This window comes from Clostridium sp. AF02-29 (genome assembly GCF_934835585.1).
In the GTDB taxonomy this organism is placed as follows: Bacteria; Bacillota; Clostridia; order Lachnospirales; family Lachnospiraceae; genus Otoolea; species Otoolea fessa.
Genome location: NZ_CAKVZK010000028.1, coordinates 1 through 40,376, shown reverse-complemented (window position 1 = coordinate 40,376; position 40,376 = coordinate 1). Strand labels below are relative to the sequence as shown.

General features: G+C 48.9%; 33 protein-coding genes and 1 other RNA gene. 28 read left to right on the top strand and 6 right to left on the bottom strand.

The annotated features are described in order from the left end of the window. Nucleotides 1–125 precede the first annotated feature (125 nt). From speD to PUQ60_RS08235, 10 genes are all read left to right on the top strand, one after another. Complete coding sequence (speD, locus tag PUQ60_RS08280) at nucleotides 126–893, top strand: adenosylmethionine decarboxylase (protein ID WP_118482030.1); 768 nt, start codon at nucleotides 126–128, stop codon at nucleotides 891–893. A gap of 61 nt (nucleotides 894–954) precedes the next feature. Further along, nucleotides 955–2,532, top strand: a complete 1,578-nt coding sequence (locus PUQ60_RS08275) for an aminotransferase class I/II-fold pyridoxal phosphate-dependent enzyme (RefSeq protein WP_273380953.1) — start codon at nucleotides 955–957, stop codon at nucleotides 2,530–2,532. Between the two features lie 28 nt (nucleotides 2,533–2,560). Further along, nucleotides 2,561–3,421, top strand: a complete 861-nt coding sequence (gene speE, locus PUQ60_RS08270) for a polyamine aminopropyltransferase (RefSeq protein WP_107000123.1) — start codon at nucleotides 2,561–2,563, stop codon at nucleotides 3,419–3,421. Continuing rightward, entirely contained in the window at nucleotides 3,402–4,277 is an 876-nt protein-coding gene (gene speB, locus PUQ60_RS08265) for an agmatinase (RefSeq protein WP_273380956.1), read from the top strand. The genes speE and speB overlap by 20 nt, the downstream gene beginning before the upstream one ends. Nucleotides 4,278–4,471: 194 nt before the next feature. Further along, nucleotides 4,472–5,674: a saccharopine dehydrogenase family protein gene (locus PUQ60_RS08260; RefSeq protein ID WP_022360539.1), complete on the top strand. Its 1,203-nt coding sequence runs from the start codon at nucleotides 4,472–4,474 to the stop codon at nucleotides 5,672–5,674. A 105-nt stretch (nucleotides 5,675–5,779) separates the two neighbouring features. Beyond that, nucleotides 5,780–6,952 (top strand): carboxynorspermidine decarboxylase, encoded by a 1,173-nt coding sequence (gene nspC / locus PUQ60_RS08255; protein WP_273380959.1) that lies wholly within the window; start codon nucleotides 5,780–5,782, stop codon nucleotides 6,950–6,952. Nucleotides 6,953–7,111: 159 nt separating this feature from the next. Further along, nucleotides 7,112–8,110: an NAD(+) diphosphatase gene (gene nudC / locus PUQ60_RS08250; protein ID WP_273380961.1), complete on the top strand. Its 999-nt coding sequence runs from the start codon at nucleotides 7,112–7,114 to the stop codon at nucleotides 8,108–8,110. 260 nt (nucleotides 8,111–8,370) lie between these two features. Continuing rightward, nucleotides 8,371–8,871 (top strand): acetolactate synthase small subunit, encoded by a 501-nt coding sequence (gene ilvN, locus PUQ60_RS08245; RefSeq protein ID WP_022360536.1) that lies wholly within the window; start codon nucleotides 8,371–8,373, stop codon nucleotides 8,869–8,871. Between the two features lie 136 nt (nucleotides 8,872–9,007). After that, nucleotides 9,008–10,030 (top strand): ketol-acid reductoisomerase, encoded by a 1,023-nt coding sequence (gene ilvC, locus PUQ60_RS08240; RefSeq protein ID WP_118482033.1) that lies wholly within the window; start codon nucleotides 9,008–9,010, stop codon nucleotides 10,028–10,030. Between the two features lie 144 nt (nucleotides 10,031–10,174). Continuing rightward, the gene (locus tag PUQ60_RS08235) at nucleotides 10,175–11,344 is read left to right on the top strand and encodes an acyltransferase family protein (protein WP_273380964.1); all 1,170 of its coding nucleotides are present in this window, start codon (nucleotides 10,175–10,177) and stop codon (nucleotides 11,342–11,344) included. Nucleotides 11,345–11,451: 107 nt separating this feature from the next. Here PUQ60_RS08235 and PUQ60_RS08230 read toward each other — a convergent pair whose 3' ends face one another. Beyond that, entirely contained in the window at nucleotides 11,452–12,336 is an 885-nt protein-coding gene (locus tag PUQ60_RS08230) for a LysR family transcriptional regulator (RefSeq protein WP_273380965.1), read from the bottom strand. Nucleotides 12,337–12,674: 338 nt separating this feature from the next. On the opposite strand from PUQ60_RS08230, the gene leuC reads away from it, so the two are divergent. The 8 genes from leuC (at nucleotide 12,675) to PUQ60_RS08190 (ending at nucleotide 21,389) form a co-directional block, all read left to right on the top strand. Then, on the top strand, nucleotides 12,675–13,940 hold the full coding sequence (leuC, locus tag PUQ60_RS08225) for a 3-isopropylmalate dehydratase large subunit (protein WP_273417140.1): 1,266 nt from the start codon (nucleotides 12,675–12,677) through the stop codon (nucleotides 13,938–13,940). Between the two features lie 183 nt (nucleotides 13,941–14,123). Next, the gene (leuD, locus tag PUQ60_RS08220; RefSeq protein WP_022359393.1) at nucleotides 14,124–14,609 is read left to right on the top strand and encodes a 3-isopropylmalate dehydratase small subunit; all 486 of its coding nucleotides are present in this window, start codon (nucleotides 14,124–14,126) and stop codon (nucleotides 14,607–14,609) included. A 40-nt stretch (nucleotides 14,610–14,649) separates the two neighbouring features. Next, nucleotides 14,650–15,117, top strand: a complete 468-nt coding sequence (ybaK, locus tag PUQ60_RS08215; protein ID WP_117796452.1) for a Cys-tRNA(Pro) deacylase — start codon at nucleotides 14,650–14,652, stop codon at nucleotides 15,115–15,117. Between the two features lie 438 nt (nucleotides 15,118–15,555). Next, complete coding sequence (locus PUQ60_RS08210; RefSeq protein WP_022359395.1) at nucleotides 15,556–16,377, top strand: cell wall hydrolase; 822 nt, start codon at nucleotides 15,556–15,558, stop codon at nucleotides 16,375–16,377. Nucleotides 16,378–16,676: 299 nt separating this feature from the next. Beyond that, nucleotides 16,677–17,339: an HAD family hydrolase gene (locus PUQ60_RS08205; protein WP_022359396.1), complete on the top strand. Its 663-nt coding sequence runs from the start codon at nucleotides 16,677–16,679 to the stop codon at nucleotides 17,337–17,339. A gap of 138 nt (nucleotides 17,340–17,477) precedes the next feature. Continuing rightward, a non-coding RNA gene (gene ssrS / locus PUQ60_RS08200) (6S RNA) lies at nucleotides 17,478–17,658 on the top strand. Between the two features lie 120 nt (nucleotides 17,659–17,778). Next, the gene (locus PUQ60_RS08195; RefSeq protein WP_273381014.1) at nucleotides 17,779–19,035 is read left to right on the top strand and encodes an AI-2E family transporter; all 1,257 of its coding nucleotides are present in this window, start codon (nucleotides 17,779–17,781) and stop codon (nucleotides 19,033–19,035) included. 47 nt (nucleotides 19,036–19,082) lie between these two features. Beyond that, nucleotides 19,083–21,389, top strand: coding sequence for a SpoIID/LytB domain-containing protein (locus PUQ60_RS08190; protein WP_273381012.1), 2,307 nt, complete (start codon nucleotides 19,083–19,085; stop codon nucleotides 21,387–21,389). Between the two features lie 202 nt (nucleotides 21,390–21,591). Here the strand turns inward: PUQ60_RS08190 and PUQ60_RS08185 are convergent, their stop codons facing one another. Then, nucleotides 21,592–22,908 carry a 6-phosphofructokinase gene (locus tag PUQ60_RS08185; protein WP_273381011.1) on the bottom strand — a complete coding sequence of 439 codons (1,317 nt, stop codon included), beginning with the start codon at nucleotides 22,906–22,908 and terminating at the stop codon, nucleotides 21,592–21,594. Between the two features lie 524 nt (nucleotides 22,909–23,432). Continuing rightward, a complete protein-coding gene (locus tag PUQ60_RS08180; RefSeq protein ID WP_022358438.1) occupies nucleotides 23,433–23,885 on the bottom strand; it encodes an NUDIX hydrolase in 453 nt (150 codons plus the stop codon). Nucleotides 23,886–24,242: 357 nt separating this feature from the next. Between PUQ60_RS08180 and PUQ60_RS08175 the strand changes: the two genes are divergently transcribed. Further along, nucleotides 24,243–25,784 carry a carboxypeptidase M32 gene (locus PUQ60_RS08175; RefSeq protein ID WP_273381009.1) on the top strand — a complete coding sequence of 514 codons (1,542 nt, stop codon included), beginning with the start codon at nucleotides 24,243–24,245 and terminating at the stop codon, nucleotides 25,782–25,784. On the opposite strand, the gene PUQ60_RS08170 is transcribed toward PUQ60_RS08175, so the two are convergent. Then, nucleotides 25,720–26,709: a site-specific integrase gene (locus PUQ60_RS08170; protein WP_273401000.1), complete on the bottom strand. Its 990-nt coding sequence runs from the start codon at nucleotides 26,707–26,709 to the stop codon at nucleotides 25,720–25,722. The two genes, PUQ60_RS08175 and PUQ60_RS08170, sit on opposite strands and share 65 nt — an antisense overlap. A gap of 387 nt (nucleotides 26,710–27,096) precedes the next feature. Here PUQ60_RS08170 and glmS point away from each other — a divergent pair, with 387 nt between their 5' ends. Next, complete coding sequence (glmS, locus tag PUQ60_RS08165; RefSeq protein ID WP_273381287.1) at nucleotides 27,097–28,938, top strand: glutamine--fructose-6-phosphate transaminase (isomerizing); 1,842 nt, start codon at nucleotides 27,097–27,099, stop codon at nucleotides 28,936–28,938. Between the two features lie 152 nt (nucleotides 28,939–29,090). Here the strand turns inward: glmS and PUQ60_RS08160 are convergent, their stop codons facing one another. Together PUQ60_RS08160 and PUQ60_RS08155 are read right to left on the bottom strand one after the other, a co-directional pair. Next, nucleotides 29,091–29,630: a DUF4364 family protein gene (locus tag PUQ60_RS08160; RefSeq protein ID WP_273381289.1), complete on the bottom strand. Its 540-nt coding sequence runs from the start codon at nucleotides 29,628–29,630 to the stop codon at nucleotides 29,091–29,093. Nucleotides 29,631–29,718: 88 nt separating this feature from the next. Beyond that, nucleotides 29,719–30,873, bottom strand: coding sequence for an NADP-dependent malic enzyme (locus PUQ60_RS08155; RefSeq protein ID WP_022358443.1), 1,155 nt, complete (start codon nucleotides 30,871–30,873; stop codon nucleotides 29,719–29,721). Nucleotides 30,874–31,273: 400 nt separating this feature from the next. Between PUQ60_RS08155 and PUQ60_RS08150 the strand changes: the two genes are divergently transcribed. From PUQ60_RS08150 to PUQ60_RS08115, 8 genes are all read left to right on the top strand, one after another. Further along, nucleotides 31,274–32,524, top strand: coding sequence for an argininosuccinate synthase (locus PUQ60_RS08150; RefSeq protein ID WP_022358444.1), 1,251 nt, complete (start codon nucleotides 31,274–31,276; stop codon nucleotides 32,522–32,524). 129 nt (nucleotides 32,525–32,653) lie between these two features. Then, nucleotides 32,654–34,045 (top strand): argininosuccinate lyase, encoded by a 1,392-nt coding sequence (gene argH / locus PUQ60_RS08145; protein ID WP_022358445.1) that lies wholly within the window; start codon nucleotides 32,654–32,656, stop codon nucleotides 34,043–34,045. A 22-nt stretch (nucleotides 34,046–34,067) separates the two neighbouring features. Continuing rightward, entirely contained in the window at nucleotides 34,068–35,006 is a 939-nt protein-coding gene (gene argC, locus PUQ60_RS08140; RefSeq protein ID WP_118482042.1) for an N-acetyl-gamma-glutamyl-phosphate reductase, read from the top strand. Between the two features lie 295 nt (nucleotides 35,007–35,301). Then, on the top strand, nucleotides 35,302–36,510 hold the full coding sequence (gene argJ, locus PUQ60_RS08135) for a bifunctional ornithine acetyltransferase/N-acetylglutamate synthase (RefSeq protein ID WP_273381382.1): 1,209 nt from the start codon (nucleotides 35,302–35,304) through the stop codon (nucleotides 36,508–36,510). Between the two features lie 17 nt (nucleotides 36,511–36,527). Then, a complete protein-coding gene (gene argB, locus PUQ60_RS08130) occupies nucleotides 36,528–37,376 on the top strand; it encodes an acetylglutamate kinase (RefSeq protein WP_273381381.1) in 849 nt (282 codons plus the stop codon). 31 nt (nucleotides 37,377–37,407) lie between these two features. Further along, complete coding sequence (locus PUQ60_RS08125; protein ID WP_273381380.1) at nucleotides 37,408–38,586, top strand: aspartate aminotransferase family protein; 1,179 nt, start codon at nucleotides 37,408–37,410, stop codon at nucleotides 38,584–38,586. Between the two features lie 2 nt (nucleotides 38,587–38,588). Continuing rightward, the gene (gene argF, locus PUQ60_RS08120) at nucleotides 38,589–39,491 is read left to right on the top strand and encodes an ornithine carbamoyltransferase (protein ID WP_022358782.1); all 903 of its coding nucleotides are present in this window, start codon (nucleotides 38,589–38,591) and stop codon (nucleotides 39,489–39,491) included. 347 nt (nucleotides 39,492–39,838) lie between these two features. Then, entirely contained in the window at nucleotides 39,839–40,258 is a 420-nt protein-coding gene (locus tag PUQ60_RS08115; RefSeq protein WP_107000101.1) for a C-GCAxxG-C-C family protein, read from the top strand. Nucleotides 40,259–40,376: the final 118 nt, after the last annotated feature.

Here is a 40,376-nt window from a genome sequence, read left to right as displayed (position 1 = left end):
GTCGCAAGCGACCGCGCTCGGCGCGAGAATGTGCCAAGGCACATTCTTTTTTATGTGTAATAGGAAATTCCTTGGAATTTCCTATTACATGATCAACACCATTTATATTTCAGGAGAAGGAAGATATGGATCACAGCGAAAAATTAAAATTATACGGCTTTAATAACCTGACAAAGGCGCTTAGCTTTAATATCTATGATGTCTGTTATGCCAAGACACCGAGGGAGCAGAAGGATTATATTGCCTACATCGATCAGCAGTACAATTCGGAACGCCTGACCCGGATCCTAACGTCGCTGACGGATATGATCGGGGCGCGGGTATTGAGTATTTCCCAGCAGGACTATGATCCGCAGGGGGCTTCGGTCACGCTTCTGATTGCAGAAGGTTCCATGGTGCCGGTGCAGGGGGAGACGCAGGTGGCGCATCTGGACAAGAGCCATGTGACCGTCCATACCTATCCGGAATACCATCCGGAGACCTGTCTGGCGACCTTCCGGGTGGATATCGACGTGGCGACCTGCGGGGAGATCACGCCGCTTTCGACTCTCGATTACCTGATTGGTTCGTTTGATTCGGACATCATCACGATGGACTACCGGGTGCGCGGGTTCACGCGGGATGTGGACGGAAAAAAGCTGTTTATGGATCGTGAGATCCGCTCGATTCAGGATTATATCTCCAAGGAAACGCTGCGGCGCTACGATGTGGTCGATATCAATGTGTACGAGGCGAATCTGTTCCATACCAAGATGATGCTGAAAGAGATCGACCTGCAGAATTATCTGTTTAAGACAGATGTCTATGAACTTCCGCCGACCACCAGGCTCAGTATTATGGACAGCCTGCGGCGGGAGATGATTGAAATTTTCAGCGGAAGGAATGTGTTTTAAAAGAAATGCTTTTTGAGAGGAAAGAGAATGGTTTGACTGGAAAATACGATAGAAGAAACGAATGAGTGAGTTTCAGGAGGAACGGCAGATGGAAGAAGAGAGAAGAAATCTGGAGCCGGGCGTCGGAAGGAGTACACGGCGCAGAAGGGAAGCTTCAGGACAGAAGGAAACAGGGGAAGGCAGTCGAAGAGATGACGCGCTGACCCAGGAGCGCGCGCCGATCTATGAGGCGCTGGAAGCATTTCAGAAGATGCGCGTGGTGCCGTTTGATGTTCCGGGGCACAAGAGGGGGCGCGGCAACCCGGAGCTGACGAAACTTTTAGGAGAGACCTGCATGCGGCTGGACGTCAATTCCATGAAGCCGCTCGATAACCTCTGCCATCCAGTGTCCGTCATTGCGGATGCGGAGCAGCTGGCGGCTGAGGCATTCGGGGCGGCACACGCATTCCTGATGGTCGGCGGTACGACATCGGCGGTCCAGAGCATGGTGCTGACGGCAGTCAAGCGGGGCGAGAAGATTATATTGCCGCGAAATGTCCATCGCAGCGTCATGGGCGCGATGGTGCTTGGCGGTGCGGTTCCGGTCTATGTGAATCCGGCTGGCGATAAGAGACTGGGGATTCCGCTTGGAATGCGCGTGGAAGATGTGCGCCGGGCGATCAAGGAAAATCCAGATGCTAAGGCGGTGTTTGTGAACAATCCGACGTATTACGGCATTTGTTCGGATCTGCGCTCGATCGTAAAGCTGGCACATGAGCATGGGATGTTGTGTTTAGCTGATGAGGCGCATGGAACCCATTTTTATTTCGGGGAAAATATGCCGGTTTCCGCGATGGCAGCTGGGGCGGATATGGCGGCGGTTTCGATGCACAAATCGGGCGGGAGCCTGACGCAGAGCTCGATTCTTCTGACGGGTCCGGGTATGTCCGCCGGGTATGTCCGCCAGATTATCAATCTGACGCAGACGACGAGTGGTTCCTACCTGCTCCTTTCCAGCCTCGACATCTCCAGACGGAACCTGGCGCTTCGCGGGCGTGAGGCATTTAAGCAGGTGGTGGAGCTGGCGGAGTATGCGAGAACAGAAATCAACCGGATTGGCGGTTATTATGCCTATTCAAAGGAGCTGATAAACGGCGACAGCATTTATGATTTCGATGTGACCAAACTTTCAATTCACACGCGCGATATCGGGCTGGCGGGGATCGAGGTTTATGATCTTCTCCGGGACGAGTACGATATCCAGGCGGAATTTGGTGATCTGGGAAATATTCTGGCATATCTCTCCATCGGTGACCGACAGCGGGAGGTAGAGCGCCTGGTCAGCGCACTGGCGGAGATCAAGCGCCGGTTCAGCCGGGATAAATCGACGCTGATGGATTTTGACTATATTGACCCGATCGTGGCGATGTCGCCGCAGGAGGCATTTTACGGAGAAAAAGAATCTCTTCCGATCCGCGAGACAGCCGGACGTGTGTGCAGTGAGTTTGTCATGTGCTACCCGCCGGGCATCCCGATTCTGACGCCGGGCGAGCAGATCACGGAAGAGATCATTGACTACATTGCGTATGCGCTGGAAAAAGGATGTTCAATGACTGGACCGGAGGATCCGGGGATTGAGCGCCTGAATGTGCTGAAATAGATAAGCAGTAGATAGAAAGGGGAAAATTATGAATTTCTGGTTTTCAGAGAATCATACGCCAAATGTAAAAATTTCCATCCGGGTGGATCGCCAGCTTTACAGCGGAAAGAGCGAGTTTCAGCGGATCGATGTCTTTGATTCGCCGGAATTTGGGCGGTTTCTGACTTTGGATGGATATATGATGCTGACGGAAAAGGATGAATTTATCTATCACGAAATGATCACGCATGTGCCGATGGCAGTGCATCCGTTGGTCAAAAAGGTACTGGTAATTGGAGCCGGGGATGGAGGCGTGATCCGGGAGCTGACCCGCTATCCGGAGATCGAGCACATCGACATGGTGGAGATCGACCCGCTGGTGGTGGAGGTCTGCCGGAAATATCTGCCGAAGACAGCGTGCCGTCTCGATGATCCGAGACTCTCGATCCACTATGAGGATGGGCTGAAATATGTCCGCTTTAAGGAAAATGAATACGATCTGATCATCGTGGATTCGACCGACCCGTTTGGACCGGGCGAGGGGCTTTTTACCCGGGAATTTTACGGGAACTGCTATAAGGCGTTAAAAGAGGACGGCATCATGGTCAATCAGCATGAAAGCCCGTTTTATGCCGAAGACGCGGAGGCGTGCAAGCGGGCTCATAAGCGGATCGTAGAGTCGTTTCCGATTAGCCGCGTCTATCAGGCGCATATCCCGACCTACCCGTCCGGGCACTGGCTGTTTGGATTTGCGTCGAAGAAATACCATCCGTTAAAGAATTTGGATGAGACAAGATGGAACCTGCGGGGGCTGGACTGCCGGTATTATACGACGACCCTGCATAAAGGGGCATTTTACCTGCCGGCATATGTGGAGGAGATGTTAGAAGATGTTGAAGGCAAATATTGAGACGTTTCTGGCGTGTGACGCCAGCTATGAGGAGGCGGGGATCGTGCTCTACGGCGCGCCGTTTGACTCGACCACTTCGTACCGCCCGGGCACCCGGTTCGGCTCACGGGCGATCCGTTCGGAATCCTATGGGCTGGAATCGTATTCGCCGTACCAGGACCGTGATCTGACCGATTACGCCGTGTTTGACGCGGGCGATCAGGAGCTCTGCTTTGGCGACGCATCGTTGGCGTTAAAGGATCTGCGGGAACGGGCGGCGGAGGTTGCCGGGGATGGCAAGATACCATTTATGCTGGGCGGCGAGCACCTGGTGACGCTGGCACCGGTGCAGGCGCTGGCAGAGAAATATCCGGATCTGCATATCATCCATTTTGATGCACATGCCGATCTGCGGGACGATTATCTGGGTGCGAAACTTTCGCACGCCTGTGTGCTGCGCCGCTGCTGGGAAGTCCTGGGAGACGGCAGGATCACGCAGTTTGGTATCCGCTCCGGCGACCGGGAGGAATGGCGCTGGGGAAAAGAACACGTGACGACGCATCCATTTATTGTGGATATGGAAGTTCTTCAGGAAACTCTTCGGAAACTGGAAGGAAAACCGGTGTATTTTACCCTGGATCTGGATGTGCTGGATCCGAGTGTGTTTCCGGGAACAGGAACGCCGGAACCGGGCGGAATCAGTTTTGAGGAACTTCGACGGGCAGTCACGCAGATCTGCAGCGCAGCTTGGATTGTTGGATGTGATGTGAATGAATTATCCCCGGCGCTGGATGCGTCCGGTGCATCGACGGCGGTGGCGTGCAAGATTGTAAGGGAGATGCTGCTGGCGCTGTTGGGAAATCCAAAGATTAAGTAAGAAATGTTTTTGGCGGGTCCTAAGGTCAAAAATTCTCCTGCAAGCAAGCTTGCGTCGAACTTCTGACCTTTTGATCCTGGTATCATCAAATAAAAGTGTGTGTTTGAGACATGAACTGAAAAGTGTTTGAACAAAAGCAAATGTGAAAAATGGAACAAAAACAGAGTACATTTCAGAATACAGGAGGAAAAAAGATGGGAAAAGCGTTAATTATCGGATGTGGAGGCGTAGCTTCCGTAGCAATTCACAAGTGCTGCCAGAACAGCGAGGCATTTGAGGAGATCTGCATTGCAAGCCGGACGAAGTCCAAATGCGATGCGCTGAAAGAAAAATTAGAAGGAACCACCAAGACGAAGATCCAGACTGCGCAGGTGGATGCAAACAACGTGGACGAGCTGATTGCCCTGATTGAGAAATTTAACCCGGATGTGGTGCTGAACCTGGCGCTTCCGTACCAGGATCTGACGATCATGGATGCCTGCCTGGCGACGAAGACCCATTATATCGATACTGCGAACTATGAGCCGGAGGACACGGCAAAATTTGAGTACAAATGGCAGTGGGCATACCGTGAGAAATTTAAAGAGGCGGGCATTACCGCACTGCTGGGAAGTGGCTTTGATCCGGGTGTAACCGGTGTGTTTTCGGCGTATGCGCTGAAACATGAATTTGACGAAATCAACTACATCGACATTCTGGACTGCAACGGCGGCGACCACGGCTATCCGTTTGCAACCAATTTTAACCCGGAGATCAATATCCGGGAGGTGTCGGCAAACGGTTCTTACTGGGAAGATGGACACTGGGTAGAGACGAAACCGATGGAGATCAAGAGAGAGTATGATTTTGACGGCGTCGGCATGAAGGATATGTACCTGCTTCACCATGAGGAGATCGAATCGTTGGCGCTTAATATGCCGGGAATCAAGCGGATCCGCTTCTTCATGACCTTCGGTCAGAGTTACCTGACCCATTTAAAGTGTCTGGAGAACGTCGGCATGACTTCGATCGAGCCGATTATGTACGAAGGAAAAGAGATCGTACCGTTGCAGTTCTTAAAGGCAGTGCTTCCGGATCCGGCATCCCTTGGTCCGCGTACTGTTGGAAAAACGAATATCGGATGCATTTTCCAGGGTAAGAAGGATGGAAAAGAGAAGAAGTATTACTTATATAATATCTGTGATCATCAGGAGTGCTACAAAGAGGTTGGTTCCCAGGCGATCTCCTATACAACCGGTGTACCGGCGATGATCGGTGCGATGCTGGTGATGAATGGAACCTGGCAGAAACCGGGCGTTTATAATATTGAAGAATTTGATCCGGATCCATTTATGGATGCGTTAAATAAATGGGGACTTCCGTGGAAGGAATCCTGGGATCCGGCACTGGTGGATTAAGATAAAAATGCCTCCATGTAAGAAACTGGTTTTATTTTGCGTTTTTAGGCGCAGGAAGAGAATGGACAGGGAAGATGGAAGCGAGAAGGAAAGGAAGGAAAACAGATGCAGGAACGGGAGGCGGCCGGGGTTCTCCGGGACACGGCGGCGATCCGCACGCCATTTTATGTGGTGGATGAGACGCTTTTAAAGAAAAATCTGGAAATTTTGAAAGATACGGCAGAGCGGGCTGGATGCCGGATTCTGCTGGCACAGAAAGCATTTTCCATGTATTCGGTCTACCCGCTGATTCGTCAGTATCTGTCGGGAACCGCGGCGAGCGGGCTTTATGAGGCGCGACTTGGAAAAACGGAGTTTGGCGGGGAGACCCATGTGTTTTCTGCCGCCTACCGCCCGGATGAGTTTGATGAGATTTTAAATTATGCCGACCACATTGTTTTTAATACGCCGGGGCAGGTGCTGAAATATGGTGAAAAAATAAAAAAAGCCGGAAAACAGGCGGGACTCCGGCTGAACCCGGAGTGTTCCACGCAGGAGGGTCACGCGATCTATGATCCGTGTGCGCCGGGATCCCGCATGGGGACGACTCTTTCGATGCTTTCGGAGGCGGGAAACTTTGAAGAAACTATCCTTCCGTATCTGAATGGATTTCATATGCATACGCTCTGCGAACAGAATTCAGATGACCTGGAGACGACGCTGCGGGCAGCGGAGGAGAAGTTTGGAGCCTGGTTTTCAAAGGTAAAATGGCTGAACCTGGGCGGCGGACATCACATTACGAGAGAAGATTATGACCGGGAACGCCTGATCCGCCTGGTGCACGGGCTGCGCGAAAAATATGGTGTGGAAGTATACCTGGAACCGGGCGAGGCGGTTGTCTTAAACGCGGGATTTCTTGTAACTTCCGTGCTGGAGACGATGGAAAACGGCATGCAGATTGCGATTCTGGATACCTCGGCAGCCTGCCATATGCCGGATGTGCTGGAAATGCCGTACCGTCCGCCGCTTATCGGAGCGGGAGAAGCGGGCGAAAAGCCGTATACGTTCCGCCTGGGCGGACCAACCTGTCTTTCGGGGGACTGCATCGGGGATTATTCGTTTGATGCACCGCTAAAAGAGGGCGGACGGCTGGTGTTTGGCGATATGGCGCTCTATACGATGGTCAAAAATAATACCTTTAATGGAATGCCGCTTCCGTCGATCGTATACCGGCATGAAGATGGGACAGCGGAAGTGGTGCGGGCGTTTGGATATGAGGATTTTGTGGGACGGTTGTAAGTCTGGGGCGAACCGGGGATTGTATTTTTTTAATAAAAAGAGTAAAATGAAGAGACTTGCAGAAAGATTACAATGAATGCCTGCGGGGACAGCCGTTACACAGTATGGAAATAACGGTTGCACAAGTTTTGGAGAATAAAAGGATAGAGAGATAAAGTTATGATACAGGACATCGCACCACATTGCTATGACAATACATACCACATTCAGAAACCTGGAGCACAGGACTACGTCTTCTGCATCCAGAAAGGCCGGATTCTTTTGCGTGAGACCGCGGAGGAACATGTGCTTACTATCCCGCGCCGGGAGGAGATTGAGGCGGCAGTTCCGGAACTGATGGATCGGGCGGTCTATCTCTTTTCGGTTGATGAGAAGCCATATTTTCTGGTCAGTGTGCCGGAGAAAGAAGCAGAAGAGATTCTGGCAAAGCTAAAAGAAGGGGCTGGTCAGATGCCTGTTTCGGACAAAAATAATATGGAAGCTGGGAAGACGGATTCTGGTACACTGGAAGGGGCAGAAAAAGAGTTGGAACAGCTTTACTATGCATGGAAAACGCCGACCGACATCCGTGCGATGGAGCCGATGCACCAGGCATTTGCAGCGATCACGGCGGTGCAGCTGTGGCGCTGGAGACAGAGCCGTCAGTTCTGCGGGCGCTGTGGGGCAAAGACGGAGGACAGCAAGATCGAGCGGGCGCTCGTCTGCCCGGTCTGCGGCCAGACGGAATATCCAAAGATCTCCCCGGCAGTCATCGTGGCGATCACGAACGGGGACAAACTTCTTATGTCGCGCTACCGCGTCAACCACAGTACCTACCGTGGATATGCGCTGATCGCTGGATTTGTCGAGATCGGGGAGACATTTGAAGAGACCGTCCGCCGCGAAGTGATGGAGGAAGTCGGGCTGAAAGTTAAAAATATCCGCTATTTCAAGAGTCAGCCGTGGGCGTTTACTGATACGGAGATGATCGGATTTTTTGCAGAACTGGATGGGGACGATAAGATCCGGCTGCAGGAGGACGAGCTTTCTGAGGCAGGCTGGTATACGCGTGAGGAGATCCCGGACGATGCACGCCTCATCAGTGTCGGAACCGAGATGAAGATGTATTTTAAATACGGTCCGGACTGGGAAAAAAAGTGGCAGGAACACCAGAAATGATGTGTTGATATATCGTTAATGTACACAGGTAGGCACTTTTGGAACCGAAAGTGCCGTAAGAAAACGTGGTGACAGCAGGAATTTGCCGTATTTAAATGCGGAGCCACGGCAAATTCCGTTACTGGGCACGTATGCGTGAACAGTAATGATATATCTCTGAGGAATACAAAGCATTCCTTTTAATTAGTTGACAAACTGAGAATTGGTTGCTATCATTAAGGCTATACGAACAAGACAGAAGATCAAGGTGGGAAGATTGCATGAGCAGAATTGTGTTATCATTGCTGGTAGATAATACTGCCGGCGTTTTAAGCCGTGTGGCTGGACTTTTCAGCCGCCGCGGATATAATATCGAAAGTCTTACAGTTGGCGTGACCGCGGATCCGAGATACTCCCGTATGACGGTTGTATCGCTGGGCGATCATCAGGTTCTGGAGCAGATTCAGAAGCAGCTTGGAAAACTGGAAGATGTACACGACATCAAGGAACTGCGGGAAGGTCATTCCGTATATCGTGAGCTGATGCTCGTCAAGGTGAGGGCAAATGCGAACCAGCGGATGGCGATCAATGCGATTTCCGAGATTTTCCGTGCGTCGATTGTCGATGTGGGAAAAGATTCTGTCACTGTTATGCTGACAGGCGACCAGTCCAAACAGGACGCGTTGATTAATCTTCTGGAAGATTATGAGATTCTGGAATTAGCCAGAACAGGTCTTACCGGTCTTTCCAGAGGTGCGGATGATATCCGCTATCTGCCATAGTACATCAGTCGATAGACTGGATACAAGGCATTCAACAGGTTTACAAAGTCTGGTCCAAAGACGCACAGAGAGGCGCCGGTCTATGCTTTATAATAAATTTATTTTATTTTTGTTAGATCCAAGGAGGAAATGAAAAATGGCAGCAAAGATTTACTATCAGGAAGATTGTAATTTATCCTTATTAGAAGGACAGAAGATTGCTATTATCGGTTACGGCAGCCAGGGTCATGCACATGCCCTGAACTTAAAAGAGTCCGGATGCGATGTTATCATCGGTCTTTACAAGGGCAGCAAGTCTTGGGCAAAAGCAGAGGCACAGGGATTTAAAGTATACACCGCAGCAGAGGCTGCAAAACAGGCTGATATCATCATGATCCTGATCAACGATGAGCTTCAGGCAGATATGTACAAGAAAGACATCGAGCCAAACCTGGAAGAGGGCAACATGCTTATGTTCGCTCATGGCTTTAACATCCACTTCGGATGCATCAAACCGCCGAAGAATGTCGATGTAACCATGATCGCTCCGAAGGCACCGGGTCACACTGTAAGAAGTGAGTATCAGGCTGGTAAGGGTACACCGTGTCTGGTAGCAGTAGAGCAGGATTATACAGGCAAGGCACTTGACCGTGCACTGGCTTATGGTCTTGGCATCGGCGGCGCTAGAGCAGGTCTTCTGGAGACTACATTCCGTACCGAGACTGAGACAGACCTCTTCGGTGAGCAGGCAGTTCTTTGTGGCGGTGTTTGTGCTCTGATGCAGGCTGGTTTCGAGACTCTGTGTGAGGCTGGTTATGACCCGAGAAATGCTTACTTCGAGTGTATCCACGAGATGAAGCTGATCGTAGACCTGATTTATCAGTCTGGTTTCGCTGGTATGAGATACTCCATCTCCAACACAGCTGAGTACGGCGATTATGTAACCGGACCGAAGATCGTTACCGCTGAGACAAAGAAAGCTATGAAGAAAATTCTGTCCGATATCCAGGACGGTACCTTTGCAAAAGAGTTCTTACTGGATATGTCCCCGGCAGGTCGTCAGGTACACTTCCAGGCTATGAGAAAGCTTGCTTCCGAGCATCCGTCTGAGAAAGTTGGCGCAGAGATCCGTAAGCTTTACAGCTGGAACAACGAGAACGATAAGCTGATCAACAACTAATCGTTTTTCAAGTATAGGAAATCTTATACAGGGCTGCTGCAGGTTTGCAGCGGTCCTGTTTTTTTGTTTCATAGGATATTCTTTGGAATGTTCTATTACACAAAAAAGGCACATTTTTTTACATGAATGGGAAAGGAAACGCGGATGAAACGCTATGATGACGTAAATATAATCAAGGCATATGCCTGTCTGGCGGTTTTGGGAAGTCACTGGTTCGGTACATTCGGGAGCTGGGGCAGCAATAAGGTAAATGCGCTGATGGAAATAGGACCGCTTCCCCTGTTCCGCTATGGAACCTTCGGGGTTAGTCTTTTTTTGATAATCAGCGGAATGCTGATAGCCGATAAGGTATATTCCGGGCGGTTTACTTCGTGGAGCTCGGAGATCCTGCGCCGCTATCTGAAACTGACCTGCCCGCTGACGGTCACCTTTCTGCTGGCATATCTATTTTACCGGGGCGGTCTCTTTTACACGGTGCGGGTTGCTCCGCGCCTGGAAAATGAGTGGCTGAGCAACTTTTACAGCTATCTGCCAGGCGGTCTGAAGGCGATCCGCTATGCCTGGTTTGATACAATCTTCAAGGCGGATTCAACGTACTATGGTCCATCCTGGATGCTGACCTACACTTTCATGGGAAGTATTCTGACTCTTGTACTTTCTTCCGCCCTCCGGGAAGTAGGAACCCGCCAGAAAATCCTGATTCTGGCAGGTGTCGCGGCAGTGCTGATCGGAATGAACAGCTTTTATATCTGCCTGCTTCTGGGAAATGGGATCTGTCTGCTGATGCGGGCAGTTGAGAAGTCCATGAAAGAAAGAGGGCGAAAAGAGAATCTGCTTAAAGATGGAGAAGGAAAATATGGCATCTTTGGTGCCGCCCTTTGGATTTTCAGCATCTGGTTCGTCCGAAAATCTTTCTGGATCGGAACCACATTGGGAGCTCATGGATTTCCAGGCGGACTCGGAACCATGGAATTCTATGGTCATGTTGCTGCATTCCTGATGATTTTAGGCTTCCGTCTCTTCTGGCTCGGCGGTCTGGAGACCTGGCTCCCGGAGATCCTCAAAAAAATCATTCTGTGGATCGGCGAGTATAGCATGGGAATCTTCCTGACACACTGGCTTGTGATTGCCAGCTTTTCCTGTTGGTTTTACAGCATTTATTCTGAGGCGGGAGAGAAGCTGGCGATCGGGGTGAATCTGGTTCTGAGCTGTATTTTAATAGGAATTTGTTCGAAAGTGTATGTCTGGCTGGTTGATGGGAAAATATTTCCATGTGTGTGGAAATGTGCGAAGAATATTTTAAAAGAAAATTGATAAAAATAGGAACTAAACAGAAAAAGTCCGGCATATGGCAGCTCGACCGCCATGCGCCGGACTTTTTTGTTTCATAGGAAATGGCGGTCGTGTTGCCAATTATTTCATCATTCCGAACAAAACTTCACAAAATCATTCATCGTCCGCGTCATCGCCGCCGGATGATAAGCAAATCCAATCGTTCGGTTTCGGATTGGCACTTCCAGCGGGAGTTCGATCAGCGAACCATCCTTTAATTCTTCCCGCACAAACTCGCGGATCACACATCCGATTCCAAGTCCCGTTTTGGCAAATTCAATCAGAAGATCCATCGTCGTCGCCTCTAAAATCTGCTTCGGTTCAATTCCGTGCTCTGCAAAGTACGCGTCAATGTGCGTGCGCGTCATATTGCTACGGTCGAGCAGCAGGATTGTCCCGGATTCGAACGGATCGACATCGGCACCTTCGCGGATCCGCAGATTTTCCAGATACGACCGGGTACAGACAAAGGTGTCCTCGATTCGCATGACTGGGAGAAATGAAAGGCTGCGGCGGTTTTTCGGCTCGGCGATCAGACCGATGTCGAGTTTCTGCTGTTCCAACATCGAGATTGTGCGTGCAGTGTCCTGACTTTCAATCAAAATGCGGACATGCGGGTACTGCGCGATAAATCCCTTTAAATAAGGAAGAAGAATATATTTGCACAGCGTGTTGCTGACGCCGATCTTGAGCTGTCCGATGTGGAGGTTCTGGATCTGTTTCAGCTCATTTTCACCGCGCTCCAGTGCTTCAAAGGCGGCTTCCACATGCTGAAATAAGACCTGTCCCTCTGCGGTCAGGGAGACACCGCGGGAATTGCGGATAAAAAGTGCCATGCCGAGGCTTTCTTCCAGCTTGCTGATTGATTTGCTGATCGCGGGCTGACTGATAAAAAGTTCCTTGGCGGCGCGGGAAATATTACCGGCGCGTGCAACGGCGTAGAAAATACGGTACTGGGTTAAATGTTGTTCCATAATACTCCTTTATATCTATAAAGTTACTGTTCACGCATACGTGCCCAGTAACGGAATTTGCCGCGGCTTCGCATTTAAATACGGCAAATTCCTGCTGCCACCACGTTTTTTTACGGCACTTTCGGTTCCAAAAGTGCCTACTCGTGAACAGTGACACTATAACTTCGACTCATAGTATCTATTAATAATATATATTTGTATTATAACAGAACCGGTGCTATAATACAAACATAAAAAAGCAAAAGATGGCAGCGGCACCGTTGGAACATAGTTTTTTCCTATAACAGTAAGGGCATCGGAGCCGTTACCAAGTATGTATATGCAGGAGGAAATAAATCATGGGAATGACAATGACACAGAAGATCCTGGCAGCGCACGCGGGTCTTGCAGAGGTAAAAGCAGGACAGTTGATCGAAGCAGATCTGGATCTGGTTCTTGGAAATGATATCACAACGCCGGTAGCGGTCAATGAGATGAAGAAGATGGACAACCAGACGGTATTCAATCATGACAAAATTGCGCTGGTTATGGATCATTTTATCCCGAATAAGGATATCAAGTCGGCGGAAAACTGCAAATGCTGTCGTGAATTTGCCTGTCGTCATGATATCACCAACTATTTTGACGTAGGAGAGATGGGAATCGAGCATGCACTCCTTCCGGAAAAAGGTCTGGTTGTAGCAGGTGACGCAGTCATCGGTGCGGATTCCCATACCTGTACATACGGCGCACTTGGCGCATTCTCTACAGGTGTCGGCAGTACCGATATGGCAGCTGGCATGGTAACCGGTAAGGCTTGGTTCAAGGTACCGTCCGCGATCAAGTTCAACCTGATCGGCAAACCGGCAAAATGGGTCAGTGGTAAAGATGTCATTCTTCACATTATCGGTATGATCGGCGTAGATGGCGCGCTGTACCGTTCCATGGAGTTTGTCGGCGAGGGCATCAAGAACCTTTCCATGGATGACCGTTTCACGATCTGCAACATGGCGATCGAGGCAGGCGGCAAGAACGGTATCTTTCCGGTTGATGAGAAGACAATTGAGTACTTAAAAGAGCATTCTAAACGTAATTTCAAGGTATATGAGGCAGATCCGGATGCAGAGTATGACGAAGAGTATACCATAGACTTATCCGAGTTAAAGCCGACCGTATCCTTCCCGCACCTTCCGGAGAATACGAGAACGATCGATGAGGTGGGTGACATTGCGATCGATCAGGTTGTCATTGGCTCCTGTACGAACGGACGTATCGAGGATATGCGTATCGCAGCTGAGATCTTAAAGGGCAGAAAAGTGAAAAAAGGTCTGCGCTGCATCGTGATTCCGGCGACACAGGCGATCTATTTACAGTCCATGAAAGAGGGACTTTTAGAGACCTTCATCGAGGCTGGTGCTGTTGTCAGCACTCCGACCTGCGGTCCGTGCCTGGGCGGTTATATGGGTATCCTGGCAGAAGGCGAGAGATGTGTATCCACGACCAACCGTAACTTCGTTGGACGTATGGGACACGTGGATTCTGAGATTTATCTGGCAAGCCCGGCAGTGGCAGCAGCCAGCGCCATTACCGGAAAAGTGAGCGGACCGGCGGAACTGGGACTGTAATAGGCATAAAAGTTTAGGAATAAGTAAAACGGATGTAACTGTTCAGTAGGTCTGCGCGTGACTGTGAAGGTACCGAACAGTTACAAACGGATATTACGGTTCGGGGAAAGGGTTCCTTCAATCGCAGGTGCCGTCTCGTGAATTGGGATAAAATAACAGGATAAATCGCAGGAGGATATAGAAATGAAAGCAAATGGACATGTATTTAAATATGGAGACAATGTAGATACAGACGTTATCATCCCGGCAAGATACTTAAACTCTCCGGATGGCAACGAGCTGGCAAAACATTGTATGGAAGATATTGATAAAGAGTTTGTAAATAAAGTACAGAAGGGTGATATCATCGTAGCAAATAAGAACTTTGGCTGCGGTTCTTCCCGCGAGCATGCGCCGCTGGCAATCAAGTGTGCAGGTGTAAGCTGTGTTATTGCTGAGACGTTTGCACGTATTTTCTACCGCAACTCTATTAATATCGGTCTGCCGATCATCGAGTGCCCGGAGGCTGCAAAAGCAATCGCGGCTGGTGATGAGGTAGAGGTTGATTTTGACAGCGGTGTGATTACCGATAAAACCACCGGCCAGAGCTTCCAGGGGCAGGCGTTCCCGGAGTTCATGCAGAAGATCATCACAGCCGGTGGACTGGTAAACTATATCAATCAGAAATAAGAGGAGTGCACTAAATCTGTCTCCAGAAAGGATTTAGCTTATGACAAAAACAAACGTAATGCGTCTTTTAGACGCGGCTGGAATCGATTATGAAGCAGGCGAGTATGAAGTAGATGAGGACGACTTATCCGGCAGCCATGCGGCGGATATGATGGGGATGGACCATGACACGATGTTCAAAACGCTCGTTTTAAAGGGCGATAAGAACGGCTATCTGGTCTGCTGTATCCCGGTCGATGAGGAGCTGGACCTGAAAAAGGTGGCAAAGGCTTCCAAGGACAAGAAAGTGGAGATGATCCATATGAAGGAACTTCTTCCGCTGACCGGCTATATGCGAGGTGGTTGTTCCCCGATCGGCATGAAAAAGAAGTTCCCTACTTATATAGAAGAAACAGCGCAGATTTTCGACAAAATCAGCATCAGCGCGGGTCAGAGAGGCGTTCAGGTCATTCTGAATCCGGAGGAACTTGCAAAATATGTGGATGCACAGTTTGTAGCGCTGATCTAGAGTGGTAAGGAGTCTGTCTGACACCTTTACAGATACAATAATTGTTCTATTACAGTTGACATAAAAAACAGGCGACTTGATTCGCCTGTTTTTTTGACGGGCAGAATTTAACAGAATTGTAAAAAAATGAAAATTTTATACCAGCCAAAGTTTATAAAAAATGGAAAGAAAAAGCAAAAAAGTTTATAAAATGCTCACATAAATATTAAGGAAAAGTTAAATGAGAATGTGATTTGTCACAAAAATGTAAAAAAGACGTTGACTTTGAAGCCGGAAACCACATATAATGTCTCCCGTCACTTGAAGGAAGCGGCACAGGCAGAGAGGATCTGTCCTTAGCTGTCAGAAAAAATCAGACAGCCAAAGAAGATGCCGCAGATGTTAAATGGCAGTCAGACCGGTTTTGGGAGGACTGCACTGATAGAAAGAGGAGAGTGTATGCCAAGCATTGACACATTTCTTCAGACTGCTTATCAGTTTATAAAGGCATTATTTGTCCGTGTGACAAAAAGGATGTACCGGACCGCAGCCGTATTGATGACGGGGGCAGCGGTTGTGACGGTGATAGCATTTAATTCGGTCAGTTTTGGCGGCGTTGGCAAAAATGCAGCCTCGGCACACCGGGAATATCCGGATGATGTGGAACTGACAGAAATGCTGCAGTCAGAAGAAACGACAGAGACAGAGAGCTTATCAGAATTTACGATTCTCGCCTCCAACGAGGAAAGTCAGCATCTACTCGGACAGAGGCTGGAGCAGGGGATTCAGGATGAACTTGCGAAGGAAGCTCTGGAAGTAGAGGTAATCGAACGAGAAGTACGAATGCAGACCCAGCAGGCGGCGCAGGAAGCAGAAGAACGGGAGCGCCGGGAACGCGCAGTCATCTCTTACAGCGATGAAGATTACAGTGTTCTGCAGAAAATTGTGCAGGCGGAGGCGGGTGTGTGCGACGACAGGGGAAAGATACTGGTTGCAAATGTAATCATCAACCGGGTGAAAAACAAGAAATTCCCGAACAGCGTCAAAGCCGTTGTGTACGAACCATCCCAGTTCTCACCGGTACTGGATGGAACGATCAACAGCTGTAAGGTAACGCAGCAGACAATTGACTGCGTCAACCGTGCACTGGAAGGCGAGGATTACTCGGGCGGCGCCCTGTACTTCATGAACCGCGGAATCTCTGCTTCCTCCAATGTACGCTGGTTCGATGGCAAGCTGACCTATGTCATGCAGCATGGTGGACATGAATTTTACAAATAAAGAGTGAAACACGTTACTGTTCACGGGTAGGCACTTTTGGAACCGAAAGTGCCGTAAGAAAACGTGGTGGCAGCAGGAATTTGCCGTATTTAAATGCGAAGCCACGGAAAATTCCGTTACTGGGCACGTATGCGTGAACAGTAACTGAAACGCAGAAAAGAAAGATGGCTGGAGAAAAGTTGTCTTTCTTTTTTGCGTAAAATGTATTAGAATGGTCGTAAGCAATGAAAACGTATTTTTTTCAAGCTGGTGTGCTGCGGAGTAATGCACTGCGGACTACAATAAGGAGAACGAACCATATGAACCATATCATACTATTTGACCTCGACGGAACCCTTACAGATCCGAAGGAAGGCATCACAAAGTCTGTCCAGCATGCGCTGCAGGCATACGGGATCGATGAGCCGGATCTGGATAAACTGTGTCCGTTCATCGGACCGCCGCTGTCGGACAGTTTTAAAGAATATTACGGATTCAGCGAAGCGCAGGCGCGCGAAGCGATCGACCATTTCCACGAATATTTTACGAAACAGGGAATGTTTGAAAATAAAGTCTATCCGGGAATCCGGGAGATGCTGACACGTTTAAAGGATGCCGGTCTTACGCTGGCGGTGGCAACCTCGAAGCCGGAACCGTTTGCTATTCAGATTCTGGAGCATTTTGATCTGCTTTCCTACTTTACCCTGGTTGGCGGGGCGGATATGGAGGAGATCCGGGTCCGCAAAGGCGATGTGATTGCCTACACGCTGGACCGTCTGGGAACAACACCGGAGGAATCGAAGGTTATCATGGTGGGCGACCGGAAACACGATATTATCGGGGCGCATGAAAATCAGCTCCCATGTGCGGCAGTGCTGTATGGATATGGTTCCCGGGAAGAGTTTACGGAAAATGGGGCAGACTACCAGATTGAGACGGTGGAAGAGCTGGGAGATTTCCTGATGAAGTGGGGAGAAGTATAAAAGACAAAAAGGAGCTTCTTAAAAGAGATAGAGAGAGGGATAATCTGAACAGTAACAACCTGACCGCATTATCAGAAAATGGAACTTGAAAAAACATCCGACTTGCGGTATAATAGCCGTATCAAAAGAGAATATTTGTAATTCCTGGGATGCTCGACAACTCTTGCTTTTTTTGAACCTACATTTTGACTAACGGGATTCCAATATTTTTAGATGGATGTCAGGCCTCCTCTCGAGTGGAAGACAGAAATCTAAGTGAGGTTGCCCACCTAGCAGCGCTAGGCGTCAATATGGTAAGAGCCGGCATTTTGGGGTTACAAAGGATAAAAGCAGCGAGCAATCGCTGCTTTCTCTGTAAAAGAAAGTGTGTAAAGAAAATGTAACATTTTCCAGAAGCACATTGTAAAATCAGAAAAGAGGAACGGATAAGAACATAAGTATGGAAAAAAGAGATTTCAAAGAATACATTTATATGGGTATGACGGCAGTTTTGGTGATTGCGGTCTGCATACTGCTCTGGTTCAGCATCCAACACTGGGATGTGGTGTCGGCGGGCACCCGCAAGATTGTGAAAATCCTCGCGCCGATTCTCTGCGGTGCGGTGTTGACGTATCTGACCGCCCCGGCATATAACTGGGTAGCAGGGATCGTGGAAAAGACCCTTGGTTCTGTCACTAAGAATTCCAAATACGTCCGCGGTGCAGCCCGGATGCTTGCGACGGCAGCCAGTCTGGGGCTGGTTATTGTGCTTGTGGTAGGAATGTTCCAGCTCATGATCCCGCAGCTGATCGAGAGTTTGATTGGCATTCAGGATTCATTTCCGCTGTATGTGCAGAATGTGTATGAATGGATTCAGCGTATTTTGAAAAATAATCCGGAGATCGAAAATATGGTTCTGAGCAGTTTTGAAAATAACCTGGCAGTTTTTCAGAACTGGGCGGAGAAATCGTTTACCAACATCGATATGCACCGGATTGGACAGATCGTGACAGGTGTTTCCAGCAGTGTGCTGGGAGTCCTGGAATTTATCAAAAACTGGCTGATCGGTCTGATCGTCATGGTGTATCTGTTAAATATTAAAGATACACTGGCAGCACAGGGAAAGAAGATTGTTTATGGCTGCCTGAATCTAAGACAGGCGAATCTGGTAATCGAGGAGGTACGTTTTATCAATCAGATGTTCGGCGGCTTCATCATCGGCAAACTGGTGGATTCCCTCATTATCGGTATTATCTGTTTCATCGGTGTGACGATCTTAAATATGCCGTTCCCGATGCTTTTGAGCGTCATTATCGGTGTGACGAATGTGATACCTTTTTTTGGACCGTTCATCGGTGCGATACCTGCAGCGTTCCTGGTATTCTTAGTCAGTCCGCTCCAGTGTGTGTATTTCCTCATCTGGATTCTGCTTCTGCAGCAGTTTGACGGCAATATTCTGGGACCGAAGATCCTGGGCAATTCGACAGGGCTTTCGAGTTTCTGGGTACTGTTTTCGATTCTCTTCTTTGGCGGACTCTTTGGTTTCGTCGGCATGATTATCGCAGTACCGGCATTTGCGGTTATCTATGACTTGATCTCCCGCGCGGTGCACCGGTCGCTGCGGCTTCGGAAATTGCCGATGGAGACAGACGAATACCGGAAGTTAGATCACATTGATGAGAAAACGGGAATGTTTATGGAGTTAAATAAAAAGTGACTGTGAATGAGAAAGGACAGTTAAAAAATAAAGGCGGCTGGAGAAATATGGAAAAGAAAACAGGCAGATCGCGAAAGGCAGTACAGCCTCTGAAACCTAAAAAGCTGGTTTACTGGGCAGTGGCGATTCCGGCTTTTCTGGCACTCCTGCTCTTTGCAATTGTATTTTTGGATCACTCGGATAATGATATATCACGCGCCATGGCATCGAAAGCTATGGCGTTATCATTTGCAGACCGGGACGACATCGTTGCGTCGCAAGGAGAACACGGAAGCCATTTTGGAACGTCGGATCAGGATGAATGGTATGCCAAATATATTGACTATATGATTGAGGAAGGCTATCTGGAGCCGGGAGACGAGAAGATAAGTAAAAGCTACGCGATGGGCGCACTGACCTATGGCGAAGCGGCATATGCGGCGGATCGCGTTTCAAAAGGGCTTTCGAGCGCCTTGAATGTATCTAAAAATAAATATAAAAAGGCAATGCCGAAGGAAGAATGGTGGCTGTTTTATGAGTCATTCTTAAAAAAGGCAGATTCGGAAAATGCGGTCAAAAAACAGAAGCTGGTGCTTTATGGAACACCGAAAAATGTGAAGGAAGCAGCGGCATGGACGGCATATACGGATCAGGGAACGATGAATTTTGAGGGCGTGTCGCTGGATGCCTGCATCGATCGGAAGATCGAGGTCTATGAGCGTGATGGTTCGATCATCACGCTGTGCGGCGTACAGTCTGAAAAAGTTACATATAAGAATGTCTGGATCGTTCCGGGAGAATCGGGTGGGATGGATGTGTATATTGGCACGATCGTCCGGACATTTCCAGAGGAAGAAAAGCTCAAGGATCGTACCGATGGCGTGCTGGCGGATGTCGAGCTGGATAAGGGCAAGATCCGCAAGTTGTCGCTCAAGGAAGATATGATCGAGGGAAAGGTACTCTCGGTCAAGGATGATACGATCGAGATTGACGGGTACGGAACGCTGAAACTGGACGATGATTTTAAAGTATATAAAACATATGGAGTCGTCAAGGAGCAGAAAAAGCGGGATGTGCTGGTCGGCTATGATCTGGGAAAATTTGTCGTGGCTGGCAAAAAGGTTTGCGCAGCACTCTTAAATCATGATTTTTCAGCGACGAACATCCGCGTGCTGATCATGAATGATGATTATTCCTCCTTGTTTCACACGAAGGTGGTACTCCAGTCGGACAGCACGATGCATGTGACCTGGGGCGAATCAGAGGAGACTTTGAGCCCGGGAACGAAATTGTCCGTGAGTCCTGGCGATGACCGCCTGAAAGAAGGGCGCATGACGATCACGCTGGAAGACCCGCAGAAGGAGATCCGCATCCTGAGCACCAAGCGGGCGCAGGGAACGCCGTCGTATTTCGGCAGCTTCGAGTTGAGCGAGGAGTCGGATGGGCTGCTTCTGATCAATGAGCTGGACGTCGAAGATTACCTGACACGCGTAGTGCCGAGCGAGATGCCATCTAATTATGAGCTGGAGGCGCTCAAGGCGCAGGCAGTTTGCGCACGGACCTATGCCTACCGGCAGATCAAGGCGAATGCCTACAGCCGTTACGGCGCACACGTTGATGACAGCACGAACTATCAGGTGTACAATAATACAGAGAGCAGTGAGCGGACGAATCTGGCAGTCAAGGAGACGGACGGGAAGATTGTATATTACAACGATACCCCGGCGGAGACGTATTATTTTTCAACTTCCTGTGGATATTCGACCGATGGAACGATCTGGGGCGCCAGCAAAGACGAGGTTCCGTATCTGAAAGGGATCGGTTTGACGGAAAAGAAGAAGATTCCGGATTTGACGGACAACGACACATTTCTCAAGTTTATCCAGGGACAGGGTGAGCAGAATTATGATTCCTCGTTCCCGATGTACCGCTGGAAAACAACGATTACGAATAAGAAGCTGCAGCAGAAGGTAGATACCATCGGCGAGATTCAGGGTATTTTTGTGACTTCCCGCGGTACGGGTGGTATCGCCCAGACGGTGCAGATCGTCGGAAGCGAGGGAACTAAGACACTGAAAGGTCAGAGTCAGATCCGGAGTGTCCTCGGCTCGGAATCACTCGTTTATAAGAAAAATGACGGAACCGAACTGACAGGATGGAGTACGCTTCCGAGTGCCTTTTTCTCGGTGGATGAAACTGCCAGGGATGAGGAAAAAGACATCCGCACATTTACCATCTGGGGCGGAGGCTACGGTCACGGAGTCGGCATGAGCCAGAACGGCGCACAGGAGATGGCGCGCGAAGGCAAGAATTATGAAGAGATTCTGATGTTCTTTTATGATGGGGTTGAAATTCGGGATTGTGAGGAAGATTAGATTTAGAAGATGGCTGCGCTGAAAGGGCACGGTCAGGATTCCTCCCCAAATGATAAGAGTGTGTGATTGGGGTAAATTAGAAAAAATTCAGGTATTATATATTATTAAGTAGAAAAGAGACGCATCCGTAAAATGAAAGAAGCGTCTCTTTTTCTGCTGCTTGTATGGATTCAAGGATGAAGCAGTTATACTGCGTGACGGACTATTTGCGGTACAAATATTTTGGAAGTCCGTTTTCCATAATATGGGAAACGTCTCCTTGGATCAGCGGCTGCGAGTAAGCCAGGAAATCATCGCTGACATCGGTACCGTTTTTCGTGATCCACTCAGCAGGTACTTTCTTTTCCTGATTGCAGATCAGATTGACATCCTTGAGAACTGGATGAATTTTATATACAGTGTTACGATGCTTTACGCATGAAGCGGATGCTGCGCCTAAGTCCGCAGCGTTTGAAACGGCAGTAGCTGCATGAACAGGTTCAGAAGCAGCTGTATCAGTCTCACGCTCAAATGCGACCATCTGTCCAGTGTGACCGTCCAGGGCTGCCTGGACGCCGAAACGACCTGCCATTTCAGCCTCGTTTAAATCAGTACCGGAAACGGTGAGACCGGAGCAGCGCTGGTTGACGTTGAGCTCGACCGAGCGCACCTTGATGCCGAACTGGTTGCGGATATAATTTTCCAGAATTTTTCCGCATCCGGCTAACATTTTGTGACCGAAGGTGTCGACCTGGGCTTCGGTTGAATATTCGCAGATAAAACGACCGCCGTGGTCGCGGATGCCCTCGGAGACGCAGACGATGACATTCGCTGTCTTTTCAAACGCTTTCTTTAAGTCGTCATTAAATTGTGCCAGCTCAAATGGAGCTTCCGGCAGATAGATTAAGAGCGGATTGTCACCGGCTTCCTTGCGTGCTAAGGCAGAGGCAGCCGTCAGCCATCCGGCATGGCGCCCCATGATCTCAACGATGGTGACCGATTTCTGCTGATAGACAGAGGCGTCCAGCGCAATTTCACGGACGGATGCAGCGACATAGCGGGCAGCACTGCCGTATCCCGGCGTGTGATCGGTCAGAACGAGATCGTTGTCGATCGTCTTGGGAATGCCGATAAAGCGGATCGGACTTTTGATCTGCGCTGCATAGCGGGAAAGCTTGCTGACGGTGTCCATCGAGTCGTTGCCGCCGATGTAAAAGAAATAGCCGATGTCCAGCCGCTCCAGTTTTTCAAAGAGGACGCGGTAGAAGCTGTCGGAGAGGTTCTCCGGGAGTTTAAAACGGCAGGAACCCAGATACGCCGCCGGAGTCAGGCGAAGAAGTTCAAGATCGTCATCGGAGAGTGTTTCTGAAAGGTTCATATAAGAATCCGCGAGAAAGCCCTCGATTCCATTTATCATACCGTAGACGCAGCCAATCGCATCGCTGTGGCGCGCACCTTCGCAGATAACACCGTAAAGGCTCCCGTTGATAACCGCGGTCGGTCCGCCGGACTGTCCGACTAAGATGTTTTTCTTGTTCATAAGGTAAATCTCCTTTTTGTGAGGTAAGTACAAGGTTTACGATATAAAAAGTTTTAAATCAATATAAAAATGTACATAAAATGATTTGCTGGAGTTGTATTTTTCATAGAGGCAAAAACAAATCAAAAAGTACAACTCAAAACGTATCTATTGTAGCGGAAAGAGAGGAAGAAAGCAAGAGAAAAAGGCATATATGATAAATAATATGAAAACCGGATACTCGGAAGCAGATAAAAGGCGTATAAAAATTTGGAGATAGATGTATAGAATAGCAGAAACGGGTCATACTGTTAGTATCACAAAAGAGAAATTTTTGAATACTTATCCTCCCCTTTTTAATACCCTGTTCGTTGGCTTTGTGCAGCGGACGGGGTGTTTTTTTGTTTCATAGGAAATTACCGAAAAGCCTTTTTTAACAGGAAAACCGCGAATTTTAACCCAGATTAGCTGGCAGAGAAATGGAAGCTGCCGCTCAATCATCTATTTTTGGTAATGATTTTGCAACAGCCTCTTTGTTCTTGTGGTTAAAAGTATTTCCGATTCCCCCACAAATTTGCCTTTTTCAGATCCAGATACTCATTGTAGGCTTTTTCCAGGATCTGTTTTTCGTTGGAAAATTTCAGAAGGTGGTAGGCTTCGTAAAATTTGTAGTAGCCGGAATCAACGAAGTATTCTTCGCGCTGCGGCTTGCTGTAGTAGCTGTCCGCCATCATCAGATACCAGTGCACGGTCTTTTCGATGGTATCCTGAGGGGTGTTGAAGGTGTACTGGCTTTTGCCAATGTACTTGATGATGGAGGCGGCGACGCCAGTCTCCTCATGAACCTCCCGGAGGGCGGTCTGCTTGAAGTCTTCGCCCGGTTCTACGGTTCCTTTGGGAAGAACCCAGCCTTCGTATTTGTTCCGGTAGTTTTTGTAAAGAACGAGTAATTTTCCCCGAAATATAACCACACCGCCGCAGCTCGTTGCTTCGATCATCTGCAATCCCTCCTGTCCTGGTGTGTGCATGGAAGTTGATTCGTGGCGTATATCCGTGTGCCGGGAACCAGCTTTATGCATATGATTTAAACTGGTTTTAGTATACCGCGTTTTGCATGATTATGCAAGATTGGAAAGTCACATAAGGCATCATGAGAAAATCCTGTTACAGTTTTCACAATGTGTGAACTGTAAAAAATCATAAGAAAGATATAAGAAACAGAAGAAAGAAAATCTGGTATGATGAAGATGGAAATGGCTCATATTACAAAAGAATGCAGGCATATGTGCAGCGGAACCTAAAAAATACACAGAATTTGGATGATAAAATTACGAAAAAAGACAGGAGGCAGGAAAATGGCACAGACAGAACAGAAGAATCAGAATGTAAAAAAACAGTTTGAGGAGCTGCAGTCTCTTTTGGAGCGGGCGATGGCGCTTCAGACGTCGATGGTTTTGTTTGAGTGGGATGATGAGACGCTGGCGCCGAAGGGTGCAGCAGAGCATACCGCGCGGGTAATAGGTTCACTTTCGGAGCAGTATCAGGAGATTCTGGCGTCAATGCGTTTTAAGGAGCTGCTGGATGCCTGCCAGAAGGCAGAAAAAGAGAATGCGGGCGTATTTGATGAGGTGCAGTCGGCAATTCTCCGGGAAGCAGCCGAGGAGCAGGAGCGGCTTTCCTGCATTCCGCCGGAGGAATACCGTGCGTATGCAGAACTTACGGCGCGTGCGACGGGAATCTGGACGCGTGCGCGAGAGAAAAATGATTTTGCTTCATTTGCCCCTGTTTTGAAGGAGATTATTTCCTATCAGAAGAAATTTGCGGCGTACCGGGCAAAGCCGGGACAGAAGCTTTACGATGTGATGCTGGATACCTACGAAAAAGGTTTTAATATGGAGATGTTAGATCCATTTTTTGAGCTGATGAAAGGGAAAATCGTGCCGCTTTTGAAAGAATCGGCAGAGCGCTCGAAGACGGTTCCGGACGCCTTTTTATCCGCAGATTATCCGGAGGCGGCGCAGGCAGAGGTGGCGCGTTTCCTAGCAGAATATGAGGGCTTTGATTTTGACCGGGGAGTACTGGCACTCAGCGCCCATCCGTTTACGACGAATCTGCACAATCATGATGTACGGATCACGACGCATTATCAGAAACGGATTGATTCTTCGATTTTTTCCGTGCTGCATGAGACGGGACATGCTATCTATGAATTTGGCATCCGGGATGACCTGACACAGACGCTGGTGGGGCAGGGAACTTCGATGGGAATGCATGAATGCCAGTCCCGTTTCTTTGAAAATATCGTGGGACGCAGCCATGCATTCTGGAAACCGATTTATGGAAAAGTGGCGCAGATGTTTGGAAGCCCGCTGACGGAGACGAGTCTGGAGGATTTTCTGGCGGCGGTTAATAGAACCGTTCCGGGGCTGATCCGGACGGAAGCGGATGAGCTTTCTTATCCGCTGCATGTGCTGGTGCGCTATGAAATTGAGAAAATGCTGATTGAGGAGGATCTGGAGGTGGAGAAACTGCCGCAGATCTGGAATGATAAGTATGAAGAATACCTGGGAGTACGCCCGTCCACGGATCGGGAGGGCGTACTGCAGGATATTCACTGGTCACAGGGATCGATCGGCTATTTTCCGTCCTATGCATTAGGAAATGCCTTTGGCGCGCAGATTTATCACCAGATGAAGAAGGAATTGCCGGTAGAAAAACTACTGGAGGCGGGAAACCTGGGAGAAATCCGCGAATATCTGCGGAAAAATATTCACCAGTATGGCAAATTGAAGGACAGCCGTCAGATCCTGCGCGATATGACGGGGGAAGATTTTAATCCGTCATATTATGTGGCATATCTGGAAGAGAAGTATGGACGGTCGGAGAAAGTGCAGTAAGGCGGTCGATCTGTTCTTTCTTGAATTCCAGAGAGGAATGAAAATAGTATTCAAGCGTGACTTTCAAATCGGAGTGTCCCAGAATTTCGCTGAGCGTTTTGGGATCCATGCCATTTGTGATACAGCGAGTGGCAAACGTGTGCCGGATTGCATGAAAATTCAGATAGCGCAGTCCGGCTTGAGATAGAATGCGCTGGTAGTGATTCTGGAAGGTTCGCGGATCCATCGGGGAGCTGGCAGATTGTGACAGCAGAAAATAATCCGGGTGTTCCGGATGAGAATATGGCTGTAGGATCGGCAGAAGGAAAGCGGGCAGGGGAACCAAACGGTTGGAGGAGATGCTTTTGGGACCGGATAAAATGAGTTCTGATTTATGGGTTGTGTCAAGGCGCGTCAGGCGCTGCACCGTGTGTCGGACATGGAGATAGCGATCGGAAAAATGAATATTTTCCCAACGCAGGGCGCAGAGTTCTCCAACCCGCAGCCCTGTATAGAGTCCCAGATAGATGACGGCTTCGGAGATTCCTGTATGGGCAGTTAGATAGTGTTCGAGCTGTTTCTGTTCCTGAAGGGTAAAAACAGGTACTTCAGGGCGTTTTTTTGGAAGACGGGGCGGGAGATAGAGAATGCCGTTTGTTTGCCCGGTTTCATAGGAAATACGCAGAATGGAGTTGACGAGCAGAAGAATACAGCGGATAGTTCCGTTCCCAAGCGGATGCAGGGAATCCGGGGATAAAAGGGAATTGCGGAAGGTCTGAAGCATAGGCAGATCGATCTTTGAAAGCTGGATGGATCTAAAATAAGGGGAGATATAACGGTCTGCCAGATGCCGGTATTTCACATAGGTAGACAGGGCTCGCGCCTGTTTCTGCTTTTCCAGCCAGATGGAAAGAAGATCGTTAAAGTACATTGTTTCGTTTTTCATGATGAAACCTCCTGTATAAAAAATAGTTGTCGTGGACAATCGTTATTTTACAGGTAGATATGCAGAAGAAATATGTGACTGCTTATGGCGGATGGTTTTGAAATGAGATGTGTCTATATGATGACTGACGAAAATATTACAGCAAATGCTGACAAGAAGATTCTTTTTTGGTATAATGAGACAGAATATGTACATGACTGAGAAGAAAGTCAATATCGAAGGTGCCGGTCAGGCGCTATTTAGGGATAAACGACATATTTTATAGAAGATTCTATTTTGAAGAATCAATAGATTTATCATATTCTTGAGATAGAGATACGAAGGCGGGAGTGTCTGAGGCGGTATGATGGCAGCGGCTCGCTTGGTTGAAAAAGGAGGAATAATTGTATGTGTGGTATCGTAGGATATACAGGAGACCAGCAGGCGGCTCCGATCTTATTAGCGGGTCTGGAGAAGCTTGAATATCGTGGATACGATTCAGCAGGTCTGGCAGTCAGAGACGGAGAACGTGTACCGGAGGTTGTAAAGGCGAAGGGACGTCTGCGCGCGCTGGCAGAGAAAACAGACAATGGACGCGCAATGCGGGGCAACTGCGGTATCGGTCATACCCGCTGGGCGACACACGGGGAGCCGTCTGAGAACAATGCACATCCGCATTGCACGGATGACCGTAGCGTGGTAGCGGTTCACAATGGTATTATCGAAAACTATCAGGAAATTCGCGAAAAACTGATTAAAAATGGATATACGTTTTATTCAGATACTGATACAGAGGTGGCTGTAAAGCTGATCGATCATTATTATAAGAAATACAACGAGGGACCGCTCGATGCGATGGCGCGTGCGATGATGCGTATCCGTGGCACGTATGCACTGGCGGTTATGTTTAAGGATTATCCGGAGGAGATCTTTGTAGCCCGTCAGGATAACCCGATGATCATCGGAGTAGGCGAGGGTGAATCCTTTATCGCGTCGGATGTTCCGCCCCTGCTTCCATATACCCGCAAGGTATACTATATCGGCAACCAGGAATTGGGACGCTTACATAAGGGAGAGGTTACTTTCTATAATATTGATCAGGAAGAGATTCAGAAAGAACTTGTGACGATTGAGTGGGATGCAGAAGCTGCTGAAAAGGGAGGTTATGAGCATTTCATGATTAAGGAGATCCATGAACAGCCGCGTGCGGTTCGGGATACATTAAATTCAGTCATCCGCGATGGTCATATTGACCTGACCGAGGCGGGACTTTCCGATGATGTCATTCGTTCGTTAAAGCGTATTTATATCGTAGCGTGTGGTTCTGCTTACCATGCAGGCGTGGCAGCGCAGTATGTGATCGAAGATCTGGCGCGTATTCCGGTCCGCGTCGAGCTGGCTTCCGAGTTCCGTTACCGGAACCCGATTCTGGAAGAGAACAGTCTGGTTATCATCATCAGCCAGTCGGGCGAGACAGCCGACAGCCTGGCAGCCCTGCGTCTGGCAAAGAGCCAGGGCGTTCCTACGATGGCGATTGTCAATGTGGTAGGTTCCACGATTGCACGTGAGGCAGATCATATTTTCTACACACTGGCAGGACCGGAGATCGCGGTGGCGACCACCAAGGCATATAGCACACAGCTGGTTGCCGGATATCTTCTGGGCGTACAGTTTGCCCATGTGCGCGGTACGATCACAGAAGAAAAATATGAAGAACTCCTTGCAGCCCTGCAGGAACTGCCGGATCAGATTGCGAAGCTGCTCGAAGATGACAAAGAACGCATCCAGTGGTTCGCAGCGAAATATGCCAATGCAAAAGACGTGTTCTTCATCGGCCGCGGCATCGACTACGCAGTCAGCCTGGAAGGCAGCCTGAAATTAAAAGAGATCAGCTACATCCATTCCGAGGCATATGCAGCCGGAGAGTTAAAACACGGAACCATCAGCCTGATCGAGGATGGCATCCTCGTAGTCAGCATCCTGACCCAGGAAGCACTGTATGAGAAGATGATCAGTAACATGGTAGAAGTAAAATGCCGCGGTGCGTACCTCATGGGACTCACAACCGCAGGCAATTACAACATCGAAGACACCGTCGATTTTGCAGTCTATGTACCGAAGACCGACGAACATTTCACACCGAGCTTAGCGGTAGTGCCGCTGCAGTTGCTGGGATATTATGTAAGTGTTTCGAAGGGACTGGATGTTGATAAGCCGAGAAATCTGGCGAAGAGCGTTACGGTAGAGTAAGATGGTTTTTTAATTATTTATAGCATAGCAAGAAAAAACCTGGAATTAATACAGAAAAAAGAAGCCCCCATCAAGATGCAGAACAGGTTTTCCCTGAATCAGTTGTACGCATCTTGATGGGGCTTCTTTTTTCGTCTCTATCGCGAATATTGCTATTTCTTTTCCATTCCATGCTCACTCATCAAAGACTTCATCACGTAAGCATAGATCTCCTGGCTTCGATCTTTCCAATGATTGCACATGATCTCAGCCTGCTCTTTATCCGGCACGGAGATGTCAAGGTTGACAAGAACGGCTTTTCCTTCCCGTACCTCGCAGTGAACGATGTAGTCCTGATTGGTCGATTTATAGAAATCGGAGATCAGTCCTACCTCGTTTCGCATGCGGAAGCGGTTCTGTTTCAGGTATTCATCCATGTCGCTGACGATGGCAGGAGAGATGTTTTTGCCGAAAAATTCCAGTGTTTCCTCGCCCTCCTTAGTGATTTCATAGCGGGAGCTGTTCCGCATCGTCTCTTTTTTTACCAGACCTGCATCCAGAAGCTCGTTCAAGGCCTGCTGGAGTGTGAAATACGTGGTGTACTCGCGATCCAGGAAAAAATTGGAGAGCTGCGCGTTGGTCAGCGGAAAATTGACCTGGTGCAGCATATAGAGATTCATCAGTTTGTAAAGTGTCATCGGTTCAGCCAGCATGGAAAAAACTCCTTTATTATCATTTCGTAACTGTGTAAATTTTGTGCGGTTCTTACGGTAAATGCGAGAATCGCTTGAATTGTTACGTTTATTTCTTAATGTGTTCCTTCACAGCCTTGGAAACAGCGTCAGCTACACGCGGATCAAATGCTGCCGGAAGAATGTTCTCGTCGCTCAATTCGCTGTCATCAACCAGAGCGGCAATTGCGTTGGCAGCAGCCAGTTTCATTTCTTCGGTGATAGCGGTTGCACGTCCTTCCAGAGCGCCGCGGAAGATGCCTGGGAAGATGAGAACGTTGTTGACCTGGTTCGGGAAATCGGAACGTCCGGTTCCTACGACTCTTGCACCAGCAGCTTTTGCCAGATCCGGCATGATCTCCGGAACCGGGTTTGCCATTGCGAAGAGAATGGAATCCTTATTCATGGAAGCAACCATCTCCTGGGAAACGATGCCCGGAGCAGACACGCCTACGAAGATGTCAGCGCCTTTTAATGCATCGGCAAGTGTGCCCGTCTTGTGCTCTAAGTTGGTAACTTCGACCATCTTTTCCTGCATCCAGTTAAGCCCGTCCATGCCTTTGCAGAGCATACCGGTCTTATCACACATGGTGATATGCGGAAATCCGTAGTTTAAGAGCAGTTTGGTGATGGCAACGCCTGCGCTTCCGGCGCCGTTGACAACGACGCGGCAGTCTTCCTTCTTCTTGCCGGTTACTTTCAGGGCGTTGATGATGCCTGCCAGTACGACGATGGCGGTTCCGTGCTGATCATCGTGGAAAACCGGAATGTTTAACCGTTTCTTTAAACGTTCCTCGATCTCAAAGCAGCGCGGTGCGGAGATGTCCTCCAGGTTGATACCGCCGAATGCCGGGGCAATGCGGACAACTGTCTCGATGATCTCCTCGGTGTCCTGTGTGTCGAGGCAGATCGGGAATGCATTGATGCCGCCGAACTCTTTAAACAGAACGGCTTTTCCTTCCATAACCGGCATAGCTGCTAACGGTCCGATATTGCCAAGTCCCAGAACGGCGCTTCCGTCGGAGACAACGGCTACAGTGTTGGACTTGATGGTGTAGCGGTATGCAGCCTCCGGATCTTCTGCAATTACCTTACATGGTTCTGCAACGCCCGGTGTGTATGCCAGAGCCAGATCCTCTCTGGTTTTTACCTGTACTTTGGAGACGGTATCGAGCTTGCCGTTCCATTTTTCATGAAGTTCGAGTGCTTTTTCATTGATCGTCATGGTTTTTATCCTTTCGAATGCTTTCATTTTATTCTTACATTATAATAGCAATTTTGACATTTTAAATCAAGATGCATATTTTAGAATGCAGGAAGGGCAGTACCATGTTACTGTACACACACAGTACCACTTATTTATAATACTTATACCTATCATATAGCATAGCATATAAATGAAGTCCGTAAATGTTATTTTTATGCATAAAACACACGAAAAATGCATAAAACGCGTTTTTATACAAAAATTATTCATAAAAATGCAAAAAAAGTATTGCATAATTAGGATCAAGGAGGTATAATCTGGGTAATTTCAAGTGAGGCATATAAATCTGCCGGTCTTAGTTGACTGGACGGACAAAGAAAAAAGCATCACGCAGGCAAATGATTGGAGGAAATGAAAAATGGCTAAGAAATATAATAAAATTGTTCTTGCATATTCAGGCGGTCTGGACACATCGGTTTTAATCCCGTGGCTGAAAGAAAACTATGGCTGTGAGGTTATCGCAGTTTCCGCTGACGTAGGTCAGGGTGCGGAGCTGGATGGTCTGGAAGAGAAGGCATTAAAGACAGGTGCTTCCAAGCTGTACATCGAGGATCTGAAGAAAGAGTTCGTAGATGAGTACATCATCCCGACCATGAAGGCTGGCGCTACTTATGAGCATTACCTGTTAGGTACTTCCTTCGCTCGTCCGATTATCGCTAAGAGAATCGTTGAAATTGCGAAGAAAGAGGGCGCAGACGCTATCTGCCACGGCTGTACCGGTAAAGGAAACGATCAGGTTCGTTTCGAACTGGCTATCAAGGCATTTGCTCCGCAGATGGATGTTATCGCTCCGTGGCGTTTCTGGGAACTGAATTCCCGTGAAAAAGAGATCGAGTACGCAGAGGCTCACAACATTCCGTTAAAGATTACGAAAGAGACCAACTACTCCAAGGATAAGAACCTGTGGCATCTGTCCCATGAGGGTTTGGATCTGGAGGATCCGGCAAACGAGGCTCCGATCAACAAACCTGGATTCCTTGAGTTAGGCGTATCTCCGGAGAATGCACCGGATAAAGCTACTTATGTAACCATCCATTTCGAGAAAGGTGTTCCGACCAGTGTAAACGGCGAGGAGATGGATGCAGAGAAGGTAATCGAGGTTCTGAACAAGGTAGGCGGTGAGAACGGCTGCGGACTTCTGGATATTGTAGAGAACCGTCTGGTTGGCATGAAGAGCCGTGGTGTATATGAGACTCCTGGTGGAGCTATCCTTTACAAGGCTCATGAGAAACTGGAAGAAATCACTCTGGACAAAGAGACACAGCACTACAAACAGCAGCTGGCTCTCAAGTTCGCTGAGTTAGTATACAATGGTCAGTGGTACACACCGCTGCGCAAAGCAATGAGCGCGTTTGTTGATTCCACACAGGAGACCGTAACCGGTGATGTAAAACTGAAACTTTACAAGGGCAACATCATTCCGGCATCTGTTACATCTCCATACACCCTGTATTCCGCAGGCATGGCTACATTTGATGAGGATGACTGCTACAACCAGGCAGATTCCGCTGGATTCATCAACCTGTTCGGACTTCCGATCAAGGTTCGCGCCCTGAACGACGAAGTTCTGGCAGCAAAGACCGGCGAGCATTTTCCGAGCGTAGAATAATTTAGGAAAATAATAAATAATCTGCAGGCGACAAGCCCGCAGCCGATGATGACCATTGGTTTTCCGGTATCTGCCGGTTCCAATGGTCGCATTGGTTCTAAATCAGAGAATAAAAAGGAGTTTACACTTATGGCAAAGTTATGGGCAGGACGATTCGGAAAAGAGACAGATCTGGAGGTAAATGATTTCAACTCATCGATTTCCTTTGACTGTCGTCTTTATAAGGAAGATATCACAGGCTCCATGGCCCATGCGGCTATGCTGGGCAAGCAGGGCATCATTGCGAAGGAAGAATCAGACAAGATTATCGAAGGACTGAAAGGTATCTTAGCGGATATTGAGGCAGGCAAGATTCATTTCTCACAGGATTATGAGGATATTCATATGAATGTAGAGCAGATTCTGACTGAGCGCATCGGCGATGCCGGAAAACGTCTTCACACGGCGAGATCCAGAAATGATCAGGTTGCACTGGATATGCGTCTTTACGTGAAGAAAGAGATCGTGGCGATCAAAAAGGAAATTCTCGATTTCATGGAAGCACTCTGCGAGAGCGCAAAGAACAATCTGGAAACTGTTATGCCGGGTTATACACATCTGCAGCGTGCACAGCCGGTTACATTTGGACATTATATGATGGCATATGCCAATATGATGCGCCGTGATGTAATCCGTCTGGAAAACTGCTTAGAGGGCATGGATGATATGCCGCTCGGATCCGGCGCGCTGGCTTCCACGACTTATCCGATCGACCGTGATTTTGTACGCCAGCAGCTTGGATTTGCCAGAGTGACCAACAACTCCTTAGACGGTGTTTCCGACCGTGATTACTGCGTAGAGCTGACGGCAGCGTTATCCATTCTGATGATGCATCTGTCCCGTTTCTCTGAGGAGATTATTTCCTGGTGTTCCTGGGAGTTCAAGTTTGTAGAGCTGGATGACGCATTTTCAACCGGTTCCTCCATCATGCCGCAGAAGAAGAATCCGGATGTCTGCGAGCTGGTCCGCGGCAAGACCGGTCGCGTGTACGGCGATCTGTTTACCCTTCTTACCATGTTAAAGGGTATTCCGCTGGCATACAACAAGGATATGCAGGAAGACAAAGAGGCAGTCTTTGATGCGATTGACACCGTAAAACAGTGCCTGCGCGTGCTGACTCCAATGTTCTCCACGATGCAGATCCTGAAAGACAATATGAAGAAAGCGGCTCTGAAAGGCTTCATCAACGCAACGGACTGTGCAGATTACCTGACCAAGAAGGGAATGCCGTTCCGTGACGCATACAAGACCGTCGGACAGCTGGTAGCCCAGTGTGTACGTGAGGACAAGTCCTTAGCCGATCTGACACTGGAAGAGTACAAGACACATTCCGATGTCTTTGAAAATGACGTATATGAAGCGATTGATTTGAAGACCTGTGTACGTGGACGTAAGGTAATCGGCGGACCGGCTCCGGAAGAAGTAACCCGCCAGATTTCTGTGATTGAGAAATTTGTAAGCGAACACAAGGTTCAGGAGTAGGACAGGAAACGGGGGACGAACAATGGCGAAACCGAAGATTTATATAGACGGAAAAGAAGGAACAACCGGACTGCAGATTTACGATCGTCTGGCGAAAAGAGAGGACATCGAGCTGCTTCTGATCGATGAGGCAAAGCGCAAGGACACGGAAGAGCGAAGAAAGCTGATTCATGCGGCGGATATCGTATTCCTGTGCCTGCCGGATGCGGCAGCGGTTGAGGCAGTTGCACTGGCGGAAGGTTCTGGGGCGCGCATCATTGATGCATCTACTGCGCACCGGACAGCCAAAGGATGGGCGTACGGCATGGCGGAACTTTCAAAGGAGCACCGCGAGGCGATCAAAACATCCAGCCGGGTGGCGAATCCAGGCTGCCATGCAACTGGATTTATCACTTCCGTTTATCCGCTGGTGGCGCAGGGGATCATCCCGAAGGATTATCCGATGACAGTCTTTTCCCTGACCGGCTATTCCGGCGGCGGTAAAAAGATGATTGCCGAGTATGAATCGCCGGAGAAGCCGCAGAGCTATTTCGCACCCCGTATTTATGGCCTGACGCTGAAACATAAGCATCTACCGGAGATGCAGAAGGTCTGCGGACTTGATTATCCGCCGGTCTTTAGTCCGATCGTGGATGACTACTATAAAGGAATGGCAGTCACGATCCAGCTTCAGAACCGCCTCTTAAACGGCGGGCCGACCGCGGAAGATATTTATGAGAAGCTGGCTGGCTGGTATGACGGACAGAAGCTCATTAAGGTACATCCGTTTGGATATGACGGTATGATCGCGGCAGCAGATATGGCAGGCCGAGACAGTCTGGAGCTGATTGTCAATGGTCACGGGGAACAGACCATGGTGACGGCGCTCTTTGATAATCTTGGAAAGGGTGCTTCAGGCGCAGCCGTTCAGAACATGAACCTGATGCTTGGATTTGAGGAGACAGCTGGACTGGCACTATAGAAAAGTGCTATAATAAAAGAACGGCAGATGGTTTTTTTAGATATTTTGGGGTTGAGAGATAAAACCATAAAATAGCTGCGGGGGACTATAGACGCGAAGTTATATAAAAATGTACTCTCGGAGTCTTTCTGCATTTGCTTTTGTGGCTGATTTTCCGCCAGCCGCACCCGAATTTCATCAACGTACGCACCGCGTACGCCTCAGAAATTTGGGCACAACTGACAAAAAAACATCTCACAAAATCAAGCACAGAAAGATTCCGAGAGTACATTAAAAATGACAGGAGGAATGTCATATGAAGATAATCGAAGGCGGCGTTTGTGCTGCAAAAGGATTTAAAGCGGGCGCGATGCGCTGTGGAATCCGCAAATCTCATACAAAAAAGGATCTGGCGATGATCCTTTCGGATTGTGTCTGCAACGCATCGGCGGTTTATACGACCAACCGCGTCAAGGCATCGCCGATTTTACTGACAAAGGAACATCTGGCCGACGGAAAGGCACAGGCGGTTATTGTCAATTCCGGAAATGCGAACGCGTGCGCTCCGTTTGGCATGGAGAATGCAAGAAGACAGGCAAAGGCAGGCGCGCGTGCGCTGGGCGTTTCGGAGGAAAATGTAATCGTAGCATCGACCGGCGTCATCGGTCAGACGCTTCCGGTTGAGGCGATCGAGGCTCATGCAGGCGAGATGGAGATGAAATATGACAACTCCCTGGTAGCTGCAGAAGCGATCATGACGACCGATACAAAAGTGAAGACGATCGCTGTTGAATTTGATATAGATGGAACAACCTGCCACATCGGCGGTATCTGCAAAGGTTCCGGCATGATCCACCCGAATATGGGAACGATGCTGTGCTTCATCACAACCGATTGTGCAGTCAGCAGCGAGATGATCCGCAAGGCGCTGTTATTCAATGTAAAACGTACCTTCAACCGTGTGACCGTTGACGGCGATACCTCCACCAACGATATGTGTACCGTTCTGGCAAATGGTATGGCTGGCAATGCGGAGATTACTGCAGAAGGTCCGGCATACGAGGCATTCTGCGAGGCATTGCAGGCAGTCATGCAGGATCTGGCTCGTAAGATTGCGGCAGACGGCGAGGGCGCAAGCAAGCTGATGACCTGTACCGTGAAGGGAGCGAAGGATGAGGAGACAGCCGAGGTACTGGCAAAATCCATCGCCGGTTCTTCCCTGACCAAAGCAGCAATGTTCGGTTCCGATGCGAACTGGGGACGCGTTCTCTGCGCGATGGGCTATTCCGGAGCTGCGTTTAACACGGAGAAAGTGTTAGTCGAGTTTGCCTCCAAAGAGGGCAGCATTGCAGTCTGTGAGGACGGCAGGGGACTCGATTTTGATGAAGATCTGGCAAAGAAAATCTTAAGCCAGGATGAAGTGGAGATCAATGTAACACTTCAGGAAGGCAGCGGAAGCGCTACCTGCTGGGGATGCGATTTGACCTATGATTATGTGAAGATTAATGGAGATTATCGGACGTGATGAAAACAGGATCAAAAATGAGCGCAGAAGTCCTGGTAGAGGCGCTGCCATATATTCAGGAATATACAGGTAAAATTATCGTTGTAAAATACGGCGGAAACGCCATGATTAATGAAGATTTAAAGCAGGCGGTGATAGAGGATATCGTCCTTTTAAATCTGGTAGGCATCAAGGTCGTGCTGGTACACGGCGGCGGTCCGGAAATTTCGGAGATGCTCAAAAAAATCGGAAAAGAGTCTAAATTTGTCAAAGGTCTGCGCTACACAGACCGAGAAACGATGGACATTGTCCAGATGATTCTCTGCGGCAAGGTCAACAAAAACCTTGTTTCCCTGTTTGAGAAAGCAGGCGGACGTGCCGTTGGTCTGGGCGGCATGGACGGCGGACTCTTCAAGGCGATCCGGTTAGTCGATCCGGATGGAACGGAATACGGCTATGTGGGAGATGTGAAAGAGGTTAATGAGAAAGTTGTTCTCGACGTTTTAAATGAGGGCTTTATCCCGGTTGTTTCCTCCGTGGCAGCAGGCATGGACGAGGAGACAAACTATAACATCAATGCAGATACGGCAGCGGAGAAGCTGGCGGTGGCACTGAAAGCGAAAAAACTGATTCTTCTGACGGATGTATGCGGTCTGATGCGCGATCCGAAAGACGATTCGACATTGATTCCGAGACTGAAAGTTTCCGAGGTTCCGGCACTCATCAAAGAGGGTGTGATCTCCGGCGGCATGATTCCGAAGGTAGATTGCTGTGTTGAGGCAGTACGCCAGGGTGTAGAACGTGCCAATATCCAGGATGGCCGTGTGCCGCACTCGATTCTGGTCGAGCTTTTGAGCGATGACGGTGTAGGAACCATGTTCTCGTAAACAAAGTTTGAAAGATGCATGGAGGTTTTTTATGACATTTGAAGAAATCAAACAGGGCGAAGAAACTTATATTATGCACACATACGGACGTTTTCCGATTGCGCTGGATCACGGAAAAGGCGCGACGCTGTGGGATACGGACGGAAAGAAATACATTGATCTGACCTCCGGCATCGGTGTCAACAGTCTTGGTCATGACAACGAGGCGCTGACGACTGCGGTATCGGAGCAGGCACATAAGCTGATGCACGCCTGCAACCTGTATTACACCGAGCCTATGGTGCAGGCAGCAAAGAAGTTGGTCGATGCAGCCGGAATGGGAAAAATCTTTTTTGCAAACTCCGGTGCGGAAGCCAACGAGGGCATGATCAAGCTGGCAAGAAAGTATTCCTTTGACAAATACGGCGAGGGAAGAAATAAGATTATCACGCTGAAACAGTCCTTCCACGGACGTACCGTGACGACATTAAAGGCAACCGGACAGGACAAGTTCCATCAGTATTTCTTCCCATTTACGGAGGGATTTGATTATGCGGCAGCCAATGATATCGAAGACATGAAGCGCAAGATCGATGATACGACCTGCGCTGTCATGATGGAGATGATTCAGGGCGAGGGCGGCGTCCTTCCGCTTGATAAGGAATTTGTACAGGCAACTGCCGAGATCTGCAAGGAGAAGGACATCCTGCTTCTGATTGACGAGGTTCAGACGGGCATCGGACGTACCGGAAGCCTGTTCTGCTATGAGCAGTACGGCGTTCAGCCGAACATCATCAGTATGGCAAAGGGACTCGGCGGCGGTGTTCCGATCGGTGCTGTCATGGCGGATAAGAAATGCCAGGATGTACTGGGCGCCGGTACGCACGGTACAACCTTCGGCGGCAATCCGCTCTGCTGTGCGGCTGCCAATACTGTATTAGATATCGTAAATAAGCCGGAATTTCTGAAAGCGGTTCAGGAAAAGGGTGAGTACCTGAAAAAGGAGATTTTAGCGATTGGTTCTCCGAAGGTAAAGACAGTTCGCGGCATGGGACTGATGTTAGGCATCGTAGTGGACAAAGATGAGAGAGCTGCGATGGTCAGTCAGTTGATGGAAAAAGGCGTCCTGGTCCTGACAGCCGGTACAGAGGCGATCCGTCTGCTTCCGCCGCTTGTCATCACGAAAGAGGAGATGGACGAGGCAATCGCTGCTATGAGGGAGGTATTTTAGACATGAAGCATTTATTAAAGCTGTTGGACTGCACACCGGAGGAGATTACCTCGATTCTGGATCTGGCAGATCAGTTAAAATATGAGCGGAAACATCACATTTCACATCGTCTTCTGGAGGGCAAATCCATCGGTCTGATTTTCCAGAAGTCATCCACCCGTACCAGAGTTTCGTTTGAGACCGGTATGTTCCAGCTCGGCGGACAGGCACTGTTCCTTTCCTCCCGCGACTTACAGATCGGACGCGGTGAGCCGGTACAGGATACCGCACGCGTACTCTCCCGTTATCTGGACGGCATCATGATCCGTACCTACGAGCAGAAAGAAGTGGAGGATCTGGCAAAATACGGTTCTATCCCGATCATCAACGGTCTGACGGATTTCTGCCATCCGTGCCAGGTACTGGCTGACCTGATGACGATCCGTGAGAAATACGGCGTACTGAAAGGGCTCAAGATGTGTTACATCGGCGACGGCAACAACATGGCGAACTCCCTGATCGTAGGCGGTCTGAAATCGGATATGCAGGTATCTATCGCAACTCCGGATAATTACCGTCCGGCGAAAGAAGTGCTGGATTTCGCAGCTGGCAATGACGCATTTACACTGGTAAATGATCCGATCAAGGCAGTGGAAAATGCAGACGTTGTCATCACAGATACATGGACTTCCATGGGTCAGGAAGAAGAGAAGAAGATCCGCCAGCAGGCATTCCAGGGATATCAGATCAATGATGAGCTGATGGCTGCGGCAAAACCGGGGGCGATGGTAATGCACTGTCTGCCGGCTTACCGTGGACAGGAGATTACCGAGAAGATCTTTGAAGAACATGCGTCAGAGATCTTTGAAGAGGCAGAAAACCGGTTGCATGCCCAGAAGGCGGTTATGGTTACGCTGATGAAATAGAAATATATAGAAATGCATAAAAATGGCAAGGTGACGCGCCAGAAGCCAAATGCCCTCCGTTGCGGTTTCGGAGCCGGTAACACCAGGCTTGCATAGATTTGTTAAAAGCAGAGTCCAAAATACAAACTCGCTTCGCTCAGACAGGTGTATTTTGAACTCTAACACAAATCTCTGCGAGCCAAGAGTTACCAAGACTCCTGCAAATGCAACGGAGGGCATTTGGCTTCTGGCGCTGTATGTTGTATGCTTTTTGGGGTGTTTAAAAAGTGGAAATGTATGTTATAATTGGCATAAATAGTACAATATAAAAAATTCAGCAGATTAAGAAAATTTCAGGAGGTATCAGTATGACGAAAGAAGAGATTTCAGCGCGTCAGCAGCAGGCGGCTCAGTTTCATGCAATGGGGTATAATTGTGCCCAGTCGGTGGCGTGTGCGTTTGCGGATAAGGTGGATTTGGACAAGGTGGCGCTGTTTAAGGTGACGGAGGGGCTTGGTCTTGGCATGGGCGGCATGAATGGTACCTGCGGGGCCATTTCGGCGGCGGCTGTGCTGGCGGGGCTGAAGGATAGTACCGGGGATCTGGAGCTGGCGAATTCGAAGGCGGTTTCTTATAAGGATGCCAGAGAGTGCATCGCGCGTTTCCTTGAGAAGAACCAGAGCGTGGTCTGTAGGGATTTGAAGGGTGTGGAAACAGGAAATGTGCTGCGTGCCTGTCCGGACTGCATCAGCGATGCGGTGGAGATTATCGGAGAAGTATTGTTCTAATACATCCTCACAAATTGGCACGTTTGAAACTGTAAGTGCCGTACAGCAACGCGCGGGCAGCCGATTTTGTTACTGTTCACGCATACGTGCCCAGTAACGGAATTTGCCGTGGCTTCGC

Coding starts and splice junctions, on each gene's coding strand:
- PUQ60_RS08155 (WP_022358443.1), bottom strand. CDS start 30,873: ATGACGATCAATGAAAAAGCACTCGAACTTCATGAAAAATGGAACGGC.
- argJ (WP_273381382.1), top strand. CDS start 35,302: ATGAAGATAATCGAAGGCGGCGTTTGTGCTGCAAAAGGATTTAAAGCG.
- PUQ60_RS08125 (WP_273381380.1), top strand. CDS start 37,408: ATGACATTTGAAGAAATCAAACAGGGCGAAGAAACTTATATTATGCAC.
- PUQ60_RS08160 (WP_273381289.1), bottom strand. CDS start 29,630: ATGCTGGCTGAACCGATGACACTTTACAAACTGATGAATCTCTATATG.
- PUQ60_RS08260 (WP_022360539.1), top strand. CDS start 4,472: ATGGGAAAAGCGTTAATTATCGGATGTGGAGGCGTAGCTTCCGTAGCA.
- argC (WP_118482042.1), top strand. CDS start 34,068: ATGGCGAAACCGAAGATTTATATAGACGGAAAAGAAGGAACAACCGGA.
- PUQ60_RS08210 (WP_022359395.1), top strand. CDS start 15,556: ATGCCAAGCATTGACACATTTCTTCAGACTGCTTATCAGTTTATAAAG.
- nudC (WP_273380961.1), top strand. CDS start 7,112: ATGATACAGGACATCGCACCACATTGCTATGACAATACATACCACATT.
- leuD (WP_022359393.1), top strand. CDS start 14,124: ATGAAAGCAAATGGACATGTATTTAAATATGGAGACAATGTAGATACA.
- speE (WP_107000123.1), top strand. CDS start 2,561: ATGAATTTCTGGTTTTCAGAGAATCATACGCCAAATGTAAAAATTTCC.
- argF (WP_022358782.1), top strand. CDS start 38,589: ATGAAGCATTTATTAAAGCTGTTGGACTGCACACCGGAGGAGATTACC.
- glmS (WP_273381287.1), top strand. CDS start 27,097: ATGTGTGGTATCGTAGGATATACAGGAGACCAGCAGGCGGCTCCGATC.
- ilvC (WP_118482033.1), top strand. CDS start 9,008: ATGGCAGCAAAGATTTACTATCAGGAAGATTGTAATTTATCCTTATTA.
- PUQ60_RS08175 (WP_273381009.1), top strand. CDS start 24,243: ATGGCACAGACAGAACAGAAGAATCAGAATGTAAAAAAACAGTTTGAG.
- PUQ60_RS08275 (WP_273380953.1), top strand. CDS start 955: ATGAGTGAGTTTCAGGAGGAACGGCAGATGGAAGAAGAGAGAAGAAAT.
- ybaK (WP_117796452.1), top strand. CDS start 14,650: ATGACAAAAACAAACGTAATGCGTCTTTTAGACGCGGCTGGAATCGAT.
- PUQ60_RS08115 (WP_107000101.1), top strand. CDS start 39,839: ATGACGAAAGAAGAGATTTCAGCGCGTCAGCAGCAGGCGGCTCAGTTT.
- PUQ60_RS08170 (WP_273401000.1), bottom strand. CDS start 26,709: ATGAAAAACGAAACAATGTACTTTAACGATCTTCTTTCCATCTGGCTG.
- nspC (WP_273380959.1), top strand. CDS start 5,780: ATGCAGGAACGGGAGGCGGCCGGGGTTCTCCGGGACACGGCGGCGATC.
- PUQ60_RS08195 (WP_273381014.1), top strand. CDS start 17,779: ATGGAAAAAAGAGATTTCAAAGAATACATTTATATGGGTATGACGGCA.
- PUQ60_RS08230 (WP_273380965.1), bottom strand. CDS start 12,336: ATGGAACAACATTTAACCCAGTACCGTATTTTCTACGCCGTTGCACGC.
- argB (WP_273381381.1), top strand. CDS start 36,528: ATGAGCGCAGAAGTCCTGGTAGAGGCGCTGCCATATATTCAGGAATAT.
- speD (WP_118482030.1), top strand. CDS start 126: ATGGATCACAGCGAAAAATTAAAATTATACGGCTTTAATAACCTGACA.
- PUQ60_RS08185 (WP_273381011.1), bottom strand. CDS start 22,908: ATGAACAAGAAAAACATCTTAGTCGGACAGTCCGGCGGACCGACCGCG.
- PUQ60_RS08190 (WP_273381012.1), top strand. CDS start 19,083: ATGGAAAAGAAAACAGGCAGATCGCGAAAGGCAGTACAGCCTCTGAAA.
- speB (WP_273380956.1), top strand. CDS start 3,402: ATGTTGAAGGCAAATATTGAGACGTTTCTGGCGTGTGACGCCAGCTAT.
- PUQ60_RS08235 (WP_273380964.1), top strand. CDS start 10,175: ATGAAACGCTATGATGACGTAAATATAATCAAGGCATATGCCTGTCTG.
- leuC (WP_273417140.1), top strand. CDS start 12,675: ATGGGAATGACAATGACACAGAAGATCCTGGCAGCGCACGCGGGTCTT.
- PUQ60_RS08150 (WP_022358444.1), top strand. CDS start 31,274: ATGGCTAAGAAATATAATAAAATTGTTCTTGCATATTCAGGCGGTCTG.
- ilvN (WP_022360536.1), top strand. CDS start 8,371: ATGAGCAGAATTGTGTTATCATTGCTGGTAGATAATACTGCCGGCGTT.
- PUQ60_RS08205 (WP_022359396.1), top strand. CDS start 16,677: ATGAACCATATCATACTATTTGACCTCGACGGAACCCTTACAGATCCG.
- PUQ60_RS08180 (WP_022358438.1), bottom strand. CDS start 23,885: ATGATCGAAGCAACGAGCTGCGGCGGTGTGGTTATATTTCGGGGAAAA.
- argH (WP_022358445.1), top strand. CDS start 32,654: ATGGCAAAGTTATGGGCAGGACGATTCGGAAAAGAGACAGATCTGGAG.